This window comes from Methylobacterium sp. WL69 (genome assembly GCF_008039485.1).
Lineage (GTDB): Bacteria > Pseudomonadota > Alphaproteobacteria > Rhizobiales > Beijerinckiaceae > Methylobacterium.
The window spans coordinates 1-54,759 of sequence record NZ_VRUZ01000019.1 but is presented as its reverse complement, the minus strand read 5'-3'; the positions used below and the strand labels follow the sequence as shown (position 1 = coordinate 54,759).

General features: G+C 70.2%; 57 protein-coding genes and 1 riboswitch. Of the genes, 27 read left to right on the top strand and 30 right to left on the bottom strand.

What is annotated here, in order from left to right; all coding sequences use genetic code 11:
- Positions 1–183 precede the first annotated feature (183 nt).
- The 3 genes from FV218_RS08285 to FV218_RS08275 form a co-directional block, all read right to left on the bottom strand.
- Entirely contained in the window at positions 184–888 is a 705-nt protein-coding gene (locus FV218_RS08285; protein WP_056095386.1) for a response regulator transcription factor, read from the bottom strand.
- The gene (locus tag FV218_RS08280; RefSeq protein ID WP_147709368.1) at positions 885–2,513 is read right to left on the bottom strand and encodes a HAMP domain-containing sensor histidine kinase; all 1,629 of its coding nucleotides are present in this window, start codon (positions 2,511–2,513) and stop codon (positions 885–887) included. The genes FV218_RS08285 and FV218_RS08280 overlap by 4 nt, the downstream gene beginning before the upstream one ends.
- Before the next feature lie 131 nt (positions 2,514–2,644).
- Positions 2,645–2,851, bottom strand: a complete 207-nt coding sequence (locus FV218_RS08275; RefSeq protein ID WP_147709367.1) for a hypothetical protein — start codon at positions 2,849–2,851, stop codon at positions 2,645–2,647.
- A gap of 216 nt (positions 2,852–3,067) precedes the next feature.
- Between FV218_RS08275 and FV218_RS22695 the strand changes: the two genes are divergently transcribed.
- Together FV218_RS22695 and FV218_RS22690 are read left to right on the top strand one after the other, a co-directional pair.
- Positions 3,068–3,349 (top strand): type II toxin-antitoxin system RelE/ParE family toxin, encoded by a 282-nt coding sequence (locus tag FV218_RS22695; RefSeq protein ID WP_056095376.1) that lies wholly within the window; start codon positions 3,068–3,070, stop codon positions 3,347–3,349.
- Between the two features lie 18 nt (positions 3,350–3,367).
- Positions 3,368–3,724: a HigA family addiction module antitoxin gene (locus FV218_RS22690; protein WP_187273001.1), complete on the top strand. Its 357-nt coding sequence runs from the start codon at positions 3,368–3,370 to the stop codon at positions 3,722–3,724.
- Between the two features lie 18 nt (positions 3,725–3,742).
- Here FV218_RS22690 and FV218_RS08265 read toward each other — a convergent pair whose 3' ends face one another.
- The 4 genes from FV218_RS08265 to FV218_RS08250 are packed head-to-tail and all read right to left on the bottom strand — an operon-like array spanning position 3,743 to position 8,243.
- Positions 3,743–4,540, bottom strand: coding sequence for a formylmethanofuran dehydrogenase subunit C (locus FV218_RS08265; RefSeq protein ID WP_147709366.1), 798 nt, complete (start codon positions 4,538–4,540; stop codon positions 3,743–3,745).
- The gene (fhcD, locus tag FV218_RS08260) at positions 4,537–5,493 is read right to left on the bottom strand and encodes a formylmethanofuran--tetrahydromethanopterin N-formyltransferase (RefSeq protein ID WP_056095366.1); all 957 of its coding nucleotides are present in this window, start codon (positions 5,491–5,493) and stop codon (positions 4,537–4,539) included. Before fhcD ends, FV218_RS08265 begins: the two co-directional genes overlap by 4 nt.
- A 33-nt stretch (positions 5,494–5,526) precedes the next feature.
- On the bottom strand, positions 5,527–7,170 hold the full coding sequence (locus FV218_RS08255) for a formylmethanofuran dehydrogenase subunit A (RefSeq protein ID WP_147709365.1): 1,644 nt from the start codon (positions 7,168–7,170) through the stop codon (positions 5,527–5,529).
- Positions 7,164–8,243 carry a formyltransferase gene (locus FV218_RS08250; RefSeq protein WP_147709364.1) on the bottom strand — a complete coding sequence of 360 codons (1,080 nt, stop codon included), beginning with the start codon at positions 8,241–8,243 and terminating at the stop codon, positions 7,164–7,166. Before FV218_RS08250 ends, FV218_RS08255 begins: the two co-directional genes overlap by 7 nt.
- A gap of 335 nt (positions 8,244–8,578) precedes the next feature.
- On the opposite strand from FV218_RS08250, the gene FV218_RS08245 reads away from it, so the two are divergent.
- The 7 genes from FV218_RS08245 to fae all read left to right on the top strand — a co-directional run bounded on the left by FV218_RS08245 (position 8,579) and on the right by fae (position 15,891).
- The gene (locus FV218_RS08245; RefSeq protein WP_147709377.1) at positions 8,579–9,571 is read left to right on the top strand and encodes a beta-ribofuranosylaminobenzene 5'-phosphate synthase family protein; all 993 of its coding nucleotides are present in this window, start codon (positions 8,579–8,581) and stop codon (positions 9,569–9,571) included.
- Positions 9,572–9,710: 139 nt separating this feature from the next.
- Entirely contained in the window at positions 9,711–10,604 is an 894-nt protein-coding gene (locus FV218_RS08240) for an NAD(P)-dependent methylenetetrahydromethanopterin dehydrogenase (protein WP_147709363.1), read from the top strand.
- 414 nt (positions 10,605–11,018) lie between these two features.
- Positions 11,019–12,092 (top strand): ATP-grasp domain-containing protein, encoded by a 1,074-nt coding sequence (locus FV218_RS08235; RefSeq protein ID WP_348642018.1) that lies wholly within the window; start codon positions 11,019–11,021, stop codon positions 12,090–12,092.
- Positions 12,089–13,075: a methenyltetrahydromethanopterin cyclohydrolase gene (gene mch, locus FV218_RS08230; protein WP_056095349.1), complete on the top strand. Its 987-nt coding sequence runs from the start codon at positions 12,089–12,091 to the stop codon at positions 13,073–13,075. The genes FV218_RS08235 and mch overlap by 4 nt, the downstream gene beginning before the upstream one ends.
- A 277-nt stretch (positions 13,076–13,352) precedes the next feature.
- Positions 13,353–14,267, top strand: coding sequence for a RimK family alpha-L-glutamate ligase (locus tag FV218_RS08220; RefSeq protein ID WP_147709360.1), 915 nt, complete (start codon positions 13,353–13,355; stop codon positions 14,265–14,267).
- On the top strand, positions 14,264–15,193 hold the full coding sequence (locus FV218_RS08215; protein WP_246685037.1) for a triphosphoribosyl-dephospho-CoA synthase: 930 nt from the start codon (positions 14,264–14,266) through the stop codon (positions 15,191–15,193). Before FV218_RS08220 ends, FV218_RS08215 begins: the two co-directional genes overlap by 4 nt.
- A 185-nt stretch (positions 15,194–15,378) precedes the next feature.
- The gene (fae, locus tag FV218_RS08210; RefSeq protein ID WP_027173662.1) at positions 15,379–15,891 is read left to right on the top strand and encodes a formaldehyde-activating enzyme; all 513 of its coding nucleotides are present in this window, start codon (positions 15,379–15,381) and stop codon (positions 15,889–15,891) included.
- Between the two features lie 130 nt (positions 15,892–16,021).
- On the opposite strand, the gene FV218_RS08205 is transcribed toward fae, so the two are convergent.
- The gene (locus FV218_RS08205) at positions 16,022–16,705 is read right to left on the bottom strand and encodes a HisA/HisF-related TIM barrel protein (protein ID WP_147709359.1); all 684 of its coding nucleotides are present in this window, start codon (positions 16,703–16,705) and stop codon (positions 16,022–16,024) included.
- Between the two features lie 28 nt (positions 16,706–16,733).
- Here FV218_RS08205 and FV218_RS08200 point away from each other — a divergent pair, with 28 nt between their 5' ends.
- Both FV218_RS08200 and FV218_RS08195 read left to right on the top strand, forming a co-directional pair.
- Positions 16,734–17,783, top strand: coding sequence for a hydantoinase/oxoprolinase family protein (locus tag FV218_RS08200; protein ID WP_246685036.1), 1,050 nt, complete (start codon positions 16,734–16,736; stop codon positions 17,781–17,783).
- A 26-nt stretch (positions 17,784–17,809) separates the two neighbouring features.
- Positions 17,810–18,010 (top strand): hypothetical protein, encoded by a 201-nt coding sequence (locus FV218_RS08195; RefSeq protein WP_056095338.1) that lies wholly within the window; start codon positions 17,810–17,812, stop codon positions 18,008–18,010.
- 7 nt (positions 18,011–18,017) lie between these two features.
- Here the strand turns inward: FV218_RS08195 and FV218_RS08190 are convergent, their stop codons facing one another.
- Together FV218_RS08190 and FV218_RS08185 are read right to left on the bottom strand one after the other, a co-directional pair.
- Positions 18,018–19,094 carry a polyamine ABC transporter substrate-binding protein gene (locus tag FV218_RS08190; protein ID WP_244475075.1) on the bottom strand — a complete coding sequence of 359 codons (1,077 nt, stop codon included), beginning with the start codon at positions 19,092–19,094 and terminating at the stop codon, positions 18,018–18,020.
- Between the two features lie 59 nt (positions 19,095–19,153).
- Complete coding sequence (locus tag FV218_RS08185) at positions 19,154–19,513, bottom strand: RidA family protein (protein WP_147709357.1); 360 nt, start codon at positions 19,511–19,513, stop codon at positions 19,154–19,156.
- 225 nt (positions 19,514–19,738) lie between these two features.
- Here FV218_RS08185 and FV218_RS08180 point away from each other — a divergent pair, with 225 nt between their 5' ends.
- Positions 19,739–20,005: a GlsB/YeaQ/YmgE family stress response membrane protein gene (locus tag FV218_RS08180; protein ID WP_056095331.1), complete on the top strand. Its 267-nt coding sequence runs from the start codon at positions 19,739–19,741 to the stop codon at positions 20,003–20,005.
- A gap of 59 nt (positions 20,006–20,064) precedes the next feature.
- On the opposite strand, the gene FV218_RS08175 is transcribed toward FV218_RS08180, so the two are convergent.
- The 3 genes from FV218_RS08175 to rpsO form a co-directional block, all read right to left on the bottom strand.
- Positions 20,065–20,286, bottom strand: a complete 222-nt coding sequence (locus FV218_RS08175) for a DUF2892 domain-containing protein (protein ID WP_056095330.1) — start codon at positions 20,284–20,286, stop codon at positions 20,065–20,067.
- Between the two features lie 240 nt (positions 20,287–20,526).
- Positions 20,527–22,698, bottom strand: a complete 2,172-nt coding sequence (pnp, locus tag FV218_RS08170; RefSeq protein ID WP_056095327.1) for a polyribonucleotide nucleotidyltransferase — start codon at positions 22,696–22,698, stop codon at positions 20,527–20,529.
- A gap of 217 nt (positions 22,699–22,915) precedes the next feature.
- Positions 22,916–23,185 (bottom strand): 30S ribosomal protein S15, encoded by a 270-nt coding sequence (rpsO, locus tag FV218_RS08165; protein ID WP_147709356.1) that lies wholly within the window; start codon positions 23,183–23,185, stop codon positions 22,916–22,918.
- Between the two features lie 442 nt (positions 23,186–23,627).
- Here rpsO and FV218_RS08160 point away from each other — a divergent pair, with 442 nt between their 5' ends.
- Entirely contained in the window at positions 23,628–23,828 is a 201-nt protein-coding gene (locus tag FV218_RS08160) for a hypothetical protein (RefSeq protein ID WP_056095319.1), read from the top strand.
- An 82-nt stretch (positions 23,829–23,910) separates the two neighbouring features.
- Here FV218_RS08160 and FV218_RS08155 read toward each other — a convergent pair whose 3' ends face one another.
- Positions 23,911–24,960, bottom strand: coding sequence for a low specificity L-threonine aldolase (locus tag FV218_RS08155; RefSeq protein ID WP_210246114.1), 1,050 nt, complete (start codon positions 24,958–24,960; stop codon positions 23,911–23,913).
- Positions 24,961–25,012: 52 nt separating this feature from the next.
- Positions 25,013–25,124, bottom strand: a riboswitch (SAM-I-IV-variant riboswitch).
- 106 nt (positions 25,125–25,230) lie between these two features.
- On the opposite strand from FV218_RS08155, the gene FV218_RS08150 reads away from it, so the two are divergent.
- Positions 25,231–26,679, top strand: coding sequence for an amino acid permease (locus FV218_RS08150; RefSeq protein WP_147709355.1), 1,449 nt, complete (start codon positions 25,231–25,233; stop codon positions 26,677–26,679).
- 266 nt (positions 26,680–26,945) lie between these two features.
- Here FV218_RS08150 and FV218_RS08145 read toward each other — a convergent pair whose 3' ends face one another.
- Complete coding sequence (locus tag FV218_RS08145) at positions 26,946–27,755, bottom strand: exodeoxyribonuclease III (protein ID WP_147709354.1); 810 nt, start codon at positions 27,753–27,755, stop codon at positions 26,946–26,948.
- A 167-nt stretch (positions 27,756–27,922) separates the two neighbouring features.
- Here FV218_RS08145 and FV218_RS08140 point away from each other — a divergent pair, with 167 nt between their 5' ends.
- The 3 genes from FV218_RS08140 to FV218_RS23425 all read left to right on the top strand — a co-directional run bounded on the left by FV218_RS08140 (position 27,923) and on the right by FV218_RS23425 (position 30,993).
- The gene (locus FV218_RS08140; protein ID WP_187273000.1) at positions 27,923–28,696 is read left to right on the top strand and encodes a lysophospholipid acyltransferase family protein; all 774 of its coding nucleotides are present in this window, start codon (positions 27,923–27,925) and stop codon (positions 28,694–28,696) included.
- A 39-nt stretch (positions 28,697–28,735) separates the two neighbouring features.
- The gene (locus FV218_RS08135) at positions 28,736–29,716 is read left to right on the top strand and encodes a glycosyltransferase family 2 protein (RefSeq protein WP_147709352.1); all 981 of its coding nucleotides are present in this window, start codon (positions 28,736–28,738) and stop codon (positions 29,714–29,716) included.
- Between the two features lie 518 nt (positions 29,717–30,234).
- A complete protein-coding gene (locus tag FV218_RS23425; protein WP_281407808.1) occupies positions 30,235–30,993 on the top strand; it encodes a CatB-related O-acetyltransferase in 759 nt (252 codons plus the stop codon).
- 85 nt (positions 30,994–31,078) lie between these two features.
- Here the strand turns inward: FV218_RS23425 and FV218_RS08125 are convergent, their stop codons facing one another.
- Together FV218_RS08125 and FV218_RS08120 are read right to left on the bottom strand one after the other, a co-directional pair.
- Complete coding sequence (locus FV218_RS08125) at positions 31,079–31,975, bottom strand: outer membrane lipoprotein carrier protein LolA (RefSeq protein WP_147709351.1); 897 nt, start codon at positions 31,973–31,975, stop codon at positions 31,079–31,081.
- 116 nt (positions 31,976–32,091) lie between these two features.
- Positions 32,092–35,244, bottom strand: coding sequence for a DNA translocase FtsK (locus FV218_RS08120; protein ID WP_246685038.1), 3,153 nt, complete (start codon positions 35,242–35,244; stop codon positions 32,092–32,094).
- Between the two features lie 282 nt (positions 35,245–35,526).
- On the opposite strand from FV218_RS08120, the gene FV218_RS08115 reads away from it, so the two are divergent.
- From FV218_RS08115 to FV218_RS08105, 3 genes are all read left to right on the top strand, one after another.
- A complete protein-coding gene (locus FV218_RS08115; RefSeq protein ID WP_147709349.1) occupies positions 35,527–37,593 on the top strand; it encodes an NAD(+) synthase in 2,067 nt (688 codons plus the stop codon).
- A 66-nt stretch (positions 37,594–37,659) separates the two neighbouring features.
- Complete coding sequence (locus FV218_RS08110) at positions 37,660–37,887, top strand: hypothetical protein (protein ID WP_056095294.1); 228 nt, start codon at positions 37,660–37,662, stop codon at positions 37,885–37,887.
- A gap of 91 nt (positions 37,888–37,978) precedes the next feature.
- On the top strand, positions 37,979–38,404 hold the full coding sequence (locus FV218_RS08105) for a PilZ domain-containing protein (protein ID WP_056095292.1): 426 nt from the start codon (positions 37,979–37,981) through the stop codon (positions 38,402–38,404).
- A 42-nt stretch (positions 38,405–38,446) separates the two neighbouring features.
- On the opposite strand, the gene FV218_RS08100 is transcribed toward FV218_RS08105, so the two are convergent.
- Positions 38,447–38,878 carry an HIT family protein gene (locus FV218_RS08100; protein WP_246685035.1) on the bottom strand — a complete coding sequence of 144 codons (432 nt, stop codon included), beginning with the start codon at positions 38,876–38,878 and terminating at the stop codon, positions 38,447–38,449.
- 145 nt (positions 38,879–39,023) lie between these two features.
- Between FV218_RS08100 and FV218_RS08095 the strand changes: the two genes are divergently transcribed.
- Entirely contained in the window at positions 39,024–39,995 is a 972-nt protein-coding gene (locus tag FV218_RS08095; RefSeq protein WP_056095287.1) for a cation diffusion facilitator family transporter, read from the top strand.
- Here FV218_RS08095 and FV218_RS08090 read toward each other — a convergent pair.
- The 6 genes from FV218_RS08090 to FV218_RS08065 form a co-directional block, all read right to left on the bottom strand.
- Positions 39,965–40,486: a glutathione peroxidase gene (locus FV218_RS08090; RefSeq protein WP_056095283.1), complete on the bottom strand. Its 522-nt coding sequence runs from the start codon at positions 40,484–40,486 to the stop codon at positions 39,965–39,967. The genes FV218_RS08095 and FV218_RS08090 overlap by 31 nt on opposite strands.
- Positions 40,487–40,507: 21 nt before the next feature.
- Positions 40,508–41,752 carry a GNAT family N-acetyltransferase gene (locus FV218_RS08085; protein ID WP_056095281.1) on the bottom strand — a complete coding sequence of 415 codons (1,245 nt, stop codon included), beginning with the start codon at positions 41,750–41,752 and terminating at the stop codon, positions 40,508–40,510.
- Between the two features lie 78 nt (positions 41,753–41,830).
- Complete coding sequence (locus tag FV218_RS08080; protein ID WP_147709348.1) at positions 41,831–42,337, bottom strand: hypothetical protein; 507 nt, start codon at positions 42,335–42,337, stop codon at positions 41,831–41,833.
- Position 42,338: 1 nt separating this feature from the next.
- Positions 42,339–42,617, bottom strand: a complete 279-nt coding sequence (locus FV218_RS08075) for a hypothetical protein (protein ID WP_147709347.1) — start codon at positions 42,615–42,617, stop codon at positions 42,339–42,341.
- Between the two features lie 45 nt (positions 42,618–42,662).
- Entirely contained in the window at positions 42,663–43,415 is a 753-nt protein-coding gene (locus FV218_RS08070; RefSeq protein ID WP_147709346.1) for a glycerophosphodiester phosphodiesterase family protein, read from the bottom strand.
- The gene (locus FV218_RS08065) at positions 43,412–43,885 is read right to left on the bottom strand and encodes a RidA family protein (protein ID WP_147709345.1); all 474 of its coding nucleotides are present in this window, start codon (positions 43,883–43,885) and stop codon (positions 43,412–43,414) included. Before FV218_RS08065 ends, FV218_RS08070 begins: the two co-directional genes overlap by 4 nt.
- 237 nt (positions 43,886–44,122) lie before the next feature.
- On the opposite strand from FV218_RS08065, the gene FV218_RS08060 reads away from it, so the two are divergent.
- The 3 genes from FV218_RS08060 to FV218_RS08050 all read left to right on the top strand — a co-directional run bounded on the left by FV218_RS08060 (position 44,123) and on the right by FV218_RS08050 (position 47,482).
- Complete coding sequence (locus FV218_RS08060; protein ID WP_147709344.1) at positions 44,123–45,316, top strand: aspartate aminotransferase family protein; 1,194 nt, start codon at positions 44,123–44,125, stop codon at positions 45,314–45,316.
- 41 nt (positions 45,317–45,357) lie between these two features.
- Positions 45,358–46,305: an ornithine carbamoyltransferase gene (argF, locus tag FV218_RS08055; RefSeq protein ID WP_147709343.1), complete on the top strand. Its 948-nt coding sequence runs from the start codon at positions 45,358–45,360 to the stop codon at positions 46,303–46,305.
- 169 nt (positions 46,306–46,474) lie between these two features.
- Positions 46,475–47,482: an Hsp33 family molecular chaperone gene (locus FV218_RS08050; protein ID WP_147709342.1), complete on the top strand. Its 1,008-nt coding sequence runs from the start codon at positions 46,475–46,477 to the stop codon at positions 47,480–47,482.
- Between the two features lie 10 nt (positions 47,483–47,492).
- On the opposite strand, the gene FV218_RS08045 is transcribed toward FV218_RS08050, so the two are convergent.
- From FV218_RS08045 to apaG, 4 genes are read right to left on the bottom strand one after another with little or no spacing between them, the layout of a single operon-like run.
- Positions 47,493–47,777: a YciI family protein gene (locus tag FV218_RS08045; protein WP_147709341.1), complete on the bottom strand. Its 285-nt coding sequence runs from the start codon at positions 47,775–47,777 to the stop codon at positions 47,493–47,495.
- Positions 47,778–47,802: 25 nt separating this feature from the next.
- Positions 47,803–48,411: a spermidine N1-acetyltransferase gene (gene speG / locus FV218_RS08040; protein WP_082476639.1), complete on the bottom strand. Its 609-nt coding sequence runs from the start codon at positions 48,409–48,411 to the stop codon at positions 47,803–47,805.
- The gene (argE, locus tag FV218_RS08035; protein ID WP_147709340.1) at positions 48,408–49,574 is read right to left on the bottom strand and encodes an acetylornithine deacetylase; all 1,167 of its coding nucleotides are present in this window, start codon (positions 49,572–49,574) and stop codon (positions 48,408–48,410) included. Before argE ends, speG begins: the two co-directional genes overlap by 4 nt.
- Before the next feature lie 4 nt (positions 49,575–49,578).
- Positions 49,579–49,971 carry a Co2+/Mg2+ efflux protein ApaG gene (gene apaG / locus FV218_RS08030; RefSeq protein ID WP_056095256.1) on the bottom strand — a complete coding sequence of 131 codons (393 nt, stop codon included), beginning with the start codon at positions 49,969–49,971 and terminating at the stop codon, positions 49,579–49,581.
- A gap of 244 nt (positions 49,972–50,215) precedes the next feature.
- Here apaG and FV218_RS08025 point away from each other — a divergent pair, with 244 nt between their 5' ends.
- From FV218_RS08025 to msrA, 3 genes are all read left to right on the top strand, one after another.
- Complete coding sequence (locus tag FV218_RS08025; protein ID WP_210246113.1) at positions 50,216–50,581, top strand: hypothetical protein; 366 nt, start codon at positions 50,216–50,218, stop codon at positions 50,579–50,581.
- 105 nt (positions 50,582–50,686) lie between these two features.
- Positions 50,687–51,784: a 2'-deoxycytidine 5'-triphosphate deaminase gene (locus tag FV218_RS08020; protein WP_246685034.1), complete on the top strand. Its 1,098-nt coding sequence runs from the start codon at positions 50,687–50,689 to the stop codon at positions 51,782–51,784.
- Positions 51,785–51,922: 138 nt separating this feature from the next.
- Positions 51,923–52,447 carry a peptide-methionine (S)-S-oxide reductase MsrA gene (msrA, locus tag FV218_RS08015; protein WP_147709338.1) on the top strand — a complete coding sequence of 175 codons (525 nt, stop codon included), beginning with the start codon at positions 51,923–51,925 and terminating at the stop codon, positions 52,445–52,447.
- On the opposite strand, the gene FV218_RS08010 is transcribed toward msrA, so the two are convergent.
- Both FV218_RS08010 and FV218_RS08005 read right to left on the bottom strand, forming a co-directional pair.
- A complete protein-coding gene (locus FV218_RS08010) occupies positions 52,431–53,783 on the bottom strand; it encodes a sensor histidine kinase (RefSeq protein WP_246685033.1) in 1,353 nt (450 codons plus the stop codon). The genes msrA and FV218_RS08010 overlap by 17 nt on opposite strands.
- Before the next feature lie 56 nt (positions 53,784–53,839).
- Positions 53,840–54,508: a response regulator transcription factor gene (locus tag FV218_RS08005; protein ID WP_147709336.1), complete on the bottom strand. Its 669-nt coding sequence runs from the start codon at positions 54,506–54,508 to the stop codon at positions 53,840–53,842.
- Positions 54,509–54,759: the final 251 nt, after the last annotated feature.

The window sequence follows — 54,759 nt, the reverse complement described above, 5'->3', positions numbered from 1 at the left end:
GTGTTTCTCCAGAGTTTCTTTTGAACAGCAGCGCCCCGATCCACCTTAAGAAGATCGTAAGACACTGACGGCGCAGTGGTTTCTGTCGCGGGAGCTATATCGACAATTCCGCCGCCGACTTCAAGCGCTAAATTGCCGGTTCGTCCCGCCATCCTCTCAGAAAGCGCTCAAGCTCGCTCGGCCTCAGTGCCGGAAATCCTGGCCCTTGAGGTCGAGCATGAAGCCGCGCCCGCGCACGGTGACGATGACCGGGCCGCCGAGACGGACGAAGTCCGACAGCTTGGTGCGCAGGTAACCCACGTAGACATCGACGACATTCAGCGACAGGCCGCCCTGGCCGGCCCAGAGCTTGTCGAAGATGTCGCCGCGCGACACCGGCTGGTTGGCCTTGTCCATGAGCAGGGCCAGCAGCTCGGCCTCGCGGGGGGTGAGGCGCGCCGTCGCATCGGCGAAGCCGACCTGGCGGATGTTGAGATCGAGGACGAGGCGGCCGGCCGTGACGATGGTGCGGGGCTCGTCGGATTCCTTGCGGCGCAGGAGGTGCGTCTGCAGGCGGGCGAGGAGTTCGTCGAACACGAACGGCTTGACGATGTAGTCGTCGGCCCCGAGGGCCAAGCCCTCGGCGCGGTCGCGGACCTCGTCGCGGGCGGAGAGGAACAGGATCGGGCCGGGATAGCCGCCCTCGCGCAGGGACCGGCAGACGTCGTGGCCCGAGCCGTCCGGCAGGGTGATGTCGAGGACGACGGCCTCCGGCGCCGAGTCGCGCGCGGCGATGAGGGCGTCGTCGACGCAGCCGGCGACCCCGACGGAGAACCCCTCCGCCTCGAGGCCGCGCGCCAGCATGGCGCGGATGTCGCTGTCATCCTCGACGATCAAGACCCGGGTCATGCCGTGGTTTCCTTCTCAATCCGATGGGAGGCCGACGCCGCTTCGTCGTCCGATGCAATGGGAAGTGTCGCGGGGAGTGCGAGGACGACCTGCGCGCCCCGGTCCCCAGGCCCGGCCCCCAGGCGGATCGTGCCATCATGCCGCTCAACGACCCAGCGCGCCAGGGCCAGGCCGATGCCGAACCCGGTCTCGCCGGACGGACTCTCGCGGCGGAAGCGCTCGAACAGGGCCTCGCCGGTCTGCGGAAAGCCCGGACCGTCATCCGTGACGGTGACGGTCGCGGGGCCGCCCGGGGCAACCGCGAGGGCGAGGGTGACGCGGGTCAGGCCGGCGGCGTGCCGAAGGGCGTTGTCGACCAGGCTCTCCAGGACCTGACGCAGCCATTCCCGGTCAGCCAGCACGGTCGCGTCGGTGGCGATGGGCTCGAGGACGAGGCTCACGCGGCGGCGCGCCGCCTCCGAGGCCATGCCGTCGACGGCGTCCATGAGGATGAGCGAGGCGCGGACGGGCCGCCGGTCGAGTTCGATCTGGCCGGATTCCGAGCGCGCGACCCGGAGCAGGTCCTCGACCCGGCGCTGGAGGCGCAGGGCGCGCTTGCGGATGGTGGCGAAGACCGGGGCGAAGTCGGTGCCGGGGCGCCCGGCCGAGCGGGCGGCGATGTCGCATTCACCGAGGATCACGGTGAGCGGCGTGCGCAGTTCGTGGCTGACGTCGGCGAAGAACCGCCGGCGCGAGCGGTCCACCGCCTCCAGGCGCGCGTTGGCGGCGCGCAGGTCCGTGGTGCGGGCCGCCACCGTATCCTCCAGGGCGGCCCGGTCGGCGGCGAGCCGCCCCTCGCGCCGGGCGAGCCGCGCGGCCATGCGGTTGAAGTTCGCGACCAGCAGGCCGAGTTCGTCCCGCGTCGCCACGGAGAGGCGGGTGTCGAGCTCGCCCCGGCCGACGGCGCTCGCCGCCTGACGCATGGACTCGATGCGGGCGAGCGTCGGCCGCGTCACCGCCCGGTAGAGCCCGAACACGATGGCAAGCGCCGCCGCCACCGCCGCCAGGGAGGCCACCCGCAGGGTCGCGGACAGGTCGCGCGCGGCGTCCGATCCGGCGATCATCGAGCGGCGCTCGACCTCGATGAGGAAGGAGAGCGGCTGTCCGGTCATGGCGCCGAAGCCGTTGAGGGCGCCCCGGATGGCGCTCCGGCGCTGCTCGTCCTCGGAGCGGCGCAGGACCTGGGCGACCTGCCGGTCGAGGATGGCGCGGGCCGAGCGAAGCTGCGCCATGGGTCGCGCGCGGGCGGCGTACTGCGTCCGGTCGAGGGGGTCGTCGCTGGCCACGATGCTGTGACCGAGGGCCTCGTCCACGGCGACCAGGGCGCGGTCGACGTTGGTGCGGGCGATCGACAGGCCCTCCGGCTGCGCGTCGGGGTTGCTCACCGCCTCCAGTGCAGCGAGGCCGTACTGGGTCATGCGGCCCGACAGCTCGACGAGGAGTTCGAGGCGCCCCTGGGCCGCCAGCGTCCGGTCGATGGTCCGCTCGGCGGCCCCGATCGAGCCGAGCACGCCGAGGGCCGCCAGGACCACGAGCAGGGCGGTGCTGCCGAGGAGCAGGGCGAACCGAACCTTCAGCGAGCGCATTGTCCGGCCACGTCCTGCCACTTCCTCCCATGAGTCACAGAAGACCCACAGGTCATCGCGTCATGGGACGGATGTCTAGGCGCAAGAAGCCAATGTTCGCAAGTGCAAGGACGGGTCTGCTCCAGACGCGATCACAGATCGCGCGGGACGGAGCCCCGCACGGCGCAGCGCCAGCGGGCGACGTGCCATTCGGGATGCTCGGCCTGCCAGTTGGCGAGGGCGCTCTGAGAGTTGCGCAGGCACACGGTGGGGCCGCGCGCCTCGAACGAGAGATCGATCTTGTCCTCCCGGCACTGGGTCGGCTCGGAGAGAAGGCAGATCGAGAGCAGGATGAGCATCGGCCGGACCTGTGTGGGGCTTAAGAGCGGCACGCTTCGACATCTCGATGCCGGAGCACGGCAGGCCAAACTCATCGGATTGGGAGCTTTGTGCAAGCGTCCGGGAGAAGTGCGCATCAGCCTGTCCGGTTCACATCGTCACGATGAACCGGATGTCGGCTCATTTGACGAAACGTATCGTCCAGTGATACTATTCCTCACTGGTCGGAGATCGCGATGATTCGGAGTTTCGCGGATCGGAGGACGCGCGATGTCGCTGAAGGGCGGCAGCCGCGTGCCCTTCCCAACGCGATCCTGAAGACGGCGCGGCGGAAGCTGGGGTTCTTGAACGCCGCGACCTCCCTCGAGGCGCTGAAGGTTCCCCCCGGCAACCGGCTTCATCCCCTCGGCCGGGATCGAGCGGGGCAGCACGCGATCTGGATCAACGATCAGTATCGCATCTGCTTCCGGTGGACCGAGGCCGGTCCCGAGGATGTGGAGATCGTGGACTATCACTGAGCGTTAGAGGAGCGCGTCATGCCGAACCAGACGACCCTGGAAACCGAGACGAACCTGGAAGCCGAGACGGACTCGCCCATCGTCCTGCCGCCGCTGCACCCCGGGGAGGTGCTGCGGGAGGAGTTCATGGTGCCGCTGAACCTGACGGCCTACGCCATCGCCAAGGCCTGTGGCGTACCGCGAACCCGGATCGAACGGATCGCCCGCGAAGAGATCGGGATCACGGCCGATACGGCCTTGCGGCTCGGGCGCTACTTCGAACTCGATCCGCGGGTCTGGCTCAACCTCCAGACCGCCTTCGACGTCGAGACGGCCAGGCGCGCCCTCGGCGATACCGTCGATCGCATCACGCCGCTGGTCCGGGACGCCGCCTGATGGCGAAGCGGCGGCCGGTCAGGCCGCCGAGACCCACAATTCACCCTTGCCGAGGGTGGCGAGGTCGCCCGAGTAGCGGGTGAGCGCCCCGGCGGCGAGGTCGGCATGGGCGGGGCTCAGGGGCCGGAGCGATCGGGCCAGGAGGCGCAGGAACACGAGGTCGTGGGTGCCGGTCTCGACGAAGCTCGGGGTGAGGGCCCCGACGCCGCCGGCCAGGATGGTGCCGCGGCGCATGCCGAAGCCCGGATGGTCGCCGAGCGAACCGGCCGCGATGGTGCCGGCGATCATCCGGGAACCCGCATGCGCCCCGGCCGTGCCGACGAGGATGAGGCCGCGGCGCATGCGGTCGCCGAGGTGGTCGCCGGCCGTGCCCTTGATCACCAAGGTGGCGCCGTCGAGGCCGGCCTTTGCGGCGTAGACCGCACCGCCGGCGTGATCGCCGGCGTCGCCCGCGATGGTGATGGTGCCGCCGGTGGCGCCGGAGCCCGCGAACGGGCCGGCCGAGCCGGTGACCGTGACGCTGCCGTTCTTCATGCCGGCGCCGAGGCGCTGGCCGACATCGCCGACGACGCGGATGCTGCCGCCGTCGAGGGAGGCCCCGACCCGGTCGAGGCGCGACGAGCCGCCCTCGATGACGAGATCCTCAGACTTGTCGAGGGCGATGGTGAAGCAGTCGCCCAGCGTCAGGCCCCGGCGGCTGGTGCCCACGGGAAGTCGCGCCGCCTCGGCCTCGCTGAGGCCGCTGAGGGAGAGGGGGGTGACATGGAGGAAATCGAGCCGCTCCGGCGGCTCCTGGCGCAGGGTGAGGGTGCTCATGCCGCTCCAGCCTCGCTCGCCGGCTCCTTCGAGAGCAGGTCCTTCAGGTGATAATGGTGGCGGCCGAGATTGCCGCCGTAATTGCCGGCGGTAACGGCGACGAGGCCGTGCGCGGCCCCCGCTTCCGTCGCCGCATGCAGGGCCGCGCGCATGGATTCGGCGACGCCGTGCGAGGTCAGGGCGTCGATGACGATCTCCAGCACCACGCCGACATCGGCCGACAATTCGGTCCCGGCCCGGCCCTTGAGGGTCGGGCAATAGGCGTCGTTGGTCGACGCCATCATGCCCTTGGTGCGCGCGCCCACCTTCGAGCCCGAACGGACGATGCCGCCGGGGAAGGGCAGGATCGCACCCGAGATCGTACGGGCGGCGTCGACGGCGATCTCGGCGACCTTCAGGGTCTCGGCGTGGTTGCGGCCGAGGAACAGCAGGTTGCCGCCGCCCACCGCCCCGTCCACGGCGCGGACGAAGTCCTCGCACAGGAACTCGCCGTCCATAACCGGGATGCGCCAGTAGCGGCGCGACTTGCCGGTGATCGGGTCGGGCAGGCGCTTCGCCACGGCGAACCCGTCGCCGAAGTAGCGGATGGCGCCGCCGAGCTTGATCTTCGTGGGGCCGTCGACACCGGCGTAGCAGGCGGTGCCGGGGCAGGTGAGGATGCACTGGCCGACGCGCTTGAGCAGCTGGTCCTTGAGGCCGTTGGGCTCGAAGCCGAACAGCAGGACCCGCACGCCCGGGCGCCCGTCCGGGGTTTCCTCGGGCGACAATTCGCAATCGATGCCGGCCTCGGCGCCGCAGCCGATCACCGAGGTCGCGAACCCCGTCATGGTGACGGCGGCGATCATCGCCCACTTCGCCGTGTCGTTGGTGATGATGATCGCCGTGCCGGCGACGTCGAACGCCTCGGCGAAGGTGTCGATCACCGGGATTCCGTTGAGGGTGAGTTCCGTCATGTCAGCCACCGGTCCTCACGCGATACCCGTCCTTCAAGCCAGACATGCGACCTCCTCGAACACGTCCGCCTTCGGGAAGGCCTCGTCCGGCACCGCGAACGAGCTCAGGCCCGCGCCGAAGCGGTCCTGCAGGTAGGTCTCCGAGCGGGCGACCATGGCCTTGTCGGACTCGACGTCAAGTTCGAGGGTGCGCCCGGAGGTCCAGGCCACGACCTCGCCGTCCTCGACGATGGTGACGCCGTCCTTGAGCACGCATTTCGCCCGGGCGAACATGGCGGTGCGGTCCCGGTCGTCGCGGTAGATGGCGACGTCGGCCCGCGCACCCTCGCGCAGGTGGCCGCGATCCGTGAGGCCCAGGAGCTTCGCCGGCCCCGAGCGGGTGAGCTGCGCGATCTCGGAGAAGCTGTACTCGCGCTCGATGGCGCAGAGGCCGGAGCGCTCGCCGATGACCTTGTGGAGGCCGGCGATCTCGCGGTCGCGCTTCTCCTTGTCCATCAGCAGGTGGATGATGTGCGGGTAATCCGTGAACGGGCCGCCATTGGGGTGGTCCGTCGTCAGGATCGTGCGCTCCGGCTCCTTGGACAGCAGCATGAGCTCGAGGCCGATGGCCCATTGCAGGGAGCTGACGGCACCGCGCGGCTTGTACAGGAACGGCACGACGCCGCCGCCTTCCGCGTCGCCGGCGGTCAGGATCCACTTCTTCGGATTGGCGCCCTTGCGGCCGGCGAACTGGCGCAGGATGTCCAGGGAAATGGTCACGGTCTGGCCGAAGGCGACCTGGCCGACGTCGAAGGTGGCGTTGGGGTGCTTCTCCATCGCCTCGGTGATGCGCTCGGCCGCCGAGCGGAAGCCGCCGGTGGCCGGGTTCTCGGGGTCGGAGACGCCGTAGGCGTAGAACTGGGCGTGGGCGAAATGGATGCGCCGGCCCTCGGCCGCCTCCAGGGTGTCGACGAAGGACTCGTCGGCGCCCGGAATGCCGAGGTTGTTGCAATGGACGTGCAGCGGGTGCGGCACGCCGATTTCCTCGACGGCATCGAGCAGGGCCGTCATGATCTTGCGGGTGGACAGGCCGTAGACGGGGATTTCCTCGTCGAGGCTGAGCTTCAGCATCCCGTCCTTGAAGGCCGAGGCGCCGCCCGCGTTGATGCACTTGACGCCGAGGCCCCGCGAGGTGGCGACCGCGAGGGCGACGAGGTCGCGCACCGCCGCCTTGCCCTCGCGCTGGCGCAGGAGCTGGAGCAGGTGGTCGTCGTTGCCCATCACCGTCAGGGCACCGCGGTCGAGCAGCGGGATGTCGGCGAGTTCGAGCTGGGTCGAGAGGGCGTTGGCCGGCGGCATCGCCGGCTCGACGGCGATGGTGTAGCCCATCCGGGCGTAGTTTGCGCCGATCCAGGCGGCCGACCCGCCGGCATGGGCGAACGGATGGCCCTCGGGCGCCGCCTCGCTGGCGTAGAGCTCGGGCAGGAGCAGGCGGCTCATCACCACGTTGCCGCCGGCGATGTGCGAGTGGACCTCGACGCCGCCCGCCATCACCACGCAGCCCGTGGCGTCGATGGTCTGGTCGGGGGCGCGCTCGGAGGCGGCGACGACCCGGCCGTTCTCGATCCAGACGTCGCCGACGGCGTCGCGCCCGGCCGTCGGGTCGACGACCCGTCCCCCCTGGATGCGGATCAGCATGAGGCGGCCTTCTTCTGCACGAGGCGGTCCTGGATGGCAGCGAGCACGCCGGCGGCCGTCAGCTCGGCCGGCTGCCCGACGGGCGGCGCGTACGTGATGGTGGCCCGCCGGTCGTTCCACAGGCTGCCGCCCGCGCTCTCGCCCGGCACGCCGACGGCGATGACGATCTCGGCGGCGTCGCCCGTGGCCTCGGGGCTGCCCTCGCCGACTATGGCGATGCTCGGCAGGGTGCCGAGCCAGTCCGGCCGGGGGGCGGGGAGGGAGGCGAGCCACAGGACGGCATCGGCCTCGCCGGCGGCGATCTGGCGGGCGCTGTCGAAGCGCCAGGGGTCGTGCTCGGGCACGTGGCGGCCGAAGCCGACGCGGGGCGCCTGACCGGTGGTCCAGGCGGCGAGCTGGAGCAGGGCGCGGCCCTGATACGGATCGGAAACGGGAAGCGTGAAGAAGCGCGTGACCTCGTTGAGGTCCTTGACCATGCCCTGGAGCATCTCGACGCCGAGCTCGCCGAGTTCGGCGGCGTCGTACAGGACGACGCCGTACTGGGCGGCGGCGAGACGCCGGGCGAGGTCGCCATAGGCGGTCTCGCCGGCGAGATGGCCCTTCAGGTAGGCGCGCAGGTGCGCGACAGAGACGGCGAGGCCGCCGGCTTCCGCCGGATAGGCCACGTGCCGGGTGGCGCCGTTGCGCGGGCCGCCGAGGGACAGGAGGGTGCGCTCGGCCCCGGCGGCGCGGCCCCTGGTCGGCGCGGACTCGGCGATCTCCTGGACGATGGCGCGGTCCCACGGGGCGTTGCCGACGATGAGGATCGCGTCCGCCCGGCCCGTGGTCTCGGCCGGCGTGGTGAGCATCGCGCCCGTCCGGCTCAAAACACCGAGTTCGGCGTAGAGGTTCGGCCCCGCCACGGGATCGACGGAGGCGCCGATGGCGTCGGCGAGGTGATAGGCCGCCCGCACGGCGCTCAGTTCGGCGCAGAGCCCCGCCACGATCGGCGTCCGCGCCGCGGCGAGGAGCGTCGCGGCGGCATCCACCGCCGCGTCCGCATCCGTCGCACCACCCTTCACCCAGGCCGCCATACTTTGCACCTTGGAAAATCGAGAGCCCGGCGCACGCCACTAGAACGGGCGTCGCGCACGGCGGGACTGAGCCAGTCCAGAACGATCGGGCGGCACGTTTGCATCGGGGCCGCCCCCCAAGCAAGTCCCGGGGCCGATGCCCGACCGATTGCGGTTGGAAATTTTTCGTCTCGCCATCGCGACGGACGTTCGGGCGGCCCCCGCGTGGTGCGCCCCGGAGGACGGATGCGTTCGCGACGCTTGCGAGGCGTCCGCGCTCTATGGGAGAAGCCCGCTGCCGGGCAATCCGCTCCGCAGCGATGCGATGAACCGGTCCGCGCGATGCGGCCGTGACGATGAAGGGGATCGACGTGACGCAGATCCCGGAGGGGGCAGGGGACGAATCCGGGGCGGCCGGCGTGCTGGTGCACGCACCGGGTCGCCTGCATTTCGGCTTCCTCGACCTCCATGGCGGCCTCGGACGGCGCTTCGGCAGCCTCGGCCTCGCCCTCGACACCCCCGCCATCACCCTCACGGCGCGCGCCGCACCCGGCCTGACGGTGACGGGACCGGAAGCGAAGCGCGCCCACGGCTACGCCCTGGCGGCGGCCACGCACCTCGGGATCGACGGTCACGCCGCCATCGACATCGCGGAGACGATGCCGGCCCATGCGGGCTTCGGCTCGGGGACGCAGCTGGCGCTCGCCGTCGCCGCGGCCCTCGCCCGCTTGGCGGGCCGCCCGTTCGCGCCGGAGGCCTTCGCCGATGCCCTCGACCGGGGCAACCGCTCCGGCGTCGGCCTCGCGGCCTTCACCCAAGGGGGGCTCATCGTCGACGGGGGACGCGACGGCCTCGGCAACCCGCCCCCCGTCATCGCGCGGCTGGCCTACCCGGAGGCCTGGCGCGTCGTCCTCATCCTCGACACCGGCATGACCGGCGTCCACGGCACCCGCGAGACCGAGGCCTTTCGCGAGCTGCCGCGCTTCCCCGAGGCCCAGGCCGCCGAGATCTGCCGCATCGTCCTGATGCAGGTGCTGCCCGCCGCCGCCACCGCCGAGCCCGAGGGTTTCGGCGCCGGGATCACCCGAATCCAGCGCCTCATCGGCGATCATTTCGCGCCCCATCAGGGCGGGCGCTACGCCAGCCCCGCCGTGGCCGAGGCGCTGGCCGCCATCGCCGCGCAGGGGATCGCCGGCTATGGGCAGAGTTCCTGGGGGCCGACGGGCTTCGCCCTGGTGCCGTCGGAGGATGCGGCGCGGAGGCTGGTCGCATCCCTGGAGCGGCCCGGCCCGTTGCGCTTCCTCATCGCGCGCGGACGCAACACCGGCGCCGCGGTGACGCCGCTTTAAGACGACGCAAAGGCGGCACAGGCTATCGACCTGCCCTCGATCGGGCCGACGACCACCGGCTTTGACATTTCATCACCCCGGCGCACGATCGGGGCAAGTCTCCTTGAACTGACCGCGACCGCACGGAGGGAAACCCGCCATGGCCCGCTCGATCCTGCACATGATCACGCCCCTCAAACACATGAGCCCGTTCGACGTGAACATGGCCGTCGATGCCGGGTTCGAGACCATCGCGACCTACACCGGCGCGAGCCTGCCCGACGTCACGTCCCTGGTGCAGGATTCGATCTTCTCCCGCTCGCCCCAGGACGGGACGCGCACGGGCATCTTCATCGCCGGCAAGAACGCCGAGGAGGCCCTCGACATGGTCGACCGGGCGAAGAAGGCCCTGGTGCCGCCCTTCGCCAACCACATCTTCGCCGACCCAGCCGGCTCGTTCACCACCGGTGCCGCCATGGTCGCCGAGGTGACCCGCGCCCTCAAGGCGAAGTTCGACACCGAGCTCGCCGGCAAGCGCATCGTCATCTTCGGCGGGGCCGGCGTCGTCGCCTACGTGGCGGCGGTGATCGGGGCCCTCAACGGCGCCGAGACCACCATCGTCGGCCATGACGGCGAGGAGCGGGTCAGCAAGATCGCCCACACCATGCGCTGGCGCTTCGGCGTCGAGGTCGGGTCCGTGGACGGCTCCACCGTGGAGGCCCGGCGCGCGGCCATCGCCAACGCCGACGTGATCCTGTCGGCGGGCCCGGCCGGCGTCTCGATCCTCACGGCGGAAGATCTCGAATCCGCGCCGAACCTCCTCGTCGCCTCCGACGTCAACGCCGTGCCCCCGGCCGGCATCGCCGGCATCGACGTCAACGCCGTCGACGTGCCCCTGCCCGTTGGCAGGGGCGTCGGCATCGGTGCCCTGGCGGTGGGCAACGTGAAGTACCAGACCCAGTCGCGCCTGTTCCGCCGCATGCTCGAGGCCAAGGAACCCCTCTGCCTCGATTTTCGCGATGCCTACACGGTGGCCGTCGAGGTGGCGGGCTGAGGGGCGCCTTCGCCCACAGACCTCCCAATTCCATTCACCCCATCCCACCGGGTTCACGCAGCCGTACCTGGCCATCGCACAAAGCTGACTGTGTCAGCCGAGAGCGCGACCGGGCTCCCTCTCCTGAAAGGAGAGGGTTGGGGTGAGATGTGGGACCTTTTCGGAGAGTTCGCACACCTCACCCTGTCCCTCTCCTTCCAGGAGAGGGGACCCGCGATGCCCGAGCGACCCGGCGTACCGTAGCCTTCCTTTCGAGGGGCGAGAGGTGGGTGATGGGATAGGCCTGCATCCGAGGCTCACATCCTGGCCAATCCCCAAGAGAGTTCCGCTGACGCGTCCGACACCGGAGGCGACACCCTCCTCATCGCCGCCCAGTCCGGCCGTGCCCTCGCCCAGGCGGCGCGGCGGGCGGGCTTGCATCCCCTCGTCCTCGACCTCTTCGGCGACGCCGATACCCTCGACCTCGCCGAGCACCACCGCCCCGCATCGGGCCGCTTCGGCGACGGGCGCCTCGGCGGGGAAGGCGTGCTCGCCGGCCTCGACGCCCTGGTGGCTTCGGCCGGCCGGCCGCCGCTGGGCCTCGTCCTCGGCAGCGGCTTCGAGGGCGCGCCCGACCTCATGGCGGCCCTCGCGGCGCGGTTCCGCCTCCTCGGCGCCGCCCCCGGCACCGTCGCGCGCCTCAAGGACCCGCTCGGCTTCGCCGGCCTCTGCGCCCGCCTCGGCGTGCCCCACCCCGCCGTCACCCGCGACCCCGTGCCCGACCGGACCGACTGGCTGCTGAAGCGGGCCGGCGGCTCGGGCGGCACCCACATCCGCGCGGCAACGGCCGGACCGGCGCCGCCGGGCGCCTACTTCCAGGCTCGCGTGCCGGGCCGGGCCCATGCCCTGGCCTTCCTGGCGGATGGAAAGACCATCGTCCTCGTCGGCCTCACGGAGCAGTGGAGCGCGCCCTCGCCCCTGCGCCCGTTCCGCTACGCCGGTGCCGTCGCGCGTGCGCGCCACGAGGTGCCGGCCCTCGCCCCGCGCATGGTCGGGCGGATCGCCGACGCCGTCGAACGCCTCGTCGCCGAGACCGGCTTGCGCGGCCTCGCCAGCGCCGACATCCTGGTCTCGGGCGAGGAGTGGTGGCTGACCGAGATCAACCCGCGCCCCGGCGCCACCCTCGACATCCTCGACCGGCGCCCGACGCCGCTGCTGGCGCAGCACATCGCGGCGAGCCTCGGCCGCCTCCCCACGGCGGAGGCGACGCCGGTGGATGCGGCGGCCACGGAAATCTGCTACGCGGCCACCGGCTACGCGCCGATGCCGCCGATCGACTGGCCGGCTTTCGTTCGCGACCGCCCAAGATCCGGCAGCCCGGTGGCGCGCGACGCGCCCCTGTGCACCCTGTTCGCAACGGGGCCGGACTCGGCCGCCACGAGAGAGATGTTGCGAGGCCGGGCCGCCCACCTGCGGACCCTGCTCGATCTGACGGAGGAACACCCATGACCACGCGTCCGACGGCGCCCAAAAGCCCCTATCCGAGCGTCAACGCCCTCACCGCCCCCCTGGTCGAGCGCCTCGTCGCCGATGCCGACGTGCTGCGGCTCGCCGTGACCACGCAGGACGGCGCCCGCATGGTCGATGCCGGCGCCTCCGTGCGCGGCTCCATCGAGGCCGGCCGGCGCATCGCCGAGATCTGCCTCGGCGGCCTCGGCACCGTCACCATCGCCCCCTCCGGCCCCGTGGCGGCCTGGCCCTACTCCGTGGTGGTGCATTCGTCCGATCCGGTGATCGCCTGCCTCGGCAGCCAGTATGCCGGCTGGTCGCTCGCCGACGAGACCGGGGATTCCGGCTTCTTCGCCCTCGGCTCCGGCCCCGGCCGGGCCGTGGCCGTGGTGGAAGACCTCTACGCCGAGCTCGGCTACCGCGACACCGCCACCCAGACCGCCCTGGTGCTGGAGGCGGCCGGCGGCCCGCCGGCCTCGGTGATCGCCAAGGTGGCCGAGGCCACGGGCCTGTCCCCTGAGCACCTGACCTTCATCTACGCGCCGACCCAGAGCCTCGCCGGTGCGACCCAGGTCGTCGCCCGCGTCCTCGAAGTGGCCCTCCACAAGGCCCACACCGTCGGGTTCGACCTGCACAAGATCGTCGACGGCCTCGGGTCGGCGCCGCTCTCGCCCCAGCACCCGGACTTCATCCAGGCCATGGGCCGCACCAACGACGCCATCATCTACGGCGGCCGGGTGCATCTCTACGTCGAGGCCGACGAGGCCGACGCCCGCCAACTCGCCGAGCAGCTGCCGTCGACCACCTCGGCCGACCACGGCGCGCCCTTCGCCGACATCTTCGGCCGGGTGAACGGCGACTTCTACAAGATCGACGGGGCCCTGTTCAGCCCGGCCGAGGTCATCGTCACCTCCGTCACCACGGGCAAGAGTTTTCGCGGTGGGCGGCTGATGCCGGAGCTGGTGGAAGCCTCGTTCAGCTGACGGGGATCACGGGGGCAGGGCGCCTGCCCCCTCTCCCCGCCGGGCGGGGAGAGGGCCGCATGGACCCTGCCGTCCATGCGGCCAGCGAAGGCGCCAGCCGAAGCGAGGGTGAGGGGGTGCCTCCAGACGAGGCTCCTTCCACGACGCCCCCTCACCCTCGGCTGCCGCCTCGCCGTGCCGACGACAAGGTCGGCACGGCCCTCTCCCCGCAGGCGGGGCGAGGGAACTGCGCGACGGCCCCGCCGGATCAATCCGGACATCGTGTGAGAACAATGCAATGCGGATCGGGCTCGCGGCCGACAACGGCAATTGGCACAAGGCGCGCCTGAAGGCCGCCCTGGAGCACCTCGGCGCGGAGCCGGTGCTGTTCTCCCTGGCCGACGTCGCCATCGAGACGGGCGGGCGCGAGCCCCTGCGGGTGCCGGGCTTTGCCGACGCCCTGCCGGACGGCGTGCTCCTGCGCACCGTGGCGGGCGGCACCTTCGAGGCCACCACCCTGCGCCTCGGCGTGCTCCACGCCCTGGTCGCCTCCGGCACCACCGTGTGGAACTCGCCGACGGCCATCGAGCGCTCCGTCGACAAGGCGATGACGAGCCTGCTCATCGACCGGGCCGGCCTGCCGACCCCCGGCACCTTCGTGTGTTCGAAGCGCGCGGCGGCGGCCGAGATCGTGGCCCGCGAGGCCGGCCCCGGCCGGCCCCTGGTGCTGAAACCCCTGTTCGGCTCGCAGGGGGAGGGGCTCCAGCTCATCGAGACCCCCGACGACCTGCCGGACGAGGACGCCGTCTCCCGGGTCTACTACCTCCAGCGCTACGTCGCCCGCAGCGACGGCCTGTGGCGCGACTACCGGGTCTTCGTCTGCGAGGGCCGCGCCATCGCCGGCATGATCCGCGAGGGCGACGGCTGGATCACCAACGTCCATCGCGGGGGCCGGCCGCTGCCCTGGGCGATGCCGCCGGCGGCGGCCGAACTCGCCGAGGCGGCGGCGGCGGCGGTGGGCGTCGACTACACCGGCGTCGACCTCGTCGAGGACGGGCAGGGCGGCTTCCTCGTCCTCGAGGTCAATTCCATGCCGGCGTGGTCGGGCCTGCAGAAGGTTACGGAGGTCGACATCGCCCTCGCCGTGGCGCGCGGCTTCCTCGCCGCCGTGCGGGCGGCCCGGCCCCCGCGCCTCGTCTCGGCGCTGGGATGACCGAACCCGGGATGCGGGAACTCGGGACGTCCGGCCTCACGGCCATCGGCGCGGCCTACCGGGCGAGCTGTCTCGCCGAACTCGACGCCCTCAAGCCCGGCAACGTCCACGCCTTCGCCGACGGCCACCGCATGGCCACGGTCGATTTCGTCACCAGCGCCGAGGTCTCGGCCCCGCACCTGGCGCGGACGGGCGCGCGGGTCGGGGCACGGGTCCGTGCCGCCATGGCGGCCACCCTGGCGGCGGTGGGCCAGAACACCAATCTCGGCATCCTGCTCCTGTGCGCGCCCCTGGCGCGGGCGGCCGAGGCCGACGGGCCCCTGCGCGCCGCCCTGGACGCGATCCTCGACGGCTTCGATGCAGACGACGCGGCGGAGGTCTACGCCGCGATCCGGCTGGCGAATCCCGGCGGCCTCGGCACGGCCGCCCGCCACGACGTGACCGGGCCGGACGCCCCCCCCTCACTCCGCGCGGCCATGGCGGAGGCGGCCCCCCGCGACGCCATCGCCCGCGCCTATGTCGGCGGGTTCGCCGATCTCTTCGACATCGGCCTGCCGGCCCTCGCCGCCGCCCGCCGCACGGGCCTGTCGGAGCCCTGGACGACCACGGCCGTGTTCCTCGCCTACCTGGCGCGGGTGCCCGACAGCCACGTGGCGCGCAAGCACGGGCGCCCCCGCGCCGAGGCCCTGCGCGACGAGGCCGCCGCCCTCCTCGGCCTCGACCTCGCGACCCGGCCCGTGGACGCCCTGCTGGCGAAGGACCGAGCCTGGAAGGCCGCCGGCCTCAACCCCGGCACCAGCGCCGACTTCACCGTCGCGACCCTGTTCCTCGATCGGCTCCTCGCCGGACCCGCACGGTGCGTCCCCGGCCCGGAGCGGTCGTCGGATTCACCATCGACAGAATTTGTTCCGCCCGAAGTCAAATAAATTGGCGAAAACCGCACGGCGCGCAGGGTTGTTCCGGGCAAACGCCCAGAGTAGGGTCCGCGCCGCGATCCGGGCTAACCGGTCCGCCCTTTCGGGGGCTGGACGCCGTGAACAAGGATAGCTTTCGGCCGCGCTCCCCTTCGAGGGCGGTCACGTCTTTTCAAGACTCCTGGGAGAAACCCCACATGGCGAAGATCAACAAGGTTCTGGTCGGCGAGGCTCTCGTCGGCGATGGCAACGAGGTCGCCCACATCGATCTCATCATCGGACCGCGCGGTTCGCCGGCCGAGACGGCTTTCTGCAACGGCCTCGTGAACAACAAGCACGGCTTCACCAGCCTGCTCGCGGTCATCGCGCCGAACCTGCCCTGCAAGCCGAACACCCTGATGTTCAACAAGGTCACCATCAACGACGCCCGTCAGGCCGTCCAGATGTTCGGCCCCGCCCAGTACGGCGTTGCCAAGGCCGTGCAGGACGCCGTCGCCGAGGGCATCATCCCCGCCGATGAGGCCGACGACCTGTTCATCCTGGTCGGCGTGTTCATCCACTGGGAAGCGGCCGACGACGCCAAGATCCAGAAGTACAACTACGATGCCGTCAAGCTGTCCATCCAGCGCGCCGTCAAGGGCGAGCCCACCGCCGCTCAGGCCACCGAGCAGCGCAACTCGGCCTCGCACCCCTTCGCGTCGAACGCTTAGATTGGGGGCAGTCCTGGGCAGAGTGAGCCTCCGCCCGCACCGCGGGGCCTGATCCAGCGACTGGCATCCATCTTCCTCGGACGATGAACTACTGATGTGGGGCGGCTTCGGCCGCCCCATTCTTTTTGGCTCACGCCACGAACGCGCCGTCGTGGATCGCGGAGGCGACGAGGGCGCCGGCGACGCCCATCGCCGCCAGGGCCGCCACGTCCGCCGGTCCGCGCACGCCCCCCGCCGCGTAGAGGCGCGTCGCCGGGCTCGCGGCCCTCAGGGCACGCAGGCGGTCGAGGTCCGGCCCGGCCCCGGCCCCGACCCGCCCCAGGGTCATCACGATCACGTCGCGCGGCCAGTGCGCCGGCTCGTCGTGCAGGGCCTCCGGTCCGAGGCGCTCCGTTCCCCGCGTGTCAAGGGAGAACACCGCCCGGTCGCCGAGCCCGCGCACGAGGCCGGCATCCGCCTGGCTCTCGCTGCCGATGACCGGCCGCCCGAGGTTGGATGCCAGGAACACCTCCACCCCGGGGCTGTCCGAAAACCCGGCATCGACCCAGAGCCGCACCTCCGGGCAGGCGGCGCGGATCGCCGCCAGGCTCGTTCGATCCGGCGGGGCGCCGTCCATGATGGCGTCGAGGTCGGCGACGTAGAGAAGGCTCGCCCGCACGGCGCCGAGCAGCCCGCGCGCCACGTCGGCCGGCGACGATCCCTTTGCCAACGGCGTCACGATCGGGGCATAGGTGGCGCGCTCCCCGGCCCGCGCCCGCACCACCTGCCCGTGGCGCAGGTCGATGACCGGGATGAGCTCGAATCCGTCCGCCATTCCGTTCTCCGTCCCCAGGCCCGCCCCCGTGACAGCAGCATCCGCGCCCACGCAAACGACCGTCATCGGCTGGGATCTCGGCGGGGTCCATGTCAAGGCGGCCCGCGTGCGCGACGGCCGGGTCGAGGCCGTGGTGCAGGCGCCCTGCCGCCTGTGGCGCGGCCTGCCGGCCCTCGACGAGACCTTCTCGCAGTTGCCCGACTGGGCGCGGACCTCCGCCGACCACGTCGTCACCATGACGGGCGAACTCACCGACTGTTTTTCGGACAGGGCCGATGGCGTCGCGCAGCTCGCCGGCTGGGCGGGGGCGAATCTGACGGGCTCCGTCCGCATCTACGGCGGCCGCGCCGGCCTCCTCGCGCCGGACTCGGCCCGCGCGGCGGCCGCCGACATCGCCTCGGCCAACTGGCACGCCACCGCCGCCCTCGTCGGCCGGCACCGCGGCGAAGCGCTCCTGGTCGATATCGGTTCGACCACCGCCGACCTCATCCCCGTGGTCGGGGGTCGGCCGGCGGCCACGGGCTACAGCGATGCCGAGCGCCTGGAGACGGGCGAACTCGTCTACACGGGCGTGGTCCGCTCCCACCCCATCGCCCTCGCCGACCACGCCCCGTTCCGCGGCCGCCGCACCCGGCTCATGGCCGAGACCTTCGCCACCATGGCAGACGTCTACCGCGTCACCGGCGACCTGGCCGACGGGGCCGACCAGCAGCAGAGCGCCGACGGCAAGGGCAAGTCCCTGGCGGAGAGCGAGATCCGGCTGGCCCGCCTCATCGGCCGCGACCACGGAGAAGGCGTGCCGGCCGACTGGCGGGCCCTCGCCGCCCATTTCGCGGAAGCCCAGCTCCGCCCCCTGCACGATGCCGCCGCCCTGCTGCTCTCCCGCGCGGACCTGCCGCCGGACGCGCCCGTGGTCGTGTGCGGGGCCGGGCGCTTCCTCGCCGAGCGCCTGGCGGCCCGCCTCGGCCGTCCGGCCGTCGCGCTCACCGACCTCATCGCCGACCGCGTGTCCCCGGCGGGGGCCGACTGGGCCTCCACCTGCGGCCCGGCCGTGGCCGTCGCCCTCCTCGCCCGATAGATCCCAGCGTCCCACGGAGCCCGCCCATGAGCGCCACCTACCGCCTCGCCCGCATCCTCGCCGCCCGTTCGGGCGAGGACATCGAACTCGCCTTCGCCACCCAGGACGGCCAGACCCTCAAGGTCCTGGCGACTTCGGACCAGATCGACCGGCTGGTGGACGAGCTGGAGGACATCCTGAACTCGCCGTCCGGCCCCGAGGCCGACGAGCCGCCCGCCGTGGCGTGACGGCGGCTCAGCGCCCCGTGCGCACCCGCGTCCACGCCCGGGTGACGAAGCGCTGGGTGCGGTCGTCCCAGGCGGTGTTGACGAACAGGCGCTGCAGGGTGGCGTCGTCGGGGTAGATGCCGGGATTGCCTAGGATCTCCGCCTTGACGAACTTCTTCGCCGCCGCGTTGCCGCTGGCATAGGAGACGAAGTTGGTGTTGGCCGCCGCCACCTCGGGCCGCATCATGTAGTCGATGAAGGCGTGGGCCTCGGCCGGGTGGGGGGCGTCCTTCGGAATCGCGAAGGCGTCGAACCACATGAGCGCCCCCTCGCGGGGCACGTAATAGGCGATGTCGACGTCGTTCTTCGCCTCCTCGGCGCGCTTCTTCGCCTGCATCACGTCGCCGGAATAGCCGACCGCGAGGCACAGGTCGCCGTTGGCGAGGCCGCCGATGTATTCCGACGAGTGGAACTTGCGCACGGCGCCCCGCACCTTGAACAGGGCGTCGGTGACCTGGGTGATGTCGTCCCAGCGCTTGGTGTCGGGCTTGAGGCCGTAGGCCGGCAGCAGGCTCGGGATCAGGTCCTCGGGCGAATCGAGGAGCATGACCCCGCAATCCTTGAGCTTGTTCAGCAGGCCGCCGTTGAGGACGAGGCTCCAGGTGTTGAGGGGCTGGGCCGCGCCGAGGCGCTCGCGCACGAGGCCGAGATTCACCCCGATGCCGGTGGTGCCCCACATGTAGTCGACGGCGTAGGCGTTGCCGGGATCGTAGGTGGCGAGGCGCCCGGCGACCTCGGGCCAGGCATGGACGAGGTTCGGGATCTTCGCCTTGTCGAGGGGCTGGAACACCTGCGCCCGGATCAGCCGCTGCAGGAACGGGCCCGACGGCACCACGAGGTCGTAGCCCGAGCGACCCGCGAGCAGCTTGGTCTCCAGGATCTCGTTGTTGTCGTAGGTGTCGTACACGACCCGGATGCCCGTCTCCCGGGTGAAGGCGTCGAGCATCCGGGGGTCGATGTAGTCCGACCAGTTGTAGATATTGATCACGCGCTCCGGCGTGGTCTGCGCGCGCGCGGGGCCGCCCCAGCCCAGCGCCAGGGCCACGAGCGCTCCGGCCAGAAGGCCCGCCCCGGCGACGCGGCTGCGGCGCGCGCGCGCGCGGATCACGCGGCGGCCTTGACGGCGACGACGACGATCTCGACGAGATACTCGGGGCCGGCGAGGCGCGCTTCCACCGTGGCGCGGGCGGGCTTGTTGTCGGGCGAGACCCACGGCTCCCACGCCGCGTTCATCTCCGCGAAGGTGGCGATGTCGGAGAGATAGATCGTCGCCTGAAGGATGCGGCTCTTGTCGCTGCCGGCGAGGGCCAGGAGGCGGTCGATGGTGTCGAGGATCTCCTGGGTCTGCGCCGTGACGCCGGCGCCGACGGTGGTGTTGGCCGTCTGGCCGGCGAGGTAGACCATGTCGCCGTAGGTCACCGCCTGGCTCATGCGCGGACCGGATTCGAAGCGCTGGATCGTCATGCTGAACGCGATGCCTCTCGCGGCCCGTCCCTATCGCGGGCCATGGGCGAGGGTTGTGCCGCGTCGCGGGGGCGACCGTAAAGGGGGCGATGCGCCCCGTGTTGCGCCGTTGCGACAATCTTGCCACTCCCGGCGCAACCAGTGCTGCGGTGCGGCGTTTCATGATCACAAAACGGCCAAGCCTGAACCACCGCGTCAGGACCGCCGCGCAGCGAGGACCAATCCATGGGTATCATCTGGACCATCATCATCGGCTTCGTCGCCGGTGTCATCGCCAAGTTCATCATGCCGGGCGACAAGGAGCCCGCGGGCTTCATCATGACGACCATCCTCGGCATCGTCGGCGCCTTCGTCGCCACTTTCCTCGGCCAGGCGCTCGGCTGGTACGGTCCGAACCAGGGCGCGGGCTTCATCGGCGCCGTGGTCGGCGCCATCGTGGTGCTCGCCATCTACGGCTTCGTCGCCGGCCGCCGCACCACCAACACCTTCTGATCCGAACCCTCCAGGGCCGGAACGGAGAAGGGGCGCCCGCCAGGCGCCCCTTTTTTCGTTCAGGCCGTGTGGCTCACCTGCTTGATCGGGCAATGGCCCGTGGCGCCCCGGATGGCGAGGCCGGCGCCGATGACGAGGGCGGCGAGACTCAGGAACTTGTTCGGGCGCGGCTGGGCGGCGGCGGCGGCGATGCCGAGGCCGAGCACCACGGACACCGCCCGCTCGGTGGTGGTCAGGTTGGTCTCGCCCTCGAAGAGGCTCGGGATCATCGGATCGGACATTCTGGAACGTGCTCCTGTGACGTGCTCATACTGCGTCGCGAGGCGAACGCCGCGTGAGGGCTGGCGTTCCGCGAAACGGGCGCCGGGGTGGCGGGACGGCACCGCGCCGGGCGCAGGGAGAGCGCGGCCGCACCTGCCGTTCCGATTCCGCTCACAAAAAAGCGCGGCCCCGAGGGGCCGCGCTTCGTGCTCTTGGTCGGAACTTGAGGCCAAGGCGCCCCAGGCGTCCTGAGGTGGGCTTCAGGCGTCCTGGCGCGGGCCGCGGGCGCGGTCCTGCTCGGCGTTGCGCTCGGCCTTGAGCTTCTCGGTCAGGTCCTCGCCGGTCTCCTGGTCGACGACCTTCATGGACAGGCGGATCTTGCCGCGATCGTCGGCGCCGAGGAACTTGACCTTCACCTTCTGGCCGTCCTTGACGACGTCCGTCACCTTGGCGACGCGCTGGGCGGCGAGCTCCGAGATGTGGACGAGGCCGTCCTTGGCGCCGAAGAAGTTCACGAAGGCGCCGAACTCCATGCACTTCACGACGGTGCCGTCGTAGATCATGCCGACTTCGGCTTCCGCCACGATGGAGCGGATCCAGTTGTAGGCCGCCTTGATGGCCTTGCCGTCGGCGGACGCGATCTTCACCGTGCCGGTGTCGTCGATGTTGATCTTGGCGCCGGTCTTCTCGACGATCTCGCGGATCACCTTGCCGCCGGTGCCGATCACTTCCCGGATCTTGTCGGTGGGGATCTGCATGGTCTCGATGCGCGGCGCGTACTCGCCGAGCTCGGGACGGGCGTCGGTCAGCGCCTTGGACATCTCGCCGAGGATGTGGACGCGGCCTTCCTGCGCCTGATGCAGGGCGACCTTCATGATCTCCTCGGTGATGCCGGCGATCTTGATGTCCATCTGCAGGGAGGTGATGCCGGCTTCCGTGCCCGCCACCTTGAAGTCCATGTCGCCCAGGTGATCCTCGTCGCCGAGGATGTCGGACAGCACGGCGTAGCGCTCACCCTCGAGGATGAGGCCCATGGCGATGCCGGCCACGGGACGGCGCAGGGGCACGCCCGCATCCATCAGCGACAGGGAGGCGCCGCAGACGGAGGCCATGGAGGACGAGCCGTTGGACTCGGTGATCTCGGACACGACGCGGATCGTGTACGGGAACTCGTGGGCCGGGGGCAGGATCGGGTGGATGGCGCGCCAGGCGAGCTTGCCGTGGCCGATCTCGCGACGGCCCGGGGAGCCCATTCGGCCAGTCTCGCCCACCGAGTAGGGAGGGAAGTTGTAGTGCAGCAGGAAGGTCTCCTTGTAGGTGCCTTCCAGGGCGTCGATGAACTGCTCGTCCTCGCCGGTGCCCAGGGTGGCGACCACGAGGGCCTGGGTCTCGCCGCGGGTGAACAGCGAGGAGCCATGGGCGCGCGGCAGCACGCCGACCTGGGACTCGATGGGGCGCACGGTGCGGACGTCGCGTCCGTCGATGCGCGAGCCCGTGTCGAGGATGTTCCAGCGCACGACCTTCGACTGCGCTTCCTTGAACGCGGCCTTGACCTTCTCAGGCGCGAACTTCTGCTCGCCCTCGGCGGGGCAGAGGGCCGCGATCACCTTCGCCTTCACGGCGTCGACGGCGGCGTAGCGCTCCTGCTTGATGGTGTTCTTGTAGGCCTCGCGCAGCTCGGCCTCGCAGACGCCGAGCACGGCGGCTTCCACGTCGCCGTTCTCGGGCGCGGAGAAGTTGCGGGGCTCCTTGGCGGCCTTCTCGGCGAGGCGCACGATGGCCTCGATGACCGGCTGGAAATGCTTGTGGCCGAACATGACGGCGCCGAGCATGACCTCCTCGTCGAGCTCCTTGGCCTCCGACTCGACCATCAGCACGGCGTCGGTGGTGCCGGCGACGACGAGGTCGAGGGTCGAGGCTTCGAGGTCGGCGACCAGGGGGTTCAGGGTGTACTGGCCGTTGACGTAGCCGACGCGGGCGGCGCCGATGGGGCCCATGAACGGCACGCCGGAGAGGGTGAGCGCGGCGGAGGCCGCCACCATGGCGAGGATGTCGGGATCGTTCTCGAGGTCGTGGGTCAGGACGGTGACCACCACCTGGGTGTCGTTGCGCCAGCCGTCGACGAAGAGGGGGCGGATCGGGCGGTCGATGAGGCGGGAGACCAGGGTCTCCTTCTCGGACGGACGGCCCTCGCGCTTGAAGTAGCCGCCGGGGATGCGGCCGGCGGCGTAGGCGCGCTCCTGGTAGTTCACGGTGAGCGGCAGGAAGTCGATCCCGACCTTGGGCTCCTTGCCCGAGACGACGGTGGCGAGCACCGAGGTCTCGCCATACGTCGCCATCACGGCGCCGTCGGCCTGGCGGGCGACCTTGCCCGTCTCCAGGACGAGCTTGCGGTCGCCCCACATCAGCTCTTCACGTTGTACGTCGAACATATCGTTTCCTTGCCATCATGCGGTCGGGCGAACCCGGCGCCGCCAGGGGCAAGACGGCGAGGGGCTTCTTCGCTGCTCGAAAAAGCCCCTCGCGATCCTGTCCCCGACCGGCACGCCTCCAAGTCGCCCGGGTTTCGGGAGGCCGGACCCATTCCGGCAGCCCGATCTGTGGAAACGCGGCCCCGGGCCGGGCCCGGAACCGCGTCAGAGGCCGGTGTTAGCGGCGGATGCCGAGGCGCTCGATGAGGCCGCGGTAGCGGGCCTCGTCCTTGCCCTTGACGTAGTCGAGCAGCGAGCGGCGCTGCGAGACCATCTTCAGGAGGCCGCGGCGGGAATGGTTGTCCTTGCCGTGGGTCTTGAAGTGGCCGGTGAGGTTGGTGATCCGCTCGGTGAGGATCGCCACCTGGACCTCGGGGGACCCGGTGTCCTTGCCGCCCGTCGCGTATTCCTTGATGAGCGCGTTCTTGCGCTCTGCCGAGATCGACATCGCTATCCCTTTCGGTGGGGTTTTCGGATCGTGCGAGCCCCGGCGGAGCGAGAACTCGCGAACACTCGCGGGAGGCCGGTGCCGGGATGTCGTCCAGCACGGTCAGTCCACAAGCAGCTTGTGCCCCGGCCCCGTTCACACGGGTCGAAGCGCGCGGACCATACACGAAAGCGCGGACCATGCCACCCCCGCCGGCGGCCGAGAGCCCGGGCGCTCGGGCACCCGGCCCGCCTCGTGGAACGCCCCTTCCGGGGCCCGGACCGGTCCACCCGCCCCGCACCCGAAGACGGCCCCGGAGGCCCCGAAAACCCGAGGGCGACCAGGTGATGGCGGCCCGGTACGGAACCGCACGCCCACAACCCTGTTGACTGCCAGATTGGATCTGTTCTAATTCTCAACTGCGGGCAGCGACGCTGCCGATTCTCGATCAGGAGCGACGATCATGGCGCATGCCAAGTGTGAGAGCTGCAAGTTCTTCGACGAGCACAAGGTCAACGGCGCGGCGGCCGCCGCCGACGAGGGCCTGTGCCGGTTCAACCCGCCGGTGAGCCAGCCCGAGCCCCAGGGCCACGGTCTGTGGCCGGTGGTGGGCGCCGCCGACTGGTGCGGTCACTTCACCCCCGAGATGAGCGCGGCCGAGTAGGCCACCGTCTCGAAGGCGGAATGAGAGAAGGGCCAGCCGCGAGGCTGGCCCTTCTTCGTTGCAGCCCTCGGGGTCGAAACCTTCAGGCCGCGCGGCGGCTCAGGCTCCGGATGTCCTCCGCCAGGGCATCGACCCGGACCGGGTCGGAATCCCAGGCGAACATGAACCGGGCGCCGCCGCCGATGAAGGTGTAGAAGCGCCAGCTCTTCGCGCGCAGCCCGTCCAGCTGGTCCGCGGGGGCCTGCAGGAAGACCGCGTTGGCCTCGACGGGGAACATGGCCGACCAGTCGGGCAAGCCCGCCACGGCGGCGGCGAGTCGCCCGGCGCAGGCATTGGCGTGCCGGGCGTTGGCGAGCCAGGCGCCGCCCTCCAGCATCCCGACCCAGGGCGCCGACAGGAAGCGCATCTTCGAGGCGAGCTGTCCCGCCTGCTTGCAGCGGTAGCCGAAATCCTCCGCCAGGGCGGGATCGAAGAACAGGATCGCCTCGCCGGCGGCCATGCCGTTCTTGGTGCCGCCGAAGCACAGGAGATCGACGCCCGCCCGCCAAGTCATGTCGGCGGGCGAACAGCCGAGGCTGGCGCAGGCATTGGCGAAGCGTGCCCCGTCCATGTGGAGGCGCAGGCCGAGGTCCCGGCAGGTGGCCGAGAGGGCGCGGATCTCGTCCAGGGCGTAGACCTGTCCCGTTTCCGTCGGCTGCGTGATCGTCACCGCCCGAACCTTCGGGAAGTGGATGTCCGAGCGGCCGGTGGCGAGGGCCCGCACGGCCGCTGGGGTCAGCTTGCCGTTCTCGGTGGGGGCGACGAGGAGCTTCGAGCCGTTGGAGAAGAATTCCGGCGCGCCGCACTCGTCGGTCTCGACGTGGGCCGAGGCCGCGCAGATGACGCTGTGGTAGGACTGGCACAGGGAGGCCAGCGCCAGGGCGTTGGCGGCGGTGCCGTTGAAGGCGAAGAACACCTGGGCGTCGGTTTTGTCGAACAGGGTCCGGAACGCGTCCGCCGCCCGCGCCGTCCACGGATCCTCGCCATAGGCCGGCATCGAGCCCGCATTGGCGGCCTGCGTCGCCGCCCAGGCTTCGGGGCAGATGCCGGCGTAGTTGTCGCTCGCGAATTGCTGGGGTTCAGGAGGGATCACGGGGGTCGCCTGTCGTCACGGGTCCGCATGCGGGGCGGGACGACGACGTGTGGCGAAACCCGTTTGTTGCCGGTCCGGCCACATCCCCTCCCGGAAGCGGAAGGGCGCCACCTTGCCCGGGAGCAGGTTGGCGTCAGGCGTCGGCCCGACTCTTGATGCGGCTCCGGTTTTAGCAGATGGGCGCCCGGACGACAACGCACGGGTGGTTTGGTGCGGGCAGGCTGGCACGAATCGCGCGTCGCGGAACCACCGTCAGCGGAACCCGACACCATGGCCGGCGACAGCCTCACACTGCGAAAACCCCTCACCGCCATCCTGGCGGAGGCCGAGGACGGGGCGGGGCCGCGCCTCGGGCGCAGCCTCTCGGCCGTCGACCTCGTTGCCATGGGCGTCGGCGCCACCATCGGGGCCGGCATCTTCGTCATCACCGGTACGGCGGCGGCCAACCATGCCGGCCCGGGACTGCCCCTGTCGTTCGTGCTCGGCGGCCTCGCCTGCGCCCTCGTCGCCCTGTGCTACGCCGAACTCGCCGCCCTGGTGCCGGCCCCGGGCAGCACCTACACGTATGCCTACGCGACCCTCGGCGAGCTCTGCGCCTGGATCATCGGTTGGGACCTCGTCCTCGAATTCGCCGTGGCGGCGGCGACCGTGGCGGTGGGGTGGTCGGGCTACGTCCGCAGCCTCCTGGCCGATCTCGGCCTGCACCTGCCGGCGGTGCTGACGGCGGCGCCGGGCACAAGCCTGCCGGGGGGTGGAACGGCGTGGTTCGACCTGCCGGCCGCCGCCATCGTGCTCGGGCTCACGGGGCTGCTCATGCGGGGCAACCGCGCCTCGGCCCGGGTCAACGCCGCCCTAGTGGCGATCAAGCTCGCGATCATCCTGGCCTTCGTCGGCCTCGGCGCCGCCCATGTCGATCCGACCCTGTGGTCGCCCCTCATCCCCGAGAACACGGGCACGTTCGGGGAATTCGGCTGGAGCGGCATCCTGCGCGGGGCGGGCGTGGTGTTCTTCGCCTTCCTCGGCTTCGAGACCGTCTCGACGGCGGCGGCCGAGACCCGCCATCCGCAGCGCGACGCGCCCATCGGGCTCCTCGGGTCCCTCGCCGTCACCACGGTGCTGTACGTGGCGGTGGCGACCATCCTCACGGGTTTGGTACCCTACCGGGAGCTCGACGTCGCCGACCCCATCGCGAAAGCCATGGACGTCATCGGGTACGGGGTGTTGTCCGTGGCGATCAAGGTCGGGGCGATCCTCGGCCTGACCACGGCGGCGCTCACCGCCCTCTACGGGCAGGCCCGGGTGTTCTACGCCATGGCCCGCGACGGCCTGCTGCCGCCGGTCTTCGCCCGCGTGCATCCGGGGACGCGGGTGCCGGCGGCGAGCCAGGCCGTCATCGGCGCGGGCACGGCCCTGATCGCCGTCCTGGTGCCCATCCGAATCCTCGGCGAACTCGTGAGCATCGGCACCCTGTTCGCGTTCGGGGTGATCTGCGCCGCCGTCCTCATCCTGCGCCGGACCGACCCGGAGCGGCCCCGCCCGTTCCGGGCGCCTTGGGTGCCCGTGGTGCCGATCCTCGGCATCCTCACCTGCCTCGCCCTGATGCTGGGTCTGCCGGGCGACACCTGGCTGCGCCTCGCGGCGTGGCTCGGCCTCGGGCTGGTGCTTTACTTCGCCTATGGGCGCAGGCGGGCGCGGCGGGTTCGGGCCGGCGCGGCGTGACCCGAACAGCAAAACGGGCCCCGCAGGGCCCGTTCGTTCCGTGATCCGTCCGGCGTCGGTCGACGCCGGAAACGCTGACCGATGGCTCAGATCGAGCGGCGGTTCGGCCCGCCGGAATAGCGGCGGCGCAGGTAGGACACGAGCTTGGGCAGGAGGAAGGCGACGATGAGCTTGCGCATGGGAACTCCGGTTCGGCCGCGGGCCGCGGGCGCGGCATTTCGGAGAGCCAATGCGGGCGAGGCGGCCCGTGTTCCGCGCGCCGTTTCCTAAAGCTCGAGCGTCAGGGTTACAGGCGCATGATCGGACGGGCGCTCCCACCCCCGCGCGTGCCGGGCCACGGTGACGTCGCGCACGGTGCCGGCGAGATCGGGCGAGACCCAGGCGTGGTCGAGGCGCCGGCCCTTGTTCGCCGCCGCCCAGTCGGGCGAGCGGTAGCTCCACCACGTGTAGATCTTCTCCGGCTCCGGCACGAGGAGGCGGGCGGTGTCGATCCAGCCGGCCTCGCCCCGCAGGGTCTCGAGGCCTTCCGTCTCCACGGGGGTGTGGCTCACCACGTCGAGGAGCTGCCTGTGCGACCAGACATCGTGCTCCAGGGGCGCGACGTTGAGGTCGCCGACGAGGATCGCCGGACCGGACGGGCGGCGCCCGCCCCAGGCCCGCAGTTCGGCGAGGAAGTCGAGCTTGTGGCCGAATTTCGGGTTGAGGGCCCGGTCGGGCACGTCGCCGCCGGCCGGCACGTAGAAATCGTGCAGGACGATGCCGGCGGCGGCACCCGCCTCCGGCCCCAGCACCGCCGAGATGTGGCGCGCATCCGCCCGCTCGCAGAAGGCCATGACGTCGCGGGTGATGAGCGGGAACCGGGACAGGATCGCGACGCCGTTGTAGCCCTTCTGCCCGGCGAAGACGACGTGCTCGTAGCCCGACCCGCGCAGGGCTTTGAGGGGAAACGCGTCGTCGGGACACTTCGTCTCCTGCAGGCACAGGACGTCCGGCCGGGCCTCGGCGAGGAAGCGCAGGACGAGATCGATGCGCAGGCGCACCGAGTTGATGTTCCAGGTGGTGACGGTGAGGCGCAACGATCGGCTCGCGTGAGGCTGGAAAACGTTTAAAGGAACGTGCGCGCGTCGGCGCGGCGGCTTCGCCATAGACCGAAACCGCCCCGGCCGTCGCCGTGGAAATGCCGCGCCCGTCCGCGATCCCCGACGGGGTCCGGAAGGGCGCGCGATCGAGGGCTGTCGTTACCGTGTCGCGCATCCGCTCCACGCTGTTCAACCTGTACTGGGCCGGCTGGACCGCGCTCTTCGTCGTGCCCCTCGTGGTGCTGGCGGCGCTGGGCGCGCCCGCGAAGCCGATCCGCGCGGCGACCCGCCTGTGGTCGCGCGGCATCCTGTTCGGCCTGGCGCGCATCGTCCGCCTGACCTACGTCGAGGAGGGGCGGGCGAACGTCCCGGCCGGCCCCTGCCTCATCGTCGCCAATCACCAGTCCGCCTGGGAGACCCTGGCCTTCCTCACCCTGGTGCCCAACGTCGCCATCGTGGCCAAGCGCGAACTCGTGGCGATCCCCATCGTCGGCTGGTTCCTGCGGCGCTCGCCGATGATCATCATCGACCGGGCCAACGGCACCCAGGCCCTGCGCGTGATGATCGACGAGAGCCGCGCGGCCATCGCGGACGGCCGCTCCGTGCTGATGTTCCCGGAGGGCACCCGCGGCGGCATCGCCGATCCGGTGCAGTTCAAGCGCGGCGTCGAGCTGCTTTACGCCAAGCTCGGCCTGCCGGTGCTGCCCGTGGCGGTGAATTCCGGCCTGTACTGGCCCCACGGCGGCTCACGCCACCATCCCGGCGCCGTGACGGTGCGCTACCTCCCGCTCCTGCCGGCGGGGCTTTCGGGGGCGGCGTTCATGGCGGGGACGCAAGGGGCCATCGATGCGGAGTTGGATCGGTGGCGGAGGACAGGACCGTCATCGAGACCTTCCGAAGAATCGAAAGGCGCCGCGAATGCAGCTAAGCGTCCGTAACCCGCACTAGCCACGACGACCTGCATTCAAGAGGATAAAATGGCAAATATTGTCGCAATCTCACGCATATTGGACGAAGCTGATATCATAGAATCTTTCATTCGTCATACTTCTACTTATACACAACATCACATTATACTGGATAATGGAAGTACGGATGGAACAATAGATATCCTAAGATCATTAAAAAATGAAGGATTTGAACTGACCGTCTATCAGAACAAAGCGGTTTCTTTTAGCGAACAGTCGTTCATGACATTTATGTATCAAAAAGCAATCGAGGAGCATCAGGCAGACTGGGTAGCATGCCTCGACGGCGACGAATTTATTGATGACAGAAATCTGCCTGGCGGCCTTATCAGAACGCTTTTGGAAGTGAGCGATGATGTGGCTGCCGTGAAGATTCCTTGGCATCATTATCAATACACACGCGCGGACAACCAAGACGAAAAGATTGTTCCCCGCCGAATGGTCAAGAGATTCCCGGAACCCGATTTTTATAAGGTTATAGTACGCGGAAATCTTGCAGGACATGAAGTTGTAATAGATAACGGCGGCCATGACATATTATTGGATCGAACGAGACCCGATAATTCACCTATAATACCAAAAGTATTTCTGGCCCATTACAGTGAACGGAATGCCCCACAGACTGTGGTGAAATTTATGCGCGGATGGGCCAAAGCAAAAGCAGCAGATCGCGAGACGCGACTACAAGGAATATCGATACATTATCAGGCCCCATTTGAAATATTACGAGATAGGCCCGGAGATCTTTTGAGAAATGAATGGTTTCTAAAATACAAAGGTGAGAGTGACAATCTTGTAATTGATCCAATTGAATATAAAGGGGGACCGCTCCGATACACTCCTGATATCGATGCCGCTATGCTCGCCGTCCGAAGCCTTTCCGGGTACCTCGAGGCACTTGCAGACCGACACGCGAATCTTATCGATACGATCCCGGAAGCCAAACAATTCGTCGACCATAGCAATCGCCAGCATACAAAAATCATATGACACAAAATGTGACTTGCGGCACAGGCGTCGCGGGGGCAGCGGCCTGGAAACAACATGGTGGACTTCCGCCAGCATGGCCAGAGCGGCGGTCGAATGACACTGGATGTATTGATGACGATCCGACCAAATCGAACCGTATTGAGAGACCCAATAACGGGCGATCCAAGTATTTGATAAAATTTATGTTTAGAGGACCTATTAAACCGATGAATGAATAACTCTTTTCGAGATGATATTCCAGAGAACTTGGTAGGTGCATCTCACTGCTGATCGCCTTGATTTGAGCCCTTGAATAAAACAGAGAGCACACCCAAGCTAGAAGCCAATTTACGCACTATTTATATGCATTTTTGCAAGCAGGGGTCTAGGCGCAACGAGGATGTAAGTTTCCGTTCAGGGAAGACGCCATTGAATCCAATGGTCACACAACGCCCATCGAAACAGAACCGACGATTGTGGGGGCACCTGAATGGCGCTTAATGATCCCACCTCGTGGACACAGCCCAGGATTCGAACGAATGCTTCTCACAAGTACTTTGAAACAAAGCTTGTTCGATGCGGGGGTCGAATGCCATTTACCGGAGAATCATTCTCACATTACCGACGGACTGTGCTTCGAGCCTCCCTGCGGCATCAAAAGTATGGATATGCACCATTCGTGCAGCATTGGTAGTTTCAGCTATGGCGTCAGCGGATTCTATTCTTATACCGATATCGGGCGGTACTGCTCGATGGGAGAAAGCGTGCAGTGTGGGCGAGGCGCGCATCCATCGTCTTGGATGAGCACCAGCCCGTTTTTCTACTGCGGAACAGACAGAATGTTCCATGTCGGGGGAGGCTTTCCCGGTGCGTCCGAATTTGCGACCTACCAGTCGTCTCATCCTGAGCACCCTGCCGAAAGGAATGGCCGTACGATCCCGAACTTCCTGAAGAAAACGGTAATTGGAAACGACGTCTGGATCGGGCACGGTGCCTTCATCGCGCAGGGTGTGATCATCGGGGATGGGGCTGTTGTCGCCGGCCACTCGGTGGTGACGAAGAACGTACCGCCCTACGCAATCGTCGGCGGCAATCCAGCTCAGATCCTCAGCTTCCGCTTCACTGCTCAGCAAATCGGGCGGCTATTAGATCTTCAATGGTGGCGCTTTGCGGCGTGGGACTTGAAGGATCTCGATTATCCGTACATCGACAAAGTTATTGAGCAACTCACCGATATAACCCGCGAGAAAGAACCATACAACCCTGGATACAGATGCGTCCGGGATCTACCAGCCTAGAATGACCCTTGAAAAATGAGTCCCGGAGGTCAAACATCTTCCAAATAGCGTCTAAAGCGCAACTATGTGACGAGCGAAGACGGGCTCACTGCGCCCGGATCTGCTTCTCCATGGCCTTGTCCTCGGACCGGCCGTAATTGATGAAGAACGCCGTGCCCTCGACGCTGCGGCCCTTCTGCAGGTTCGAGAGCTGCACCGTGGTCTGGTAGCCCTGCGGGTCGGTGATCCGCCACTGGCTCAGGGTCTTCACCTCAGCGTCGAAGAACAGCTGGATCTTCGAGGTGCCGCCGAGGGTCGAGCGGTCCTCCATGGAGATGCGCACGCCGCCCGGATCGTTCGACACGTCCGAGACCGTGAGGTCGCGGGCGAGGTCGATCTTCTCCCGCAGGAGGAATTTCAGGGGCGTCTGCGAGATGAAGTACAGGTCCTGCGTGCCGAGCCTGCGATCCTTGACCGCGACCGACGTGCCGTCGGCCACCACCTCCAGGGGGGAGGGCTGGTCGTAGTCGAAGCGCAGGCGGCCGGGTTTGGCCAGGGTCAGCTTGCCGCCGATGCGCCGCCCGTCGGCGCCGATCTGGATGAAGGAGCCGGTGAGCGTGGTGATGCCGTTGAAGTAGGCGTTGGCCTGCGCCAGCACGCCGGCCGCATCGGCCTCCTGGCCCAGGGGCGCGCCCACGGCCGCCACCTTGGCGGCGGGCTCCGCGGCCTTCGCCGGAAGCTTGGGGGTCACGATCTTGTCGCCGGCGACCGCCTTGGCGTCCTTCGGGTCCTTGGCCGGCTTGGCCGCCTGCGGTGCCGGCTTCTTCGGCGCAACGGGCGCCGGCGGAGCCGCCGGCTCGACGGGCGCCGGGGCCGGCTCCTCCTTCCGGCCGAACAGGCCGTCGAGGAACGAGCCCTGGGCCGCGACGGGCTCCGGGGCGATGAGGACGGCCGCCAGGACGAGGAGCGGGCCGGCGGCGAGGCGGTGACGGCGGCCGATCATCTGACGGTCTCCTGAAGGGCGGTTCGGACGGGGCGGGCTCCGCTTAGAGTCCGCCCCTGTGGCGATTATGCGACGGGTCGGGGCCACGCTCCCGCCCCGGACGGGGCGGAGACGGCTCAATCGTCGTAGTCCATCATCGACGATGGGCCAGGGCCGCCTTCCATGAGGATCTCGCGCTTGCCGGCATGGTTGGCCGGGCCGACGATGCCCTCGATCTCCATCCGCTCCATGATCGAGGCGGCGCGGTTGTAGCCGATCTGCAGGCGGCGCTGGATGTAGGAGGTCGACGCCTTCTTGTCGCGCATCACCACCTGCACGGCCTGGTCGTAGAGTTCCGCGCCCGGATCGATGCCGCCGGTGGCGGCGAAGGCGCCGCCGTCGAAGATCGGCACGTCGAGGTCCTCGGCCTCGAGGGCCTGGGCCTTCTCGGCCCTGTCGGCCTTCGCGCCCTTGGCGGGCTTCTCGTCGGGCGGGGAATCGTCGGTGGTCACGGCCTCCAGATAGGATGGCCGACCCTGGCGCTTGAGATGGGCCACCACGCTCTCGACCTCCGAATCCGAGCAGAACGGCCCGTGCACGCGGGTGGTGCGTCCGCCGCCGGCCATGAACAGCATGTCGCCCTGGCCGAGGAGCTGCTCGGCGCCCATTTCGCCGAGGATGGTGCGCGAATCGATCTTCGACGTGACCTGGAAGGAGATCCGGGTCGGGAAGTTCGCCTTGATGGTGCCGGTGATGACGTCGACGGACGGCCGCTGCGTCGCCATGATCAGGTGGATGCCCGCCGCCCGCGCCATCTGGGCGAGGCGCTGGATCGCCCCCTCGATGTCTTTCCCCGCCACCATCATCAGGTCGGCCATCTCGTCGACGACGATGACGATGTAGGGCAGGGCCGAGAGGTCCATCTCCTCGGTCTCGTAGACCGCTTGTCCGGTCTCGCGGTTGAAGCCCGTGTGGATCTCGCGGGTGATGATCTCACCCTTGGCCCGGGCTTCGGCCATGCGGGCGTTGTAGCCGTCGATGTTGCGCACGGCGATCTTGGACATCTTCTTGTAGCGCTCCTCCATCTCGCGCACGGCCCATTTGAGGGCGATGACCGCCTTCTTGGGGTCGGTGACCACGGGCGAGAGCAGGTGCGGGATGCCGTCGTAGACGGAGAGCTCCAGCATCTTCGGATCGACCATGATCAGGCGGCACTCCTCGGGCTTGAGCCGATACAGGAGCGACAGGATCATGGTGTTGATGGCGACCGACTTGCCGGAGCCGGTGGTACCGGCGACCAGCAGGTGCGGCATACGGGCGAGGTCGGCGATGATGGGTTCGCCGCCGATGTTTTTCCCCAGGCACAGGGCGAGCTTGTGCTTGCTCAGGCCGAAATCGGCCGAGGCCAGGAGTTCGCGCAGGTACACGGTCTCGCGGGTGTCGTTGGGCAGCTCGATGCCGATGACGTTGCGGCCGGGGACCACGGCGACGCGGGCCGAGACGGCGGACATGGACCGGGCGATGTCGTCGGAGAGCGAGATGACGCGGCTCGACTTGGTGCCGGGGGCCGGCTCCAGCTCGTAGAGGGTCACGACGGGACCCGGGCGCACCGCGAGAATATCGCCGCGCACGCCAAAGTCCTGCACGGTCTGCTGGAGGTTGAGGGCGTTCTGCTCCAGCACGTCGGCATCGACCTCCTCGGTCCCGCTCGGGTCGGGCTCGGCCAGGAGTTCGAGGGACGGGTGCTCGTAATCCTCGTTCTCAACGAGCGACATGGAGATGTGGCGCCCGGCGGCGATGAGGGTCGGGCGCTCCGGCAGGATGGCGCGGGGGATGTTGAGGACCGGGGGGGCGACCGCCACCGGGGCCTCGGGCTCCGGCGCGATTTCGGGCTCAGCCGGAATCTCGAGCCCCGGTGCCTCGGCCACGGGCTCGGGGGCGGCTCCCTTGGGCGTGCGCAGCAGGACCGTCCGCGACGGGATCGCCGTGGGGACGAAGGCCGGCTCGGCGGCCGTCACGGGTTCGGCGAACGAGAGGGGCTCGGGCAGGGCGACCGGCGCGGGATGCACGTCGGGCATCGGCGGAAACACGGCGACGAACGGCATCGGGGCAGGGGAGGGGGGCGTCGGACGGGCGGAGCGGATGGCCGCGCGGGCGGCCATGGCGCTGAGCACCAGAGGACGCGGCGCCGCGGACGGCGGTGCGAGGGCGCGGGCGGCGTTGTCCTGTCCGTCGGCCGGGGCGGGGGTCGCGGTCCGGTCGAATTGCAGCAGGCGGTCGAGGACGTAGACCGGTGCCGGCGCCAGGACGCGCAGGAGGGCGATGTCTTCGGGGGCGATGTCTTCGGCAGCGGCGACGAAGGGGGCGGCGGCCGGCGGCGCGATGCCGGCGGGGATCGGCGCGGCCTCGACGGATTCGGCCTGGATCTCCGACCACGCATCGAGGGCGGCCGAGTCGCGGGCGTCGAACCAGGCATGGACCTCGGACCAGTCCGGCACGTCCGACCAGTCGCGGTCGTCCGGGACGGGATCGGCCGCGTGGACCTCCGGCAGGACGGGCGCGGGGGGCGCCTCGGCGACGACGGAGAGTTCGAGGACGGGGGCTTCGACGGCAGTCGCTTCGATGGCGGGGCTGGCCTGCCGGCGGTCGGGGCTGCGGAAGAAGCGCACGCCCTCGGGCACCACGAAGGGCTGGCGCCACAGGGGCTCGGCGGTGGCCGCCGCCGCCTCGCGGGTCGCCCGCTCGATGGCTTCGAGTTCGGCGGCCGCGAGCGCCGCGGCCGCGGCGGCGCGCTCCGCCTCGGCGCGGGTCCGGATCTCCTCGGCGGCGGCCTCGGCCTGGGCGAGGACGGCACGCTCGGCATCGAGGGCGCGCTGGCGCCGCTCCTGCAGCACGGGATCGGGCGTGCGGGTGTAGCGCACGGCGGGGGCCGGGGCGGTGGTGGTGTGCGCCTGGACGCGCGGGTTTTCGTCGGCCTCCGGCACGATGGCGGCGGGCCGGCGCGGGGCGCGGATGAGGACGCGGGGACCGGCCTCGCCTTCAGGGAGACCGTCCTCGGGCTGTGCGAAGGGGGCCGCGCGCGCGGGGATCATGTCGAGGGTGGCGCGGTCGTCGAAGACGTGGTCGGGCCAGCCCTGCGCGGCGGGCGGGGTGCGGTAGGCCGCCTCCCGTCCGACGAAGGCCTGCGGACTCGTCATCCAGCTCGGGGCCGGCCGGGTCGCCGCCACGGTGTAGTCCGGGCGCTGTGGCGGCCCGGCGAGCCGGCGGGTGAGGGTGGCCCGCAGGTTCATGAGCCGGTGCGCCAGGGCGCCGATGGACAGTCCGAGGCGGTCGCCGCCCCGGACGGGACGAGAGGGGTCACGATGGGAGTAGGGGAGCCGTCCCGATGCGCGCATGATTGGCCGGATTTACTCGAAGCGGGTCCGCCGCCGGGAGGGGCGCGGTTCACCGACGAGTTAGGACCATCGTCGTTAACAGACGCTTGCTCCGGTGCGGCGGTTGGAGAGCGGGGGCGCCGCGGGGTAGGATGGACCGGTCAGTCCCGAAGGCCCCGACCGGAAGCCCCCTGCCCTTTGACCGCTCCCTTGGCCCAGACCAGCCCCGCCGCCTTCCGCTCGCTCTACGCCCACGGCTTCGCCCGGGTCGCGGCCTGCACCGGGCGCAGTCATCCGGGCGATCCGGCGGCCAATGCCGCGGCGGTCCTGGCCCTGGCGCGGGACTGCGACGGGCACGGCGCAGCCCTGGCGGTGTTTCCCGAACTCTGCCTGTCGGGCTACGCCATCGACGACCTGCTCCTGCAGACCACAATCTGCGACGCCGTCGAGGCGGCCGTCGAGGCCGTGCGGGCGGGCTCGGAAACGCTGAGCCCCGTCCTCGTCGTCGGCGCGCCCCTGCGCTTCGGCCACCGGCTCTACAATTGCGCCCTGGCGATCCACCGGGGCCGGGTGCTCGGGGTGGTGCCGAAAAGCTACCTGCCGAACTACCGGGAATTCTACGAGAAGCGCCACTTCGCCTCGGGCGTGGGCATCGCGGGCGAGACGATCCGGGTGGGCGGACACACGGTGCCCTTCGGCACCGACCTGCTGTTCGCCGCCGAGGACATTCCCGGCTTCGTCCTCGGCGTCGAGGTGTGCGAGGACCTGTGGGTCCCCGCCTCCCCCGGCATGGATCTGGCGCTCGCCGGCGCCACGGTGCTGGCCAACCCCTCGGGCAGCCCCATCACCGTCGGCCGGGCGGAGTCGCGGGCGCTCCTGTCCCGGGCCGCCTCCATGCGGGGCCTGTGCGCCTACGTCTACGCGGCGGCGGGTCTGGGCGAATCCACCACCGACCTGTCCTGGGACGGCCAGACCAGCATCGACGAGCTGGGCGAGCGCCTCGCCGAGGGTGCGCGTTTCGCCGACCGCCCGGTCGTGACCCTGGCCGACATCGACCTCGACCGGATCGCGCAGGAGCGGCTCCAGGCCGGCAGCTTCGACGACAACGCCCGTGCCCGCGGGTCGGCCCGTCGCCGGATCGGGTTCCGCCTCGATCCGCCCCCGGGCGACCTCGGCCTGGAGCGCCGGGTCGAGCGGTTTCCGTTCGTGCCGGCCGATCCCGCCCGCCTCGCCCGGGATTGCTACGAGGCCTACAACATCCAGGTGGCGGGCCTCGCCCAGCGCCTGGAGGCGACGGGCACGAAGCGCGCCGTCATCGGCGTCTCGGGCGGCCTCGATTCGACCCACGCCCTCATCGTCGTCGCCAAGGCGTTCGACCGCCTCGGCCTGCCGCGGTCCGATATCCTGGCCTACACCCTGCCGGGCTTCGCCACCTCGGACGAGACCAAGGCCAACGCCCACGCGCTCATGGCGGCGCTCGGCACCACGGCGCGGGAGATCGACATCCGCGACACGGCCACGAAGATGCTGGCCGACATGGATCACCCGTTCGGACGGGGCGAGCCGGTCTACGACGTCACCTTCGAGAACGTGCAGGCGGGCCTGCGCACGGACTACCTGTTCCGGCTGGCCAACCAGCAGGGCGGCATCGTCATCGGCACCGGGGACCTGTCGGAACTGGCGCTCGGCTGGTGCACCTACGGCGTCGGCGACCAGATGAGCCATTACGGCGTCAATGCCGGCGTGCCGAAGACCCTGATCCAGCACCTCATCCGCTGGGTGGTCGGCACCGGGCAGTTCTCGGACGAGGTCGGCACCACCCTGAAGGCGATCCTCGGCACGGAGATCTCGCCCGAGCTCGTGCCGGTGGAGGCCGGGGCACGGCCGCAGAGCACGCAGGACGTCATCGGCCCCTACGCCCTGCAGGACTTCACCCTGTTCTACACCCTGCGGTACGGGTTCCGGCCCTCGAAGATCGCCTTCCTGGCGCTCCATGCCTGGGGCGATGCGCAGGCCGGCGCCTGGCCGCCGGATTTTCCCGATGCCGAGCGCCGGGCCTATGCGCTGCCCGAGATCCGGGCCTGGCTCGCCCTGTTCCTCAGGCGCTTCTTCGGCTTCAGCCAGTTCAAGCGCTCGGCCCTGCCCAACGGGCCGAAGGTCTCGGCCGGGGGCGCCCTCTCGCCCCGCGGCGACTGGCGCGCGCCCTCCGACGGCACCGCCCGGGCATGGCTGGACGAACTGGAGCGCAACGTTCCCGAAACCTGACCGACACAAACCTGTCCGATTGTCTGGCTAAGCCGTCTGCCGAGCGGGCGAATCGGAGGTTGACCGATGCAGAATTACAACGTTTTCTGCCTCAGGACCGTCGAGGGCCTGTGCTGCGCCGTGCCGGAGAGCCGCGCGGTGCCGCACTTCCTCGGCGGCGGACACTGGTCGTTCGGCGGCAAGATCGCGGATCTGGGCGCGGCCCCCATCGAGTTCGACGACCGGGCGGCGGAGACGGCTGTGCGCTTCAACGGCTTCTACCTGTTCCAGACCATGGACAGCCGCTTCCACTGACCGGCGGCGAATCCGGCATTCCGGCGATCATTCCTTAAGGCGCGCGTGCCAGGGTACCGGCATTACGTGCGGTGAACGGAGGTCGCGCCCCATGTCGGAGCATCGCAGGGAAGTACGGCAGAGGACGTTCCTCAAGGGCCGGATCCTGTTCAACAAGGGCGCGTCGAGCATGGATTGCCTCGTGCGCGACATGTCGGCCTCCGGTGCACGCCTGGCGCTCACCGAGACCTCGACGCTGCCCGATTCCTTCGAACTCTACATTCCGCAGAAGGACAAGACCTACCGCTCGACCCTGGCCTGGCGCCGCGCCGACGGCGTCGGCATTGCCTTCGCCCTCGAGGCCGCGCCGGCCTCCGCGCCGGCTCCCGCCGAGGATACCACCTCGCTCATGGCCCTGATGCGCCGCGTGAGCGAGCTCGAGGCGGAGAACGCGGCCCTGCGCCGCCTGCTCATGGGTGCGCCGGTCGCCGCGGCCGGGACCGCCATGGGGACCGGCGAAACCCTCAACGCCGGGTGACGCGAGCGTCGCCGCGGGCTCGCCTTGCCCGAGCGACAACCGTTACGCCGTCTCCAGCGCCGCCCGGATCCGCGCCGCGTGATCGGCGAGCAGACCCTGATCGGCCATGCCGCCCGTGTGGCGCCCGAGGGCCACGCCGTCGAAGCGCGGCAGGATGTGGACGTGGAGGTGGAACACCGTCTGGCCGCCGGCCGGCTCGTTGTACTGGAACACCGTCAGGCCGTCGGCCGCGAACGCCGCCTTCACCGCGCGGGCGACGCGCTGGACCGTCGCCGCCACCGCCGCGAGGGAGGCCGGGTCGGCGTCGAGGAGACCACGGGCCGGGGCCTTGGGGATCACCAGGGTATGCCCCTCGCCCTGGGGCATCACGTCCATGAACGCCAGGGTGTGGTCGTCCTCGTAGACCCGGTGAGCCGGGATCTCCCCGCGTAAAATCTTGGCGAAGATGTTCTGGGGGTCATAGGCTGCGGTCACGGCCGGTCGCTCCGATGAAATCGTTTCGGGCGCCACGATGCACAGGCGCCCCCCGCGCGTCCACCGGGCGAACCTTGGCCGTACTCCGCGCGTTGCAGGGATCGACGCCAGGGACTCCCCCGGCCCCTTTCCGGACGAGACCCGCATGGCCCACGAGAGCACCAGCGCCATCTACACCGCCGCCGGCGCCAACCTCGCCATCGCGGCGGCGAAGTTCGTCGGCGCGTTCTTCACCGGCTCCTCGGCGATGCTGGCCGAAGGCGTCCACTCCATGGTGGACACCACCAACCAGATCCTGCTCCTCGTCGGGATGAAGCGGGCGAAGCGCCCGGCGGATGCCCTGCACCCGTTCGGCTACGGCCGGGAGATCTACTTCTACGCCTTCATCGTCGCGCTGTTCATCTTCCTCGGAGGCGGCGCCTTCGCGGTCTACGAGGGCATCCACAAGCTGCATTATCCCGAGCCGGTCTCGGACGCCCACGTGTTCGGCCACACCATCCCGGGCCTGTGGGTCAATGTCGGCATCCTCGGCTTCGCCGTGCTCGCCGAGGGCTATTCCTGTGCCGTCGCCCTGAAGTCGTTCTGGGCCGAGAAGGGCAGCCGGCCGCCGATCACCGCCATCCGCCGCAGCAAGGACCCGGCCCTGTTCACGGTGCTCATCGAGGACGTCGCCGCCCTGATGGGCCTCGTGGTCGCCCTCTCGGGCGTGATCCTGGCGCATGTCCTCGACATGCCCGACCTCGACGGCTGGGCCTCCATCGCCATCGGGGCGATCCTCATCGGCATGGCGGCCTTCCTGATGATCGAGACCCACGGCCTGCTCATCGGCGAGGCGGCGGACCCGGCCCTCGTCGCCGCCATCCGCGCGGTGGTCCGCACGGAGCCGGGCGTCCACAACGTCAACGCCGTGCTGACCCAGCACATGGGGCCGTCCGACATCCTGGTGAACGTCAGCCTCGACATGGACGACACCCTGAGCGCCGGCGCCATCGAGGCGATGGTCGGACGCCTCGAACGCAAGCTCAAGGCGAAGAGCCCCGACGTGACCCGGGTGTTCATCGAGATCCAGTCGAAGGAGGCGGCCTCCTACCCGGCGACCGCCGCCGCCGAGGCCTGAGGCGCCGGCTCGGCCAGGGCCTTCGCGATGGCCGCGTCGAGATCGGCCGGCTTCGTCTTCGGGGCGTAGCGGGCGATCACCCGGCCGTCGCGGCCGACGAGGAACTTGGTGAAATTCCACTTGATGCCCGTGAGGCCGAGCAGTCCCGGCCGTTCACGCTTGAGGTGGGCGAAGACCGGGTCGGCGTCGGCTCCGTTCACCGCCACCTTGGCGAGCACCGGGAAGGTCACGTCGTAGGTCAGGCTGCAGAATCGGGCGATCTCGGCGGCATCCCCCGGTTCCTGGGCGCCGAACTGGTTGCAGGGAAACCCCAGCACCGCGAGGCCGGCGGCGCGGTGGCGGCGCCACAGGTCCTCGAGCCCGGCATACTGCCCGGTGAAGCCGCATTGCGAGGCGGTGTTGACGACGAGGAGCACCTCGCCGCGATGCTGCGCGAGCGGATACGGCGTGCCGTCGGCGGCGCGCGGAACGAGGCTGTGCAGGTCGGTCATCGGGCGCCTTCGGCAATGGTTTCAGACTGGCTCGTCGGGCCCGCCCTCGATCCCGCCGCGCCGGAACGGCGTCAGGGTGTCGAGCGCGTCGGCCGCCTCGATCACGTGCGCGCGCTCGCGCTCGAGGTAGTCGGCCACGGCCCGGCGCAGGGCGGGGTCGGCGATGTCGTGGGCCGAGTGCATGAGCACCGGCCGGTAGCCGCGCGCGAGCTTGTGCTCGCCCTGGGCCCCGGCCTCGACGCGCTTCAGGCCGTGCGCGATGGCGTAGTCGATGGCCTGATAGTAGCAGACCTCGAAATGCAGGAACGGATGGTCCTCGACGCAGCCCCAGTTGCGGCCGTAGAGGGCGACGTCGCCGATGAAGTTGATGGCGCCGGCGATGATCTGCCCCTCGCGCCGGGCCAGGATCAGCAGTACCCGCTCGGGCATGCGCGCGCCGACGAGGTCGAAGAACTTGCGGTTGAGGTAGGGCCGGCCCCATTTGCGCGCGCCGGTGTCGGAGTAGAACGCGTAGAACGCCTCCCAGTGCTCGGGCTTCAGGTCGGCGCCGGTGACGTGTTCGATGGTGATGCCGTTGGCAAGCGCGTCCCGGCGCTCGCGCCGGATCGCCTTGCGTTTGCGGGAGGCCAGCGCGCCCAGGAAATCCTCGAAGGTGGCGTAGCCGGCATTGTCCCAGTGGAACTGCTGGTCGACGCGCTGGAGGAACCCGAGTTCCCCGGCCTGCGTCCATTCCCGCTCCTGCATGAAGGTGACGTGGATCGACGAGGCCTTGGTCTCGGCCCGCAGGGCGCGCAGGCCCGCCACCAGGGCGGAGGCGGCCTCGTTCACGTCCTGGCCCGGCGCGATGAGGAAGCGCGCCCCGGTGACGGGGGTGAACGGCACGCTGACCTGGAGCTTGGGGTAATAGGCCCCGCCGGCCCGCTCGTAGGCGTCGGCCCAGCCATGGTCGAACACGTACTCGCCCTGGCTGTGGGATTTGAGATAGCACGGCGCCACCCCGACGAGGCGGCCCTCGCGCTCCACCGCCACGTGGAGCGGCAGCCAGCCGGTGTGGCGCGAGACGCAGCCCGAATCCTCCAGGGCCGACAGGAAGGCGTGGGAGGTGAACGGGTTGTGGGTCTCGTCCCCGGCCGACAGGGTCTCGGGCGAGGTGGCGCAGGAATCCCATTCGGCTGCCGCGATCTGGCCCAGGCCCTGGACGGCGCGGACCTGCAGTTCGGTCACGATCTCGGCGGGGGCGGCGGGGGCTGCGTCGGGCGTGTCCATGAGGAGGCAATCTAGGCCCCGCCGGCGGAGGGGCCAAGGGCGGAGCGGGGCCGCGCACCGTCGCAGGGATGCCCGCCGTCAGCGACGTCCGGCCGACAGCATCAGTGCGAACACGTCCCGCCGTTCATCCGGATCGGCGGCCACAAGCATTTCGAGTCCGAACCGCGCGACGGCACAGGCTCGTTCCGCGTCGGAAGGGCCGAGGACCGCATGGGGGTCGTAGTCGGCACGATGCCGGGCGTCCTGCAATTCCACGAAGGCCGTCGCAAAGAAGCGCAGGGGAGACCCGAAGGCAGTGCGTTTCAGCTTCTCCTGATTCGGGGCGCTCAAACTTGGCTTGTCGATCACCTGACAAACCTCCTTCATGCGGCCATGCACAAAAGCGCGATAAACGAGTGCATAGGCCGCCGTATGGCTCTGATCGGCCCCGACGAGGTGGTCGGCCGCCCTACGCAGCACGGCATGGAACAACGCATAGTACGCCGTCGAGACAGACCGGCGGATCTGCGCCTGGTTCGGCACCGTACCGGGCGCCTGGGTCACCAGAAGCCGGGCGACATCCAGAAGTTCGTCCGGGTCGAGCACGTTACTGCCGTTCCCACTCGTCCTTGGGCAGCAGCCGCACGTAAGGATAGGAAAGGTCGCCGTCTCGAATGAGGGTATCGCGAACCTGCTGGGCGATACTCAAACTCGTCAGAGCCTGCTCGGGCAAAGACCGGTCGGACAGGAAAAACAGGTAGTACGCAACCTCATCGGTCGAATCGAGGGCTCGACGCACCTTCAGTGCGCGCACTGTTTCGCCCGCGATGGCACGGGCGGCGCGGAGCCCGATCTCTTCGACACGCTGGAGGGGCAGTTCGGACATGCCGTTCACCTTGATCCCCGTATCCAGTCGCGTCAAACAGGAGCGCTACGGCAAGAATCCCTCGAACACCATCTGGTCGGCATGCGCTTCGGCATGGCGGCGCTGGTCCGGGTTGCGCACGGTCCAGGTCATGACCGGACGCGCGCCGAGCAGCCGGCAGAGATGGACCGGCGCGCAGGGCAGGTCGTCCACCCGCCACGACAGGAAGTCGGGCGCGGTCTCGTCGAAATGCAGCAGGTCCGACAGCGACCGGCGCAGGCTCGGGGGCAGGGCGGCGTAGGCCGGGTCGTCCTGGCGGGTCTCGGCGACGATGCCGCGCGGAATGGTAGGGGCGAGGTTGCGCAGGGCGGTCACGAGGTGCGGGTCGAACGACTTGACCGCCACGGGGCCGTCATAGGCGAGGGCGAGTTCGGCGACGCGTTCCATGAGGCGCAGGTCTCCCGCGTAGTGCGACTTCACCTCGATCACGAGGGGCGTGCGTCCGGCGATGGCGCCGAGGAAGTCCGGCAGGGTCGGGATGCGGTCGGACGATCCGGCCACGGCGAGATCGGACAGGGCAGCCGCCGTGAGGCTGTCCACCGGGTCGGACACCCCGGTCAGGCGCCCGAGCCCGGCATCGTGAAAGACCATCGCCTCGCCGTCGGCGCTGAGCTGCACGTCGCACTCGATGGCGTAGCCGCCACGAATCGCGGCCTCGGCCGCCGCGACCGTGTTCTCCGGCACGCCGGCGGCCCGGTCGTGCAGGCCGCGATGGGCGATGGGCCGGGCGGTGAGCCAGGCCGGTGCGTTGACGCTCACTTGACCTCGAACATCGCCTCGACCTCGACGGCGGCGTCGAGGGGGAGTTCGGCGACGCCCACGGTGGCGCGGGCGTGGCGGCCCCGGTCGCCGAGGATCTCGACCATGAGGTCGGAGGCGCCGTTCATGATGCCGGCGAGGCCGGCAAAGCTCGGCACCGCGTTGATGAAGCCGCCGAGCCGCACGCACTGCACCACGCCGTGGTCGAGGTCGCCCACGGCCGCCTGCACCTGCGCCAGGACGTTGATGGCGCACAGGCGCGCGGCGGCGATGCCGTTCTCCACCGAGACCTCGGCGCCGAGCTTGCCGACATGGGCCGGGTCGAGCTTGCCGTCGGCGGAAAAGCAGATCTGCCCCGAGATCACTACGAGATTGCCGGTGCGCACGAACGGCACGTAGTTCGCCACGGGGGCCGCCGCCTTCGGCAGGGTGAGGCCGAGCGCCTCCAGACGTTCCTTGGCCGTGCTCATCCGCGTCGCGTCTCCTTCGAAACTCTTGTGGGGGCGCTCTGACCATGTCCGCGCGCGGCACGCAAGGCATCCCCGCGGCGGGTGTAGCGTGCCGTCATGTCGGCGGTGTGAACCCGTCCCGTCATTGACAGAATTGGGCTTTTCTCTAGTAATCGCGCGCGTGCCGCCCCCTTGCCGAGGCGGCACTTTCATTTGGTGCGGCCGCCTTCGGCCGCCGCGAGACACGGAGTCGGGATCGTGACATCCGCCCTTCTGCCGACCTATGCCCGGGCCCCCATCGCCTTCGAGCGCGGCGAGGGCGCATGGCTCGTGGCGCGCGACGGCGAGCGATACCTCGATTTCGGCGCCGGCATCGCGGTGAACGCGCTCGGCCATGCCCACCCCCACCTCGTGGAAGCCCTGACGTCCCAGGCGCAGAAGCTCTGGCACACCTCGAACCTGTTCGAGATCCCCGACGGTGAGCGCCTGGGGCAACGCCTCGTCGACGCGACCTTCGCCGACGTGGCGTTCTTCGCCAATTCCGGGGCCGAGGCCAACGAGGCCGCCATCAAGATGGCGCGCAAGTACCACGCGGTCGGCGGCCACCCCGAGCGGTTCCGGATCATCACCTTCGAGGGCGCGTTCCACGGGCGGACGCTCGCCACCATCGCGGCCGGCGGACAGGCCAAGTACATCGAGGGCTTCGGTCCGAAGGTGGACGGGTTCGATCAGGTGCCGACGGGCGATTTCGACGCCCTCGAAGCCGCCATCGGCCCGGAGACCGCCGCCCTGATGATCGAGCCGATCCAGGGCGAGGGCGGCGTGCGGGTGATCCCGCACGAGCACCTGCGCGCCCTGCGCGCCCTGTGCGACGCGCACGGCCTGCTGCTCATCATGGACGAGGTCCAGACCGGGGTCGGGCGCACGGGCCGGCTGTTCGCGCATGAATGGTCCGGCGTGACCCCGGACATCATGAGCGCGGCCAAGGGCATCGGCGGCGGCTTTCCCCTCGGCGTCTGCCTCGCCACGGCCGAGGCCGCGCGCGGCATGACGGCCGGCACCCACGGCACCACCTTCGGCGGCAATCCGCTGGCCATGGCGGTGGGCAACGCCGTGCTCGACGTGGTCCTGGCCGACGGCTTCCTCGACCGGGTCGGACAGGTGGGGCTGCTCCTGAAGCAGCGTCTCGCCGCCCTCCAGGACCGCCACCGCACGGTGATCCAGGAGATCCGCGGCGACGGGCTCATGCTCGGACTCAAGCTCGGCGTGCTCAACACCGACTTCGCCGCGGCGGCACGGGACATGCACCTCCTCGTCATCCCGGCGGGCGACAACGTCGTGCGCCTGCTGCCGCCGCTCATCATTACCGATGCGGACGTGGCCGAGGCGGTGTCGCGCCTCGACGCGACGGCCACCGCCCTCGAGACCCGGACCCAGGGAGCGGCCGCGTGACGGCCGGCCCCGCGACGAACCGTCAGACGAAGAACGGACCCATGACCACGACCCTCAACGGGACCCAGAGCGGCCCGCGCCACTTCCTCGACCTCAAGGACTTTTCCCCCGCGCAGCTCCGCACGGTGCTGGACGCCGCGGCCGGCATCAAGGCGCGCCGGCGCAAGGGCGAGGTCGCGGCCGAGCGGCCCCTCGTCGGCAAGACCCTGGCGATGGTGTTCGACCGGCCGTCCACCCGCACCCGCGTCTCGTTCGACGTCGGCATGCGCGAACTCGGCGGCGAGACCCTGATGCTGACGGGCGGCGAGATGCAGCTCGGCCGGGGCGAGACCGTGGGCGACACCGCCCGGGTGCTGTCGCGCTACGTCGACGCGATCATGATCCGCATCCTCGACCACGACCTCATGCTGGAGCTGGCCGAACACGCCGAGGTGCCGGTGATCAACGCGCTGACCAAGGTCTCGCATCCGTGCCAGATCATGGCCGACGTGCTGACCTTCGAGGAACATCGCGGGCCGATCCGGGGCCGCACCGTCGCGTGGTCGGGCGACGCCAACAACGTCCTGGCGAGCTGGGTGCACGCCGCCGCGCGGTTCGACTTCACCCTGAACATCGCCGCCCCGCCGGAACTGGCGACCCCGCAGCCCCTCCTCGACTGGGCGCGGGCCGAGGGCGCCAGCCTCAACGTGACCACGGACGCCTACGCGGCCGTGGACGGCGCCGACGTCGTGGTGACCGATTGCTGGGTCTCCATGGGCGACGAGGACGACCATCACCGCCACAACCTGCTCTCGCCCTATCAGGTCAACGCCAAGCTCATGGCGGCGGCGGCCAAGGACGCCCTGTTCATGCACTGCCTGCCGGCCCATCGCGGCGAGGAGGTCACGACCGAGGTCATCGACGGCCCGCAATCGGTGATCTTCGACGAGGCCGAGAACCGCCTGCATGCCCAGAAGGGTATTTTGGCGTGGTGCCTGCGCGCCCTCTGACGGCGCGACGGGGGACGTACGGCCCCCCGTCGCGCGGGTGGCGATCGCGTCCTATATGAACGGCCGAGGCCGGACGACGGATGGACCGGAGCGCTGAGCGAAGGGCGGCGATCCCATGCGCTCGCGGGATTCCGCTTGGCCCGATCCGTCGCGCCCGAAGGGAGATGCCATGACTGCCGGACACGAACCCGCTTCTCAGACCCCCGTCATCGAGGGCGACGACGACGTGGTGCTGCCCTTCTCCGTCGAGGCCCTCGACGTGCGCGGCCGGGTGGTGCGCCTCGGGCCGTCCGTCGACACCATTCTGCGCCGGCACGGCTACCCCGACGCGGTGGCGCGGCTGCTCGGTGAAGCGGCGGCGCTCACCGTGCTCCTCGGGTCGTCCCTGAAGTTCGAGGGCCGGTTCCAGCTCCAGACCAAGACCGACGGCCCCGTCGAGATGATCGTCGTCGATTTCGAGGCCCCCGACCGGGTCCGCGCCACGGCCCGCTTCGACGCCGCGCGGGTTCAGGCCCTGGGCAGCACCCCTCTGAAGAGCCACGACCTCATCGGGCAGGGGCACCTCGCCATGACCATCGACCAGGGGCTGCAGAGCAGCCGCTACCAGGGCGTCGTCGCCCTGGAGGGCCAGAGCCTGGAAGAGGCGGCGCACCAGTATTTCCGCCAGTCCGAGCAGATCCCGACCCAGGTCCGCCTCGCCGTGGCGGAGGAATTCGCGAACGGCGCCACCACCTACCGGGCCGGCGGCCTCCTCGTGCAGTTCCTGCCGCAATCCGTCGACCGGGCGCGGCTCGCCGACCTGCCCCCCGGCGACATCCCGGAGGGCCACGCCCATTTCGACGCCCAGGGTGTCGCCGAGGACGATGCCTGGGTCGAGGCGCGCAGCCTCGTCTCCACCATCGAGGATCACGAGCTCGTCGATCCGGCGGTGTCGTCCGAGACCCTGCTCTACCGCCTGTTCCACGAGCGCGGCGTGCGGGTGTTCGAGGCGCAAGGGGTGCGCGAGCAGTGCCGGTGTTCGCCCGAGCGCGTGATGGCGATGATCGTGTCGTTCTCGGCCCAGGAGCGCCGTGACATGGTCGCCGACGACGGCCGCATCGGCATCACCTGCGAGTTCTGCTCGCGGCGCTACGATCTCGATCCGGCCGAGGTGGAGGCGCAGGTCGCGGCCGGCTGAGGAACGAGGCTCAGCCCTTCAGGACCTCCAGTCCCGCGACGGCCGTGGTCACGTCGATTTCGGTCACCGCGAAATCGGCGATGCCGTGCGTCTTGAACGGGTCGCTCTCGAGATAGGCCTCGACCGCGGCGCGCGGGCCGCGGGCGAGGATCAGGCCGCCGGTGCGCGGCACCTTGCGGCCGGAGGCGAGGAAGCCGTGCTCGGCATAGCCCGTCTTCAACCACGCCATGTGGCCCTCCATGTGGCGGTCGGCTTCCTCGGCGCTCTTGAGGTAGGTGAGCGAGACGACGATCATGTCCGTACTCCTGGGGGGAGGGCCGTCAGGCCTTGAGCACCGGCTCGGCGATGTCCCCGCTGCCGCGCCGTGCCAGGTAGGCCGGCTGGAACAGGCACATCCGCACGGCGTCGCGGTACTTGCCGTTCACGAAGAACTCGTCCTTGAGAATGCCCTCCGGCACGAAGCCGCAGCGCTCGTAGATGCGCACGGCCCGGGCGTTGTCCTTGTCCACGTGCAGGTAGAGCTTGTGGATGTTGAGCACGCTGAAGGCGTAGTCCATGGCGATGCGCGTGGCGCGGGGGGCGTAGCCCTGGCCCTGGAAGGCCGGATGGATGGCGATCTGGAATTCGCAGCGCCGGTGGAGGTGGTTGATCTCCACGAGCTCGACGAGGCCGGCGGGCTCGCCGTCGGAATTGGCGATGATGAAGCGCCGCTCGGTCTGGTTGTGGATGTTGCGCTCGTAGAGCTGCGCCAGTTCGGCGAAGGACTCGTAGGCCTCCTCGAACCAGTAGCGCATGATGCTGTCGTTGTTGTTGAGCTGATGCACGAACATCAGGTCCTCGCGCTCCAGGGGCCGGAGCTTGACCGGACCGTCGGCCGCGATGGTGCGGGACACGAAGGTGCCCTTGGTTTGGCTCTTGGTTTGAGTCATGGCCGTGCACATTCCGTAATCAACCGGGCCATGAACGCCTCGCCGGCCTCCAGGGCGGCCAGCGTGATGTACTCGTCCGGCTGGTGGGCCTGGTCGATGGAGCCGGGGCCGCACACCACCGTCGGGATGCCCGCCCCCTGGAAGCGCCCGGCCTCCGTGGCGTAGGGCACGGAGATGGTGTGGTTGCGCCCCGCCACCCGCAGGGCGAGGCGCTCGGCCTCCGAGCCCGGCTCGGGCGCGAGGCCCGGCACCGCCACCTCCTCCAGGGTCTCGATGCGCCCGTAATCGCCGTAGCGGTTGAGCCGGTCGCGCAGGGTCATCTCGACCCTGGCGGCGAACAGGGCCGGGATCTCGCCCATGTCGAGGTCGGGCAGGCCCCGGAACTCCCAGTGGAAGGTGCAGAGCTTGGGCAGGATGTTGCGCGCCGTGCCGCCGGAAATCGTGCCGACATGCACCGTGGTGGCGGGCGGGTCGAACCGGCCGGAGGCGTCGCCGCGGGCGATCATGAGGTCGGCGATGCGGTTCAGTTCCGACACGAGGTCGGCCGCCGCCATCACGGCGTTGGCGCCGAGCATGGGTTTCGCCGAATGCGCCTCGTGGCCGTGCACGGTGGTCAGGTAGGTGACGATGCTCTTGTGGGCGTCGGCCACTTCGAGGTCGGTGGGCTCGCCGACGATCACGGCGCCGGGGCGCGGCAGGTCGGCGCCGAAGCGCGCGATGGTGTCGGCGACGCCGAGACAGGTGGTCTCCTCGTCGTAGGACAGGAGGATGTGGATCGGGCGCGCCAGGTCGGCGGCGAGGAAGTCCGGGATCGCCGCCAGCGCCAGGGCGCAGAATCCCTTCATGTCGACGGCGCCGCGGCCATAGGCGCGCCCGTCGGCGATGCGCAGGGTGAACGGGTCCGTGGTCCAGGCCTGACCCGTCACCGGCACCACGTCGGTGTGGCCCGAGAGCACGATGCCGCCGTCGATCGGCGGGCCGATGGTGGCGAACACCGCTGCCTTGTCGCCGTCCGCGCTGGGGATGCGGACGTGCGGGACGTTGAGGCCATCGAGGTAGCCGCAGACGAAGTCGATGAGGGCGAGGTTCGATTTCGAACTCTCGGTGTCGAAGGCCACGAGCCGCGCCAGCAGATCGAGGGTGGTGGGGCGCGGGCCGGACATGGGTTTAGTGGACGCTGCGGCGGACGTGGGGCGAGTCGAGGGAGAAGGCGGGGATCTCGGCCTCGAAGCTCTCGCCCGCATGGGTCGCCATGGTGTAGCTGCCGGCCATGAGCCCGTCGGGCGTGGTGAGGGGACAGCCGCTGGTGTAGCTGAACGACTCGCCGGGCTCGAGCACGGGCTGCTTGCCGACGACGCCGGCGCCGCGCACCTCCTGGGTCGATCCGCGCCCATCGACGATGCGCCAGTGGCGCGAGCGCAGCTGCACCTGCTCGGAGCCGTTGTTCACGATCTCCACGGTGTAGGCGAAGAAGTAGCGGCTCTCGGCGGGGGAGGATTCCTCCTCGACGAAGCGGGGCTGCACGGTCACGCTGATGCCGCGCGTCTGAGCCTTGTACATCGCCTTCAACGCCTCCGTGGCCGGGCCTGACCCGGCCGCGATCCGGAGGATCGCGACACGCTCAGGGCGCCGTGGTACGGCCCGGCGAAAACCGCGTCAATCGTGGTGAATGCGGGGGTGCCCGCGCGTGGCGAATGCGGGGGTGCCCGCGCAAACGTGAGGATCAGCCTGCGTGATCGACAGGGCCGTTTCGCGTGGTCCCGCACCACTTGCCAAGCGAGGTCTCCTCGCCCGGAGCGGCCTGTTGGCCAGCCTCGCCATCGCCGGGCTGGCGGGGGCCTTCGCCTGGCGCGCCCCGGATTCCAACGGCTGGGCGGCGGCGGCGCTGGCCGCCGCCCTCGTCCTCGACGGGCTGGCGCGGGCGGTCGGAACCCGGGTCGCGCGCCGGGCCGGGCCGGGGCCGCGCCTGTCGGGAATGCCGTCGGTGGTGCTGGCCTTCGGTCCGGGCGCCGGCCTCGGTGCGGTCCTGTTCGGCCTCGGCCTCGTCGTCTGGCCGGCGGGCTTCCCCGTGCTGGCGAGCGCGCTTGCCGGCCTCGTCGCCATGGGAGCCCTCGCCCGCCTCGCCCTGGCGCGGATCGTCCTGAAGGCGCCCGAGGAGCCGGAGGTTTAACGCGGCCTTAGGCGCTCAGTCCGACACTGGCGCGAATTCCGGCGACCCTGACCCGACGAGGCGCCCGATCGAGCGCGGGCGAAGCCCTGAAGGATGCCGGACGCCATGCAGACCAATGCGCAGACGGGCCCCTCCGCGGGCATCCTGGCGGCGCAGGGCATCGCGGCCCTGACGCGGGCGGGCGTGATTCGGCCGGACACGCCTTACGCCCCCGACCAGATCCAGCCGGCGAGCCTCGACCTGCGCCTCGGCGCCCGGGTGTTTCGCGTCCGCACCAGCTTCCTGCCCGGCGCCCGCACGGTCCAGGCCTGCATCCAGGCCTTCGTCCTGCACGAGATGGACCTGACGCAGGGCGCGGTGCTGGAGACGGGCTGCGTCTACATCGCCGAACTGCAGGAGCACCTCGCCCTGCCGGGCGACCTCGCGGCCAGCGCCAACCCGAAGAGCTCGACGGGGCGAATCGACGTGTTCACCCGGGTCATCACCGACCGGGGTACGGCCTTCGACCAGGTCGAGGCCGGCTATCACGGCCCGCTCTACGCCGAGATCTCGCCCCGCACCTTCCCGGTGAAGGTCCGCACGGGCTCGCGCCTGTCGCAGATCCGCTTCCGCCGGGGCGAGCCGCGCCTGAACGACGGCGAACTCGCGGCCCTGCATGCGAAGACCCCCCTGGTCGATGCGGCGAACCCGTCGTTCCAGGGCGGCATCGCCGTCTCCATCGATCTCTCCGGGTTCGACGGCCTCATCGGCTACCGAGCCAAGCGCCACACCGGCCTCGTCGATGTCGACCGGCCCGGCGCGCATCGGACGGCCGAGTTCTGGGAGCCGCTGGCCGCGGACGGCTCGGGGGCGCTGATCCTCGATCCGGGCCAGTTCTACATCCTGGCCTCGAAGGAATCCGTGCAAGTGCCGCCGGACCACGCCGCCGAGATGGTGCCGTTCGATCCCCTCGTCGGCGAGTTCCGGGTACATTACGCCGGCTTCTTCGATCCGGGCTTCGGCTTCGCCGGGGCTGGCGGGGCGGGGGCGCGGGCCGTGCTGGAGGTGCGCTCGCGCGACGTGCCGTTCCTGCTGGAGGACGGCCAGATCGTCGGCCGCCTCGTCTACGAGCGCATGGCCGAGGTGCCGGCGACCCTCTACGGGGCCGGGGCCGGCTCGAACTATCAGGCGCAGGGGCTGAAGCTGTCGAAGCACTTCGCCTGAGAGGCACTTCGCCCGACACGTCTTTCGCCCAAGAAGCCCCCGCGACGCTCCGCGCAGGGTGGCCCGGCGGCCCGCCCGCTGGGACATCGGGCGGCGGCACCCTATCTCAGGGCTATCGAGACCCGAGAAAGGACGACCATGAGCAACGAGCGCGCCATCCTCGCCGGCGGATGCTTCTGGGGCATGCAGGACCTGATCCGGCGCCAGGAGGGGGTCGTGTCCACCCGCGTGGGCTACACCGGCGGCGACGTGCCGGACGCGACCTACCGCAACCACGGCACCCATGCCGAGGCCATCGAGATCACGTACGACCCGAGCGTGACGAGTTTCCGGCGGATGCTGGAATTCTTCTTCCAGATCCACGACCCGACGACGCCGAACCGCCAGGGCAACGACCGGGGCCTGAGCTACCGCTCGGCGATCTACTACACCGACGACGTGCAGCGGCAGGTCGCGGAGGAGACCATCGCAGACGTGAACGCCTCCGGCCTGTGGCCCGGCAAGGTCGTCACGGAGGTGACGCCGTCCGGACCGTTCTGGGAGGCCGAGCCGGAACACCAGGACTACCTCGAGAAGCGCCCCGACGGGTACACCTGCCACTTCGTCCGGCCGAACTGGACGCTGCCGGCCCGCGCAGAGAAGACCCTCACACCGGCAACGTGAGGCCGGCCCGCAGGCCGCCGAGGCCCGAGCGACCGAGGTGGAGGCCGCCGCCGTAGAGTTCGGCGAGCTCCTGCGTGATCGACAGGCCGAAGCCGTTGCCCGGCACGGACTCGTCGAGGCGCCGGCCCCGCCGGACCGCCTCGGCGGCGGCCTCCGGTGCGAGGCCGGGCCCGTCATCCTCGACGGTGATCGCGAGGCCCGCCTCCGTGCTCGCCGCACTGACGCGGACGTAGCCCCGGCACCATTGGCAGGCGTTGTCGATGAGGTTGCCGAGCATCTCGTCGAGGTCCTGGCCGTCGCAGGCCACCGCCGCCCCGGCCGGCAGGGTCACGTCGATGACGAGGCCCTTCCCCGCATAGAGCCGGGCGAAGGTGGCGCGCAGGTCCGCGACGGGCTCGGCGATGGCCGTCCGTTCGCGGGTGGCGCCGCCCAGAGCCGCCGCGCGGGCGCGGCGCAGGTGATGGCGCACCTGGCCATCCATGGCGCCGACGAGGCCGCCGAGGGTCCCGTCGGGGTCGCGGGCGCGGTCGGACAGGGCGAGCGACAGGGTCGCGAGGGGCGTCTTCAGGCCGTGGGCGAGGTTGGCCACGTGGGTGCGCGCCCGCTCCAGATTGGCCGCGTTCTGGTCGAGGAGGGCGTTGACCTCCGCCACCAGGGGCCGGATCTCCGCCGGCTGCTGGCCCGGCACGCGGGCGCGGTGCCCGGCCCGCACCGCCGCGAGGTCGCGGCGCAGGCGCTCCAGGGGCCTGAGGCCGAGGCGCACCTGCGCCAGGGTGCCGGCCATGAGGCTCAGACCCAGGATTCCGAGGATCAGCGCCAAGGCGCCGCCCGCCTCGCGCAGGGGCCCGCGCAGGGCGTCGGCCGGCGCCGAGGCGACGAGCACCGCCGGCGGCGCCCCGGCCTCGGGCGGCAGGGTGAGGACGCGCAGGATCAGGCTCTCGCCCCACGGGCCGGTGCCGTCGGCCGGGTGCGGGTGGTCCGGATCAAGCCCGTCGCGGGCCCGCTCGCCGTAGTCGAGGTCGCGGCCCTCCAGGGCACCCGAGCGCAGGACGGCGTCGCCCTGGCGGACCTGCCAGTACCAGCCGGCCCGGTCGCGGTCGAAGGGCGGTCCGTCGAGGCTGCGCGTGAGGCGCAGGCGGTTCCCGGGGCCGCGCTCCAGGCCGGCCGCGAGGGCGACGAGCTGGCTGTCGAGGCGGCTGTCGAGCTGTCCCCGGACGAAGCGGTGGAGGACGAGCCCGATGGCGACGCCCGCCACCACCAGGGCGACGGTGATGGCAACCAGGGCGGCGAGGAGGAGCCGGCGCTGGAGCGACCCGAGGTGGAACGGCCCCGGCAAGCGTTCGGGTTTCGGCGCGGGCGGGGCAGGGGGCTGGGACTTCCCGCCGGGGGGCCTCATGCGGCGTCCCCCGGCATCAGGCGGTAGCCGTGGCCGCGCACGCCCTCGATGCGAGCCGGGGCGATCTTGCGGCGCAGGCGGGTGATGATGACCTCGACGGAGTTCGAATCGACGTCGGCATCGCCGTCATAGACCCGCTCGATGAGCTGGCCGCGGGGCACCACCCCGTCCTTGCGCAGGATGAGGCAGGACAGCACCCGCCATTCGAGGCCCGTGAGTTTCAGGGGCAGGCCGTCGCGCTCGAAGGTGCCCAATCCCGAATCGTATGTGAGGGGGCCGCAGACCACGCGGTTCGCGCCGTGGGCCGTGGCCCGGCGCACGAGGGCGCGCAGGCGGATCACGAGTTCCTCGACCCGGAACGGCTTGACCAGGAAGTCGTCGGCCCCGGCCTTGAAGCCCGCCACCTTGTCGCTCCAGCCGTCGCGCGCCGTGAGGATGAGCACCGGCACCGTCCGGCCTTCGCCGCGCCAGGCCTGGAGCACGGCGATGCCGTCGCGTTTCGGCAGGCCGAGGTCGAGCACCACTGCGTCGTAGGTCTCGGTCTCGCCGAGATGCTGGCCGTCCTCGCCGTTCACGGCGTGATCGAGGGCGAAGTTTTCGGCGCGCAACGCCTTGGCGATCTCGGCGGCGAGGGGCGCGTCGTCCTCCACGAGCAGGATCTTCATCGGGCGCAGGGTCCGTGGGTGGGAGCGGAAGGGGCGGGCTACGCCGTGCGGTTTAACCGGGGCTGAACCGCCTGGTTCAGATCGGATTGGCGGGGCGCCCCTAGAACGGCGTCAACCCGAGAGGGCAACCCCAGACAGGACACCGACACCCCATGACCACCATCGACGGCACCGCCACCGACCTCACCCGGGGGAGTTATACCCTAAACCGGGCCACCGGGCCATCCGCGGGGGGCGTATGCCGGGTGGGG

Bases quoted from the DNA above. Each gene is read 5' to 3' on its own strand.
- FV218_RS08285 (WP_056095386.1), bottom strand. From the start codon at position 888: ATGACCCGGGTCTTGATCGTCGAGGATGACAGCGACATCCGCGCCATG.
- FV218_RS08280 (WP_147709368.1), bottom strand. From the start codon at position 2,513: ATGCGCTCGCTGAAGGTTCGGTTCGCCCTGCTCCTCGGCAGCACCGCC.
- FV218_RS08275 (WP_147709367.1), bottom strand. From the start codon at position 2,851: ATGCTCATCCTGCTCTCGATCTGCCTTCTCTCCGAGCCGACCCAGTGC.
- FV218_RS22695 (WP_056095376.1), top strand. From the start codon at position 3,068: ATGATTCGGAGTTTCGCGGATCGGAGGACGCGCGATGTCGCTGAAGGG.
- FV218_RS22690 (WP_187273001.1), top strand. From the start codon at position 3,368: ATGCCGAACCAGACGACCCTGGAAACCGAGACGAACCTGGAAGCCGAG.
- FV218_RS08265 (WP_147709366.1), bottom strand. From the start codon at position 4,540: ATGAGCACCCTCACCCTGCGCCAGGAGCCGCCGGAGCGGCTCGATTTC.
- fhcD (WP_056095366.1), bottom strand. From the start codon at position 5,493: ATGACGGAACTCACCCTCAACGGAATCCCGGTGATCGACACCTTCGCC.
- FV218_RS08255 (WP_147709365.1), bottom strand. From the start codon at position 7,170: ATGCTGATCCGCATCCAGGGGGGACGGGTCGTCGACCCGACGGCCGGG.
- FV218_RS08250 (WP_147709364.1), bottom strand. From the start codon at position 8,243: ATGGCGGCCTGGGTGAAGGGTGGTGCGACGGATGCGGACGCGGCGGTG.
- FV218_RS08245 (WP_147709377.1), top strand. From the start codon at position 8,579: ATGAAGGGGATCGACGTGACGCAGATCCCGGAGGGGGCAGGGGACGAA.
- FV218_RS08240 (WP_147709363.1), top strand. From the start codon at position 9,711: ATGGCCCGCTCGATCCTGCACATGATCACGCCCCTCAAACACATGAGC.
- mch (WP_056095349.1), top strand. From the start codon at position 12,089: ATGACCACGCGTCCGACGGCGCCCAAAAGCCCCTATCCGAGCGTCAAC.
- FV218_RS08220 (WP_147709360.1), top strand. From the start codon at position 13,353: ATGCGGATCGGGCTCGCGGCCGACAACGGCAATTGGCACAAGGCGCGC.
- FV218_RS08215 (WP_246685037.1), top strand. From the start codon at position 14,264: ATGACCGAACCCGGGATGCGGGAACTCGGGACGTCCGGCCTCACGGCC.
- fae (WP_027173662.1), top strand. From the start codon at position 15,379: ATGGCGAAGATCAACAAGGTTCTGGTCGGCGAGGCTCTCGTCGGCGAT.
- FV218_RS08205 (WP_147709359.1), bottom strand. From the start codon at position 16,705: ATGGCGGACGGATTCGAGCTCATCCCGGTCATCGACCTGCGCCACGGG.
- FV218_RS08195 (WP_056095338.1), top strand. From the start codon at position 17,810: ATGAGCGCCACCTACCGCCTCGCCCGCATCCTCGCCGCCCGTTCGGGC.
- FV218_RS08185 (WP_147709357.1), bottom strand. From the start codon at position 19,513: ATGACGATCCAGCGCTTCGAATCCGGTCCGCGCATGAGCCAGGCGGTG.
- FV218_RS08180 (WP_056095331.1), top strand. From the start codon at position 19,739: ATGGGTATCATCTGGACCATCATCATCGGCTTCGTCGCCGGTGTCATC.
- FV218_RS08175 (WP_056095330.1), bottom strand. From the start codon at position 20,286: ATGTCCGATCCGATGATCCCGAGCCTCTTCGAGGGCGAGACCAACCTG.
- pnp (WP_056095327.1), bottom strand. From the start codon at position 22,698: ATGTTCGACGTACAACGTGAAGAGCTGATGTGGGGCGACCGCAAGCTC.
- rpsO (WP_147709356.1), bottom strand. From the start codon at position 23,185: ATGTCGATCTCGGCAGAGCGCAAGAACGCGCTCATCAAGGAATACGCG.
- FV218_RS08160 (WP_056095319.1), top strand. From the start codon at position 23,628: ATGGCGCATGCCAAGTGTGAGAGCTGCAAGTTCTTCGACGAGCACAAG.
- FV218_RS08150 (WP_147709355.1), top strand. From the start codon at position 25,231: ATGGCCGGCGACAGCCTCACACTGCGAAAACCCCTCACCGCCATCCTG.
- FV218_RS08135 (WP_147709352.1), top strand. From the start codon at position 28,736: ATGGCAAATATTGTCGCAATCTCACGCATATTGGACGAAGCTGATATC.
- FV218_RS23425 (WP_281407808.1), top strand. From the start codon at position 30,235: ATGCTTCTCACAAGTACTTTGAAACAAAGCTTGTTCGATGCGGGGGTC.
- FV218_RS08125 (WP_147709351.1), bottom strand. From the start codon at position 31,975: ATGATCGGCCGCCGTCACCGCCTCGCCGCCGGCCCGCTCCTCGTCCTG.
- FV218_RS08120 (WP_246685038.1), bottom strand. From the start codon at position 35,244: ATGAACCTGCGGGCCACCCTCACCCGCCGGCTCGCCGGGCCGCCACAG.
- FV218_RS08110 (WP_056095294.1), top strand. From the start codon at position 37,660: ATGCAGAATTACAACGTTTTCTGCCTCAGGACCGTCGAGGGCCTGTGC.
- FV218_RS08105 (WP_056095292.1), top strand. From the start codon at position 37,979: ATGTCGGAGCATCGCAGGGAAGTACGGCAGAGGACGTTCCTCAAGGGC.
- FV218_RS08095 (WP_056095287.1), top strand. From the start codon at position 39,024: ATGGCCCACGAGAGCACCAGCGCCATCTACACCGCCGCCGGCGCCAAC.
- FV218_RS08090 (WP_056095283.1), bottom strand. From the start codon at position 40,486: ATGACCGACCTGCACAGCCTCGTTCCGCGCGCCGCCGACGGCACGCCG.
- FV218_RS08085 (WP_056095281.1), bottom strand. From the start codon at position 41,752: ATGGACACGCCCGACGCAGCCCCCGCCGCCCCCGCCGAGATCGTGACC.
- FV218_RS08075 (WP_147709347.1), bottom strand. From the start codon at position 42,617: ATGTCCGAACTGCCCCTCCAGCGTGTCGAAGAGATCGGGCTCCGCGCC.
- FV218_RS08065 (WP_147709345.1), bottom strand. From the start codon at position 43,885: ATGAGCACGGCCAAGGAACGTCTGGAGGCGCTCGGCCTCACCCTGCCG.
- argF (WP_147709343.1), top strand. From the start codon at position 45,358: ATGACCACGACCCTCAACGGGACCCAGAGCGGCCCGCGCCACTTCCTC.
- FV218_RS08050 (WP_147709342.1), top strand. From the start codon at position 46,475: ATGACTGCCGGACACGAACCCGCTTCTCAGACCCCCGTCATCGAGGGC.
- FV218_RS08045 (WP_147709341.1), bottom strand. From the start codon at position 47,777: ATGATCGTCGTCTCGCTCACCTACCTCAAGAGCGCCGAGGAAGCCGAC.
- speG (WP_082476639.1), bottom strand. From the start codon at position 48,411: ATGACTCAAACCAAGAGCCAAACCAAGGGCACCTTCGTGTCCCGCACC.
- argE (WP_147709340.1), bottom strand. From the start codon at position 49,574: ATGTCCGGCCCGCGCCCCACCACCCTCGATCTGCTGGCGCGGCTCGTG.
- apaG (WP_056095256.1), bottom strand. From the start codon at position 49,971: ATGTACAAGGCTCAGACGCGCGGCATCAGCGTGACCGTGCAGCCCCGC.
- FV218_RS08020 (WP_246685034.1), top strand. From the start codon at position 50,687: ATGCAGACCAATGCGCAGACGGGCCCCTCCGCGGGCATCCTGGCGGCG.
- msrA (WP_147709338.1), top strand. From the start codon at position 51,923: ATGAGCAACGAGCGCGCCATCCTCGCCGGCGGATGCTTCTGGGGCATG.
- FV218_RS08005 (WP_147709336.1), bottom strand. From the start codon at position 54,508: ATGAAGATCCTGCTCGTGGAGGACGACGCGCCCCTCGCCGCCGAGATC.